Origin of the sequence: Acinetobacter sp. YH12117 (assembly GCF_013418865.1) — a bacterium.
GTDB lineage: Bacteria > Pseudomonadota > Gammaproteobacteria > Pseudomonadales > Moraxellaceae > Acinetobacter > Acinetobacter indicus.
Genome location: NZ_VPBF01000021.1, coordinates 1 through 42836 on the forward strand (window position 1 = coordinate 1; position 42836 = coordinate 42836).

Annotated in this window: 39 protein-coding genes and 4 pseudogenes; 18 read left to right on the forward strand and 25 right to left on the reverse strand. The window is 45.6% G+C overall.

Annotated features, from left to right (window positions below; all coding sequences use genetic code 11):
- Positions 1-565 (reverse strand): BapA prefix-like domain-containing protein (locus FTU55_RS08740; RefSeq protein WP_180046814.1); only part of this gene is annotated, 565 nt, incomplete at its 3' end.
- Between the two features lie 47 nt (positions 566-612).
- On the reverse strand, positions 613-1458 hold the full coding sequence (locus tag FTU55_RS08745) for an OmpA family protein (protein WP_127801857.1): 846 nt from the start codon (positions 1456-1458) through the stop codon (positions 613-615).
- Positions 1459-1745: 287 nt separating this feature from the next.
- Here FTU55_RS08745 and FTU55_RS08750 point away from each other — a divergent pair.
- A pseudogene (locus tag FTU55_RS08750) lies at positions 1746-1981 on the forward strand (IS4 family transposase); the annotation flags it as partial.
- An 89-nt stretch (positions 1982-2070) separates the two neighbouring features.
- Here the strand turns inward: FTU55_RS08750 and FTU55_RS08755 are convergent.
- Complete coding sequence (locus FTU55_RS08755; protein ID WP_104487626.1) at positions 2071-3165, reverse strand: acyl-CoA desaturase; 1095 nt, start codon at positions 3163-3165, stop codon at positions 2071-2073.
- Between the two features lie 15 nt (positions 3166-3180).
- Positions 3181-4251, reverse strand: a complete 1071-nt coding sequence (locus FTU55_RS08760) for a ferredoxin reductase (protein ID WP_075166921.1) — start codon at positions 4249-4251, stop codon at positions 3181-3183.
- 207 nt (positions 4252-4458) lie between these two features.
- On the opposite strand from FTU55_RS08760, the gene fabR reads away from it, so the two are divergent.
- A complete protein-coding gene (gene fabR / locus FTU55_RS08765) occupies positions 4459-5085 on the forward strand; it encodes an HTH-type transcriptional repressor FabR (RefSeq protein ID WP_228151050.1) in 627 nt (208 codons plus the stop codon).
- A 20-nt stretch (positions 5086-5105) separates the two neighbouring features.
- Here fabR and FTU55_RS08770 read toward each other — a convergent pair whose 3' ends face one another.
- The 5 genes from FTU55_RS08770 to FTU55_RS08790 all read right to left on the reverse strand — a co-directional run bounded on the left by FTU55_RS08770 (position 5106) and on the right by FTU55_RS08790 (position 10929).
- Positions 5106-5906: an alpha/beta fold hydrolase gene (locus FTU55_RS08770; RefSeq protein WP_180046816.1), complete on the reverse strand. Its 801-nt coding sequence runs from the start codon at positions 5904-5906 to the stop codon at positions 5106-5108.
- A 108-nt stretch (positions 5907-6014) separates the two neighbouring features.
- On the reverse strand, positions 6015-6281 hold the full coding sequence (locus tag FTU55_RS08775; protein ID WP_005178913.1) for a PAAR domain-containing protein: 267 nt from the start codon (positions 6279-6281) through the stop codon (positions 6015-6017).
- A 186-nt stretch (positions 6282-6467) separates the two neighbouring features.
- Entirely contained in the window at positions 6468-9305 is a 2838-nt protein-coding gene (gene rapA / locus FTU55_RS08780; RefSeq protein WP_075166923.1) for an RNA polymerase-associated protein RapA, read from the reverse strand.
- 139 nt (positions 9306-9444) lie between these two features.
- Positions 9445-10089 (reverse strand): RluA family pseudouridine synthase, encoded by a 645-nt coding sequence (locus FTU55_RS08785; protein ID WP_180046818.1) that lies wholly within the window; start codon positions 10087-10089, stop codon positions 9445-9447.
- A 141-nt stretch (positions 10090-10230) separates the two neighbouring features.
- Positions 10231-10929 carry a phosphopantetheine-binding protein gene (locus FTU55_RS08790; protein WP_180046838.1) on the reverse strand — a complete coding sequence of 233 codons (699 nt, stop codon included), beginning with the start codon at positions 10927-10929 and terminating at the stop codon, positions 10231-10233.
- Positions 10930-11138: 209 nt separating this feature from the next.
- On the opposite strand from FTU55_RS08790, the gene FTU55_RS08795 reads away from it, so the two are divergent.
- The 3 genes from FTU55_RS08795 to FTU55_RS08805 are packed head-to-tail and all read left to right on the forward strand — an operon-like array spanning position 11139 to position 12669.
- A complete protein-coding gene (locus tag FTU55_RS08795) occupies positions 11139-11750 on the forward strand; it encodes a PAAR domain-containing protein (protein WP_180046820.1) in 612 nt (203 codons plus the stop codon).
- A gap of 2 nt (positions 11751-11752) precedes the next feature.
- A complete protein-coding gene (locus FTU55_RS08800; RefSeq protein WP_180046822.1) occupies positions 11753-12295 on the forward strand; it encodes a type VI secretion system amidase effector protein Tae4 in 543 nt (180 codons plus the stop codon).
- Entirely contained in the window at positions 12295-12669 is a 375-nt protein-coding gene (locus tag FTU55_RS08805; protein ID WP_180046824.1) for a hypothetical protein, read from the forward strand. The genes FTU55_RS08800 and FTU55_RS08805 overlap by 1 nt, the downstream gene beginning before the upstream one ends.
- Before the next feature lie 180 nt (positions 12670-12849).
- Here FTU55_RS08805 and FTU55_RS08810 read toward each other — a convergent pair.
- From FTU55_RS08810 to FTU55_RS08835, 6 genes and pseudogenes are all read right to left on the reverse strand, one after another.
- A pseudogene (locus tag FTU55_RS08810) lies at positions 12850-13938 on the reverse strand (IS3 family transposase).
- 133 nt (positions 13939-14071) lie between these two features.
- Positions 14072-14823: pseudogene (locus FTU55_RS08815) on the reverse strand (IS5 family transposase).
- Positions 14824-14993: 170 nt separating this feature from the next.
- Positions 14994-15410 carry a heme-binding protein gene (locus tag FTU55_RS08820; protein WP_104495106.1) on the reverse strand — a complete coding sequence of 139 codons (417 nt, stop codon included), beginning with the start codon at positions 15408-15410 and terminating at the stop codon, positions 14994-14996.
- Positions 15411-15473: 63 nt separating this feature from the next.
- Positions 15474-16775: a glutamate-1-semialdehyde 2,1-aminomutase gene (gene hemL, locus FTU55_RS08825; protein WP_180046826.1), complete on the reverse strand. Its 1302-nt coding sequence runs from the start codon at positions 16773-16775 to the stop codon at positions 15474-15476.
- 42 nt (positions 16776-16817) lie between these two features.
- Positions 16818-17438, reverse strand: a complete 621-nt coding sequence (gene thiE / locus FTU55_RS08830; RefSeq protein ID WP_016659151.1) for a thiamine phosphate synthase — start codon at positions 17436-17438, stop codon at positions 16818-16820.
- Between the two features lie 536 nt (positions 17439-17974).
- Complete coding sequence (locus tag FTU55_RS08835; protein WP_016659152.1) at positions 17975-18358, reverse strand: DUF962 domain-containing protein; 384 nt, start codon at positions 18356-18358, stop codon at positions 17975-17977.
- A gap of 236 nt (positions 18359-18594) precedes the next feature.
- Between FTU55_RS08835 and FTU55_RS08840 the strand changes: the two genes are divergently transcribed.
- Positions 18595-20052, forward strand: coding sequence for an inorganic triphosphatase (locus FTU55_RS08840; protein WP_168406487.1), 1458 nt, complete (start codon positions 18595-18597; stop codon positions 20050-20052).
- A gap of 113 nt (positions 20053-20165) precedes the next feature.
- A complete protein-coding gene (locus FTU55_RS08845) occupies positions 20166-21641 on the forward strand; it encodes a CYTH and CHAD domain-containing protein (RefSeq protein ID WP_180046827.1) in 1476 nt (491 codons plus the stop codon).
- 22 nt (positions 21642-21663) lie between these two features.
- Here the strand turns inward: FTU55_RS08845 and FTU55_RS08850 are convergent, their stop codons facing one another.
- Positions 21664-22296 (reverse strand): hypothetical protein, encoded by a 633-nt coding sequence (locus FTU55_RS08850; RefSeq protein WP_180046829.1) that lies wholly within the window; start codon positions 22294-22296, stop codon positions 21664-21666.
- A gap of 108 nt (positions 22297-22404) precedes the next feature.
- Between FTU55_RS08850 and FTU55_RS08855 the strand changes: the two genes are divergently transcribed.
- Complete coding sequence (locus tag FTU55_RS08855) at positions 22405-22800, forward strand: DUF3144 domain-containing protein (protein ID WP_005178954.1); 396 nt, start codon at positions 22405-22407, stop codon at positions 22798-22800.
- Positions 22801-22924: 124 nt separating this feature from the next.
- Positions 22925-23992, forward strand: a complete 1068-nt coding sequence (locus FTU55_RS08860) for an amidohydrolase (RefSeq protein ID WP_163170252.1) — start codon at positions 22925-22927, stop codon at positions 23990-23992.
- 141 nt (positions 23993-24133) lie between these two features.
- Here FTU55_RS08860 and FTU55_RS08865 read toward each other — a convergent pair whose 3' ends face one another.
- A complete protein-coding gene (locus tag FTU55_RS08865; protein WP_180046830.1) occupies positions 24134-26896 on the reverse strand; it encodes a pitrilysin family protein in 2763 nt (920 codons plus the stop codon).
- A gap of 121 nt (positions 26897-27017) precedes the next feature.
- On the reverse strand, positions 27018-27845 hold the full coding sequence (locus FTU55_RS08870; protein ID WP_005178958.1) for a PhzF family phenazine biosynthesis protein: 828 nt from the start codon (positions 27843-27845) through the stop codon (positions 27018-27020).
- Positions 27846-27981: 136 nt separating this feature from the next.
- On the opposite strand from FTU55_RS08870, the gene FTU55_RS08875 reads away from it, so the two are divergent.
- Both FTU55_RS08875 and FTU55_RS08880 read left to right on the forward strand, forming a co-directional pair.
- Complete coding sequence (locus tag FTU55_RS08875; protein ID WP_005178960.1) at positions 27982-28560, forward strand: flavin reductase family protein; 579 nt, start codon at positions 27982-27984, stop codon at positions 28558-28560.
- Between the two features lie 107 nt (positions 28561-28667).
- On the forward strand, positions 28668-29846 hold the full coding sequence (locus tag FTU55_RS08880; RefSeq protein ID WP_180046832.1) for a YbfB/YjiJ family MFS transporter: 1179 nt from the start codon (positions 28668-28670) through the stop codon (positions 29844-29846).
- Positions 29847-29852: 6 nt separating this feature from the next.
- Here the strand turns inward: FTU55_RS08880 and FTU55_RS08885 are convergent, their stop codons facing one another.
- A complete protein-coding gene (locus FTU55_RS08885) occupies positions 29853-30014 on the reverse strand; it encodes a hypothetical protein (RefSeq protein ID WP_155757556.1) in 162 nt (53 codons plus the stop codon).
- A 499-nt stretch (positions 30015-30513) separates the two neighbouring features.
- Between FTU55_RS08885 and FTU55_RS08895 the strand changes: the two are divergent.
- Positions 30514-30810 (forward strand): annotated as a pseudogene (locus FTU55_RS08895) (MFS transporter); the annotation flags it as partial.
- A gap of 6 nt (positions 30811-30816) precedes the next feature.
- On the opposite strand, the gene FTU55_RS08900 reads toward FTU55_RS08895, so the two are convergent.
- The 3 genes from FTU55_RS08900 to icd all read right to left on the reverse strand — a co-directional run bounded on the left by FTU55_RS08900 (position 30817) and on the right by icd (position 33318).
- Entirely contained in the window at positions 30817-31386 is a 570-nt protein-coding gene (locus FTU55_RS08900; RefSeq protein WP_180046834.1) for a M23 family metallopeptidase, read from the reverse strand.
- Positions 31387-31633: 247 nt separating this feature from the next.
- Entirely contained in the window at positions 31634-31777 is a 144-nt protein-coding gene (locus tag FTU55_RS08905; RefSeq protein ID WP_005178964.1) for a hypothetical protein, read from the reverse strand.
- Between the two features lie 284 nt (positions 31778-32061).
- Complete coding sequence (gene icd, locus FTU55_RS08910) at positions 32062-33318, reverse strand: NADP-dependent isocitrate dehydrogenase (protein WP_016659160.1); 1257 nt, start codon at positions 33316-33318, stop codon at positions 32062-32064.
- 406 nt (positions 33319-33724) lie between these two features.
- On the opposite strand from icd, the gene FTU55_RS08915 reads away from it, so the two are divergent.
- Entirely contained in the window at positions 33725-34510 is a 786-nt protein-coding gene (locus FTU55_RS08915) for an rRNA large subunit pseudouridine synthase E (RefSeq protein WP_045794865.1), read from the forward strand.
- A gap of 177 nt (positions 34511-34687) precedes the next feature.
- On the forward strand, positions 34688-35080 hold the full coding sequence (gene paaI / locus FTU55_RS08920; RefSeq protein ID WP_005178971.1) for a hydroxyphenylacetyl-CoA thioesterase PaaI: 393 nt from the start codon (positions 34688-34690) through the stop codon (positions 35078-35080).
- 95 nt (positions 35081-35175) lie between these two features.
- Here the strand turns inward: paaI and FTU55_RS08925 are convergent, their stop codons facing one another.
- Positions 35176-36879, reverse strand: a complete 1704-nt coding sequence (locus tag FTU55_RS08925) for a M61 family metallopeptidase (protein ID WP_104490604.1) — start codon at positions 36877-36879, stop codon at positions 35176-35178.
- A gap of 179 nt (positions 36880-37058) precedes the next feature.
- Here FTU55_RS08925 and FTU55_RS08930 point away from each other — a divergent pair, with 179 nt between their 5' ends.
- The 3 genes from FTU55_RS08930 (at position 37059) to slyD (ending at position 40401) form a co-directional block, all read left to right on the forward strand.
- Positions 37059-38369, forward strand: coding sequence for a D-alanyl-D-alanine carboxypeptidase family protein (locus FTU55_RS08930; protein ID WP_257222770.1), 1311 nt, complete (start codon positions 37059-37061; stop codon positions 38367-38369).
- Positions 38370-38497: 128 nt separating this feature from the next.
- A complete protein-coding gene (locus tag FTU55_RS08935) occupies positions 38498-39784 on the forward strand; it encodes an NAD(P)/FAD-dependent oxidoreductase (RefSeq protein WP_180046836.1) in 1287 nt (428 codons plus the stop codon).
- Positions 39785-39918: 134 nt separating this feature from the next.
- Entirely contained in the window at positions 39919-40401 is a 483-nt protein-coding gene (gene slyD, locus FTU55_RS08940; RefSeq protein WP_163170257.1) for a peptidylprolyl isomerase, read from the forward strand.
- Positions 40402-40477: 76 nt separating this feature from the next.
- On the opposite strand, the gene FTU55_RS08945 is transcribed toward slyD, so the two are convergent.
- Positions 40478-41122 carry a metal-dependent hydrolase gene (locus FTU55_RS08945; RefSeq protein WP_171431739.1) on the reverse strand — a complete coding sequence of 215 codons (645 nt, stop codon included), beginning with the start codon at positions 41120-41122 and terminating at the stop codon, positions 40478-40480.
- A 17-nt stretch (positions 41123-41139) separates the two neighbouring features.
- Positions 41140-41919 (reverse strand): peroxide stress protein YaaA, encoded by a 780-nt coding sequence (yaaA, locus tag FTU55_RS08950; protein WP_168400283.1) that lies wholly within the window; start codon positions 41917-41919, stop codon positions 41140-41142.
- Positions 41920-42054: 135 nt separating this feature from the next.
- On the opposite strand from yaaA, the gene FTU55_RS08955 reads away from it, so the two are divergent.
- Complete coding sequence (locus FTU55_RS08955; RefSeq protein WP_005178998.1) at positions 42055-42687, forward strand: alpha/beta hydrolase; 633 nt, start codon at positions 42055-42057, stop codon at positions 42685-42687.
- Positions 42688-42836 lie beyond the last annotated feature (149 nt).

A 42836-nucleotide genomic window follows, 5' to 3' on the forward strand; every position in this document is an offset into this window, starting at 1 on the left:
TGCCTTCACCAATGATGTTACCGTCTTCGTCTTTAACGACAACGTTAGCACCTGGCTCGCCTTTACCTGTGATGGTTGAACCATCGTCAGAGAAATCAACATCTGTCGGTGCGGCTGGCGCAGTTGTGTCAGAGTCGCTCGTTTTTTTATCATCGTCATTATTATGATCAATAATCGCCGCTGCACCACCAACGACAGCTGCGCCCACCAACCAAGGTAACAACCCAACAAGTTTACTACCCTCAACTGCTGGCAATAATGCTTCTAATCCTGAAATTTCTTTAAAACCAGAAAGGCCATCAAACCAATAAAGAACACAACCATCTTCTTCAAAGACTAAATCTGATGTCACCCCTTCAGCATCTACAACAAAGAAGTTTTCAATAACAACAACTTCTCCATTTTTTAGCTTTAAGATTAAATTATTCCCATCACGAATGAATTCGGCGACATCATCGCGATTCATTTTTGTATGAACAATACTTGATTCAGACAAAACAATACGTTCAGCATTGACGCTGACTTTATTTAGAGAGTCTTTTTCAATAACTATAAAATTACTCATCACACACCCAATATATAAATCAAATAATTCTTAGATTTAAATGTTAATTACTTAGATAAGCCTGTAACTTCAACTGTTACTCGGCGATCTGGCTGCAAACATGCATGTAATGCTTCTCGCTGTTTTACATCAAAACAACCATTGGTCACTGGTTGACGTTTGCCTGCACTTGCTGTCGAAATCACATTCCCTGCAACACCATTTTGAATCAATAGGTTACGCACCGTATCTGCACGGTTTTGCCCCAATTGATTGTTATAACTATCACTTCCCAAACGATCTGTATGACCGACTAACTTAATCTGACTTACAGAAACAAAGTTATTGCGAATTTGCGATGCAACTTCAAGGACTTCTTGACGACCTTTTGGTAATAAATCATTTAAAGAAGAACCATCAAATTTAAATAAAGTATCTGCTGCTAAATCCACTCGTATTATCTGTTCCTGAGCAGCAACCTGATGCTTCACCTCACAACTTAAAGGCTGACCATTATTAGAAATAAAAGGTTTACCGTCTGTATTGACAGAGAGTACAAATTCATTGCTTGTTAGCTTTCCTACGCTTAAGTCAACATCACAACTTTGGCATGATTCTTCTGTACAATTTTTTACTTTGAAATTATATGTTTCTGGTTTCAATGCATATTGAGCCGAATTATTTATATAAAAATTTCCAGCTTTAATACTGTCGATATAAAATTCAATCGGGCAGTTTTGCTGTTCTGCTGTATCACCACCACACAGCTTCTCATCTCGCTTTAATACAATAGGTTGATTATTTTCTTGCGTTTTTTTCTGAAAACGTAAATCTGATGGCTTCGTATATGGGCTTGATGTGCAAGCCACCACCCCCAATGAAGCTACAACAGCTAAAAGTGACAATTTCAACATAACTACCCCTTGTGGACTTAAAACAATTTAAGGAACTATTTCAAGCACATTTTCCACACAAACGTCTTTCCATGAATCTACTGAAAGGATTATTATTGTGATACTGTGCGCATTTTATATCTTTATATCAAATTAAATGTGCATTTTAAATACTAGATCTCTTACGAAAGTAAAAAATTGTTTATACTAACCCCATGAAATGGCTTTGTTGCATAAACCTCTGCTAAAGGCTTATTCTGCAATATAATTCTTAAATGAATAAGCCTGTACCTAAAATCTATCGTAAAGCCTTTGATCGTTCACCTTCAGATATCCGTTTCAAGCCCGCCTGCCAACATATAGCCGTTCAGCTAATTGTGATGGCACCAATGCTTTATCAGGAACTGGCAGACGGCTATCTGAGCTAAGATCAGGAATAGACAGTCTGTTTTTAGAAAGACGTTCGAGGCCAACAACACCTCGAACAGTTAACATGTCAAAAACCCGTTATCCGGTAGATCGCAATGCTGCTCCTCTTAAGTGAACAGCATTGCACATATGTGTGAGACCTTTGTCAGCAATCTGAGGCAATTTCCTATAAAAATTGCCTTTTTGTCTTAACACATTTTATGCTTATTTTTTAAACGGAAACGCATACTTGGCAATCCGTTTCAATACACTGCCATATTGTTTAAACAGGCTGGCATTGTTGTAGTGCAAACCATATTTTTCACATACGGCCTGTACTTTTGGCGCCATCTGACGGTAACGGCGTGCCGGTACATCCGGATATAGATGGTGCTCAATCTGATGGCTTAAGTGGCCCGTTAGAATATGAAATGCTTCTGAACCGGTCAGGTTGGAAGAACCACGAATCTGGCGCATATACCAGTGTCCACGACTTTCATTTTTTAGTACCGATTTTGGGAATACCTCAACATCTTTGGTGAAGTGACCACAGAAAATAATACTGAAGGTCCAGATGTTACGGATCCCATTGGCCACCAGATTACCTGTAAATACCGGTATCGCAGCAGGACCAGCAATCAGCGGGAAGAACACATAGTCTTTAAACAGCTGTTTAGAGATTTTGCTCTGTAAAGGTTTCCACTCTTCTTTAAGCTCGGCCTTGGTTTTACGGCCCATCCACACTTTACCGAGTTCCAGGTTTTGAATCGCCACACCCCACTGGAACAGTAAACAGAATGGAATACTGTAAATCGGTTGCAGTAAGTGACCTGGTTTCCAGCGCTGTTCCGGGAATAAACGTACCAAGCCATAGCCAATATCATCATCCATACCTTTAATATTGGTATAAGTATGATGCTTGTAGTTGTGAGTTTGACGCCAGTTTTCAGAGGTACCAACAATATCCCATTCATAAGTCTGACCGTTGAATTTTGGATCATTCATCCAGTCATACTGACCGTGCATGACGTTATGGCCAAGCTCCATGTTTTCCATGATTTTGGCAAAACCAAGCAGACCGGTACCCAAAATCCAGGCTGGCGGGAACCAGCCGGCAAACAGGCAGGCACGACCGGCAATAGAAGCATAACGGATGGTGGAATATACACGGCGGATGTATTTGGCATCTTTTTCGCCTAAATCATCCAGCACTTCCTGCTTGATGGCGTCTAATTCACGCGCCAATTCATCCAGTTCTAATTGGGTTAATTCACGGTTTTTAGGATTTTTAAAATATTCAAATTTGACTGGCATATTCATAGTGAGTGTACCCGCTTATAAGTCAATAACTAAGTCTGTTTGTGCCGAATTCACGCAAAGCTTGAGCAAATTACCCGGTTCGGTGTTTTGCGCACCATTCACCAGATTTTTGGTCGAGCCTTCGACTTTGTTGCAGGCACATTTATTACAAATTCCCATACGGCAGCCATGCTTCGGTTGAATATTCTGCTGCTCCAGGCTGGTCAAAATAGATTGGCCTTTGGGAATGGTCACGGTTTTATTCGATTGGGTTAAGGTCACCTGCACAAAACCAGCTTCTTCATTGAGCATTGGGCTCATGCTAAAGGCTTCAGTTTTTAATTGCTGTGCATGCGCAAACAGTTCTTCTACCCGTGCAGCAAAACCCGATGGACCACAGGCATAGACTGCGCTCTGTTCAATCTGCTCAAAGGTTTGCAGATGGCTTTCATTCAGACGCTGTGCCGGTGTTTCCCCTGCCTGGGTATAAAACACGTCAAAGCTAAAGTGTGGATATTGTGTCGCCCATTGTTCAAACTGAGTTTTAAAAGCAACATCGGCAAAGGTTTTTACCCAGTACATCAGCTTGACCGGGGTCTGCTTTAATTGACCCGATTTGGCCAAAGCATCAACCAGGCTATACATTGGAGTAATACCACTACCGGCAGCCAGCAAAATGAGTGGCTGCGTCGCTTCAGGCAACAACATATCGCCATAAGGCTGGCCAAATTCCAGAATATCGCCCACATTGGCCTGATTGACCAACCAGCTACTGACTTTACCCTGATCGACTTTTTTAACGGTTAACAGCACATGCTGAGTATCCAGTTGTGTCAGGCTGTAGGTACGCTCATAGCGAATTCCTTCAATGGTGACAAAGACCGGGTGATGTTGGCCCGCCTGTCCAAGCTGGAATTTCTGATTGAACTGCACCATCAGGCTGACCATGTCCTGCGCGGTCTGCTGCTTTTGCACAATCTTGCCCAATGCCTGATTCACAGACCACAACGGATTGATTTTTTGTAACCAGAAATTTGCCGAGTACGGATCAACAATCGCACTCGCAAGAGATTTGAGGGGAGATTTCGACTTTTCGATAACGTGCATAGCCTACACCACGCGATGAATTCTCAATTATTATACACATGTATATATATTTGTATATACACTTGTATTGTTTCTATTCATTTCACAAGTTCACACACAACGGCTATACTACTGAAAAGCCTTTCAGCTCTGGACCCTATGACTCAGCCTGCCATGAAAATAAGTAATGATGTTCTTGCCCAAGATGTTCCCAACATCCATGAACCCATGACGGTGCGTACGGTCGGCAGGAAAGCGACCATTACCAAGGAAGAGCTGTTTCAGGCTGCGCTGAATCTGATCGGGCCTCAAAAAAGTATTGCCTCTTTAAGCCTGCGTGAAGTCGCGCGCGAAGCCGGCATTGCACCGAATAGTTTTTATCGTCACTTTAAAGATATTGATGAGCTGGCCATTGCCCTGATTGACCGGGCCGGCCACGTGCTGCGTCAGATTCTGAATCAGGCGCGTTTAAAAGCATCCAAACAGAACAGCATTATCCGCACCTCGGTTGAAGTCTTTATTGAACAGCTAGATGCTGATGAAGGTAACTTAAGTCTGCTGTTGCGTGAAGGTTATACCGGATCAACGTCTTATAAGCAGGCGGTAGAACGTCAGCTGAACTATTTCCAGCAGGAACTGAAAGATGACCTGATTCGTCTGGAGCGTTTGAATAACAGCAAACTGTCCCATCCGGAAATTGTTTCTTCAGCCATTACCCAGCTGGTGTTTAATATGGGTGCCAAAGTGATTGATATGCCCGCCAATGAACGTAAAATCATTGCCGAGCAAACCATGATCATGATCCGGATGCTGCTCGAAGGCGCGCGCCATTTAGATGAAGCACAAATCCGTTAACTGGATTTTAAACTACTAATTTAAAGTGCTGATCGAATCCGCTGCTGCACATCGCGTGCGCTCTGCTCAGGAGATTCCAGCGGGAACATATGCCCACCCGCTACAACACTAAACTCAATGCCATATATCTTTTTTAGTCCCTGCGGGAAACCTTGCTTATAAAAAGCACTCTGCTCTGCCGTGATTAAATGCACCGGTAAATTTGGGGCTTTACGCGGCCAACGCCACCACCAGCTTGGTACAGTTCTAAAAATATCTGCCTCGACCTGTTTTGGAATCTGTAAGCTGATGCCGGCCTCATCTTCTCTAAGACCATGCCGGATAAAATCCTGAAAACAGCGCTCATCAAACTGTTTAAACAAAGCATTGCCACGTAACTGCTGATAAGCCTGCTCACGGCTAGACCAGGCGTCTTTACGTTTCAGACTCAGCCCGGCCGGGGTTAAACGGTCAATCTGTTTTGAACCCAGCTTTTGCAATAACTCGAATATCGGCGCTGTTTTACCAATCACAAAAGGCGGGTCCATTAAAATCAGCTGGCTAAATAAATCTGGCCGTTGATAAGATGCCATCAGCAACACCAGCGCGCCAAAAGAATGCCCCAAACCGACCACCGCCTGTTTTGGTGTTTGTAACTCGATATCGGCAATGACCTGCGCCACCAGTTTTTCCCATTTTGGCTCAACCGGATAGTCCGGATCCAGGCCAATGACCGGAATATATTTCAGCTCAATATCGGCATCAAAATAATCAAAAAAGGTCTGATAGCAAGGACTGGCGATGCCATTGGCATGGGCAAAATAAACAACAGTTTTAGTCATAAAGGTATTTGAAGCAGATAATCCATTTTGCAGGAGGTAATTTTAATTTTTGCTGCGATTCTCAAGATTAGCTAGGCTGGTTCAACACTCTACGCCTGACCAATATATTTATTTGGCCGACACCACCAGATTCTGGCTAGGCAAGAAAGTTGCGCCGCAGGTGGTTTTATCACCAACAATCACCACACCACGCCCTTTGACCTGGGTGGTTGGATCAGCCGCAATGGCAGCTACAGTGGTTTTACATTTTGGACAATAATGCTTCATGCCATTTAAATGCACGGCAATGCCATTAATAACAAATGAACTTTCACATTCAGCAACCACACCGCCATGTGAAGTTTTAGAGCCTAAAGTGACTAATGCTTTACCCATCGTTGTTATATCTTTTAAAAATTTGGCTCATCTTAGCATGAACATTTTACCGGACTCTAGTGCACTGATCGCCGGGCTGTTTATGTCCGGCAAATCAGTATTAAAAAAGCACCCTTCAAATTAGACTAAAAGTGTCCAACTTTCGGGGTGCAGTTCACGAAGGTGCTTTTCTAAAAATTACGACTGTTATGGTTTAACCACCACCATCACCTGAATCGCTTCCGGGGTAACCGCAATACCGTCAAGCAGGCTTAAACCTTCTTTTTGCAATTTCTGCAAACGGCTGATTTCATCTTCACGGATGCTTGGGTTAAATTGCTTCAGATACGTTAGACGGTCAATTTCATATTGCCATTTCGCGCCATACATTTCTTTGGCCTGCTCTTTTAAGCCCGGCAAGGCAGTTTTGGCAATGTCCAATGCCTGTGCATAACGCTGCTCAATCACCTCGCGGCGTGCTTTTACCACCTGACGGCAGCTATTGCCATCTAAATGATGTAAATATGGTTTTAAGATTTCAGGGGCAATTTTTTGCGACAGATCCTGACCTTTTTCACTCAGCAATACACGAATCAATTGCTGCGGCAAGCTTGATGGCAAGTTCAGCGCTTTCGGTGCAATCACATCAACCTTGAACCACACTTCCAGCAGCACCGATCCTTGCGGTAATGCAGCTGACTTTAACACCGCCACATTGGTACTACCAAAGCTTTGGGTATTGATCATTTCCATCACGCTTTCGGTAAATGGATGTTCCAGAGTCAGATATTGTGCATCTTCACGGATTTGTGCCTGATCACGATAGAAGGTCGCAGTCATGCCCTCTTCATCTAAAGTCAGACCTTGCACCTGCATCTGGTCTGTTGGCTTGATGATGACTGTGCCATTGCTTTGTTCATCAAAGTCGATGTTGGTTGAAGCCATAAAGCGCTTCATGAACATTGGCAAGGTAGTGTTGTCATCATAATCTTCCAGCGCCTGGACAATTTCCTGTGCCACCACCGGACGGCAAGAGTTGTATTCCAGCAGGCGGTCACGGCCTTCCTGCAATTCAGCTTCCAAAGCTTCGCGCTGTACGCTAACCGCTTCCAGCAATTCTTCAAACTGCTGGCCTTGATCTGCCAGTAAGCAGTCTTTTAATTCAACAATGAAGTTTTCCTGCAAAGTCTGCGCCGTTGGGGAAATATTGCTGAAAATATTCAACGCTTCGTTATACCAGCGGAACATGCGTTCTTGCGCCGTACCGAGTAAATACGGCACATGAATTTGAATCCGATTTTCCTGACCAATCCGGTCTAGACGGCCAATTCGCTGTTCCAGTACGTCCGGGTTCGCCGGTAAATCAAATAAAATTAAATCCGATGCAAACTGGAAGTTACGCCCTTCTGAACCAATTTCCGAACAGAGCAGGATTTGCGCACCATAGGAATCTTCTGCGAAATACGCCGCCGCCTGGTCACGTTCCAGCAGGCTCATACCTTCATGGAACATCGCAGTACGAATACCGGCGTGTAAACGCAGTGCATTTTCTAGCGCTTCCACCACCGGACCACTACGTGCAATCAGTAGCACTTTTTTGTGTTTTAAATCGCTGCGCAGCTTTTCCATCAGCCACATTACACGCGGATCGGTTTCCATCCACGCACCATCAAGCTGGCCTTCTTCTGGCCACATCTGTTCACGCAACTTGCCCTCTTTGGCCCAGTGGTCTGGGGCTGGCAGTGGTGCTGGCTGACAGTCACGGCCCGGGAAGCCCTGAATCGCTTCACGGGTGTTACGGAATAAAATACGGCCGGTACCATGACGGTCTAACAGTTCATGAATGGCGCGAAAACGCTGTTCCGGATGGTCTTCAATACGATGACCGAGCAAGCCTTCCAAAGCAGCCAGATGACCTTCTTCCAGTGGCATGTCGGACATCAGTACTTCAGCAATTTTGGCTGTTTGCTGATACTGCGCTTCTTCATCCAGGAAACGGTCCAACGAACTAAAACGCTGCGGATCGAGCAGGCGTAAACGGGCAAAGTGACTTTCAACACCCAACTGTTCCGGGGTTGCAGTTAAGAGCAGCACACCCGCCGTTTGTTCAGCGAATTCTTCGACCAGATCATAACGGTCATTGCCGCCTTCTTCTTCTGACCACATCAGGTGATGCGCTTCATCGACCACGAGTAAGTCAAAACCAGCTTCAAGTGCCTGCTCACGCAGATCTTCGTGGTCAATCATCAGGTCAATGGAGGCAATAATGCATTGCTCGGTCAGAAACGGGTTTAAATCCGGGTCGTGTTCTTTAATTGACGCTGTACGGGTCAGATCAAATAAAGAGAACTGCAGGTTGAAACGGCGGCGCATTTCAATCATCCACTGATATTGCAGTGAATCTGGCACCAAAATTAAAATACGTTCAGAACGGCCGGTTTTGAGCTGCTGATGGATAATCAGACCGGCTTCAATGGTTTTACCCAAACCCACTTCATCGGCCAGTAATACACGCGGTGCAAAACGCTTACCGACTTCGTGGGCAATATAGAGTTGATGCGGAATCAGGCCAACGCGTGAACCAATCAGGCCACGCAGCGGACTGCTGTGCATATTGGCCTGCATCAACAGCGCTTCAATACGCAGGTCGTACCATTCTTTATAGTCAATCTGGCTGGCCAGTAAACGGTCTAAGGGTTTAGACAGCTGGATTTGCGCGCCAATTCGGGTTTCATTCAGCGATTTCTGTTCTTCTGAACCATCTTCCAGCTGACGTACCACGTTATAACGCACCACGCCACCGCGATCTTCCAGACTCTGAACCGTCCATTTCAGGCCTTCCTGGTCCTGTACTTCATCGCCCGCATTAAACACGATACGGGACAAAGGTGCATTGTTACGTGCATAGACACGGGTTTCGTCACTCTTGGGGAATAAAATGCTGATTGAACGTTCATCTACATCAATAAGAACGCCTAAGCCCAGTTCTGTTTCTGTATCTGACAACCAACGTTGACCAATAGCAAACTGCTGCAATTTTTCCACCTTTTTCTAGAAGTTAGGACTGTCGCGTTATCACTCAAGGACTGCTTGCCATTTGAGCAAAATTTGACATCGTAAAGCAATATATTTTGACATAAAGCCCACCAAAAAGTGAGCTTAAATTCATGAGGATATGTTTCCCTTAAAACGGCACCGGGCAATTAAACTCCAGTGTTTCTCCCGTTTGAGGATGTTGAAAACTTAAATACGCCGCATGCAAACACAGGCGTGGAGACAGCTGTTGCTGCTCTGGCGTGGCATATAAGGTATCGCCAATAATTGGATGACCCAGATATTGCATATGCACCCGCAGCTGATGCGAACGGCCGGTAATTGGAATAAGTTTGACCCGCGTAACCGCCTGTCCATTTATTTCAAACTGTTCCAGCGCCTGCCAGTGGGTAAGCGCCGGTTTAGTATGGGAAGGATCAGCTATATGCAATGGCGGACGGGTCGGATCATAGACCACCGGCACATCAATGGTGCCTTCGCCGTATAGATGCCCGGCCACCACAGCCTGATAATGCTTATCGGTCTGGCGTTCCTGAAACTGGCGTGAAATCTTGTTTTGCCCCAAGCGGCTAAGACCAAACACCAAAATACCTGAGGTGTCACGATCCAGACGATGAATTAACAGGGTTTTAGGCTCAATAGCCACTAAACGGTTGATCAGGCAGTCTTGTAAATCTGCTGTTTTTCCTGGTACTGTGAGTAAGCCGGCCGGTTTATGGATGAGCATAAAATCTTCATCTCGATAAATCAGGTGTTCGGTTAGAAAATTACTCAAAGTACACTTCCAGGCTGATCGCGAAAATAAGGCGGCAATGATAAAAACCTTGCACCACAATTACAATGCAATTTGCGCAAATTGCAGACGTTTTTTCCGATTTTGCTGAATAAAAATGTCAATTTTCTGAAAATGGCAAATTTAGTCCGTTAAAATCTGCAGCAATCCGTGAAGTGTGGGTTTGGACTGCAGATCTTCATAGCGAATATTGGCGCCATTGGCACGCCATAAACCGACCAGACTGACCATACTCACCGAATCCAGACCATAGTGACGCAGGTCTTCATACGGGTCGATGTCCAGCGCATCCATATCCAGCTGTTCGGCTATGGCCAGTAAAATGCCTTTGCGGGACAGGATATATGCCAAGGGCGCACTGAGAATCCAAAGCCGGTTCAGGCTATAGCTAGTCAGATGATGCAGCCCCTGCTGGGAGATATTTTCAATCCATTGGATATGCTGCTCCTGATTGGCCAGTAGAATCGCATCATCCACCACACAGAGCTGTTCGGTCACGCTATACAGATGCGGTAAAATCTGTTTTAGCATCGGAGTGATCTGCCCGGCAAAAATCAGTTGTGGATGGGTTGAAGCGTATTCACCCAACTGCTGCATGCCTTGCAGGACATCATCGCCATAGAGATCGACAATAGGAATATCGAGGGCTTTGGCTTTGTTGCTAATTTGAATCAGGTTTTGCATTAATGGGCTATCTTGAATGCCTTCGAGCATACGCAAGTTTTGTAAGCCAACAAGAACTAAAACCGATTCAGATGAAAAGAGTTGCCATTTGGCTTGGGAAGCTGTGAGCTGGATTTTTTTGGGGAGGGGATAGAACATGGGAGATGTGAGCATAGTGCAAGGTTTTAATATGCTAACTGAGAGCGTAGAGAGTGATAAGAGCTATTCTCTTCTCTCTCATTAACGAGGATTTTATCTCACGGTTATTGTGTTAAGTAAGCTCATGTTTATGATTTATTCCTCATATTTTGAGTTATTTAATTCTTATGTTTTAATAACAGTATTATTTATAAAAAAATAAACCATAAATGAAAGCATTAATTACTGTTGGTTGTAAAACAGATCATGGTGGAATCATTGTTCTAGGTGATGCTTCTTTTTTAGTCGAAGGGAGAGCTGTTCATTTAGATGGGATGACACATTATTGTCCTAAATGTAAAGTTCAATCGCGAGCCATTGCTTCAAACCAAGGTTTTATGACTGTTGGTGGCAAAAGTATTGTTGCTGTGAATGATACTTCAAGTTGTGGCTCAAAATACTTAAAAAATTCTGATCTAGCTGTGATGACTAAGGGAGTTGGCATTGCCAAATCAAAAACTTCAGAATTATTAGTAAATGATTTAATTGATAAAGATAAAGATAAAGATAAAGATAAAATAATTAATAAAATATATTGGAGCTATGGGAAAACCTTTACCCCTTTAGAAGAAAAATCAAGATTTTTTGATGATTTAAACGTACATATAGAAGCTATAGGTTACGAAGAGGGTGAAAATATTGATGTAGAGATAAACCCAGACTCTAGCAATTTTGATACATTTGAAAAGTTTACTGTTTCTATTACTATCAATAATGAAGGTAAAGGTTTATTTAAAAATGTCTTTCAAGGAAAAACTATAATTATTGATACGGAATATTAATCATGGCAGTTATAACAGCAACAGCTGGTGGACAATCATCAACAATACAAGCAAAAAGACCCCCGTTTTCAAATTTATGGTCACATTATCCTGTTAAAATGGCCGCAGGTGACGTTTATGCTTTAGTTGGCGGTCAAGCATTAGCCTTATATACAGAGAACCCTACAGGATATGCAAATGCCTGTGCTCTAAGATTAAGTAGATCTTTAAATTATGGTGGAATGCCTATTAAACAATCTACTAGAGGTTATAAAGTTAAAGGAAGTGATAATAAACCCTATCTATTGAGGGTTCGTGAAATGATTACTTTTGTAGAGCAAAACTTAGGTAAAGCAGATATAGCATTTAAGCCAAAAAACAATGAAGATGTATCCTCTCAATTAAGAGGAAAAACAGGAATTATTATTTTTAAGGTGTCAGGTTGGGGAGATGCATCAGGACACGTTACATTATGGAATGGAAGTGATTGTGGAGATAGCTGTTACTTTATACATAGCACCCCAAATGTCAGAACTACAGATATACTTTTTTGGAATTTAAGATAATGAAATTTCTTTTAATATTAGGTATTTGTTTTATTACATCCTCTTGTTATTCAAGAAACTTAGAAATAAGTGTATTAGAAAAAGAGGAGATTAATATTAAAAATTTTGGCTTCAGTTATTGCTTAACAAAAACTAAAGATAAACTATTACTTTCTGAGGCTTCTTTAGCAATGGGAGGCTACTTTCAAGAGGGGGCTTACGAAGAACCAGCCTATAAAAATATAAAAATATTTATAGATAAATATACGAGTAAAAATAATCATGTATATAAAAGTACAGGTAGTTCGACAATATTGATGAATTGCCTTAGCATGTATAACTCTCCCGAATATAATAAGCTCATAACAGAGCAAAATGATTACTGGATCAAGTAAAGAGAGCGTTCAAAATTCTGTGTCAGCCGAATTGGTTAGAGTTTGATTATATCATCGAGCCTACCTTCAAAGTAAATCGATAACTGTGTGATGGTTTGCCCCCAGTTTGTCACTGGCATCGTCCATTTTTCAGAAGCCTGTGGTAATCCTCCCATAAATAACCGAAGTTAAAAGTGGAGGTTAAGCAGCCATGAGAGGTGGCTTTCCTTTGTTGGCTTGATGTGGTCTTTCATAATTGTAATGCCTGAGTAGCACTGCTACGCAAGAATTTGTTGCATAATCTTGTACTTCATCTAAAGTATCAAATAAATGTTTGCTCAGCCAACTATAACGTATGGTTCGATTATAACGTTCAACATATGCATTCTGTTGTGGTTTGCCTGGTTGAATATATTCAATACGAATACCTTGTTCGGTTGCCCAACGTACAAATTCATGACTGATAAACTCTGGTCCATTGTCGCATCGGATCACTAAAGGCTTTTCCCGATATTCCAGTAACTGATTGAGTGTTCGAATCACTCGCATTGCTGGCAATGAGAACCCTACCTCAATCGCTAAACCTTCACGACGGTAATCATCAATCACATTCAATAATCGGAACTTACGACCATCAGCAAGCTGATCGTGCATGAAATCTAATGACCAAACCTGATTTGCACGGATTGGCTCTTCCAGTGGTTCAGGTGCATGCCTTTTCAACCTTCTTCTTGGTTTAAGCCAATTCACAGTAAATACGGTAAACACGCCTTGCGGAGCAATGCTCCTCATTCCAAGCGTAATTTTCAACATGGCGTAAATAAGAGAAACACAGACCAAAACCCCAATCGGTGTTTTCCTCAGTCAGCTCAATGAGCTGTTGCGCAATGAGTGCATTATCATCACTATGTTTAGACTGATAACGGTAGCAGGTTTCACTGATACTAAATGCACGGCAAGCTAAGCGAATGCTAATAGCATGCAGTGCTGCCTGTTGTGCCATCTGACGCCGGTGAGATGGCTTCACCACTTTTTTGACATCGCTTCCTGGATGATCTCTGCCTTTAATCGTTCCTCAGCATACATCTTTTTAAGTCTGGTATTTTCTGCTTCCAACTCTCTGAGTCGAGCTATTAATGATGTATCCATACCACCATATTTGGCACGCCATTTATAGAAAGTAGCATTACTCATACCGTGTTCACGACAAAGGGCAGCTACGGGTGTCCCAGATTCAGCCTGCTTCAAAATGGACATGATCTGGCTATCAGTAAATTTAGATGTTTTCATGCAGAATCTCCTGCTCGTATCTTAAGAGAAAACTCTACTTTTAGACCCTATTATTTTTAGGGGGGATTACCATTTAACTTATTATTTCTGAATCATTAACTTATCAAATAGAAAAAAAGCCTAGGGCGTGTCCTCATTTGGCTTTACACCAAATAAACATGCAAGCAATGTAAATCATAGACTGGTAATTTCGTGCAAGCTTATCAAATCGGGTTGCAATCGCTCGGAAATGCTTCAATCTCGCAAACACATTTTCAACTAAATGTCTTAATTTATATAGATATTTATCAAACTCCTTATTCGATCTTTTACTATTTGATCTCATTGGAATGATGGGAATCATATCCTTGTTCTGGGCATATATTCTAATGTGCTCAGCATCATACCCCTTATCAGCAATGAGATAAGTTGCCTCGCCTACAGTATCATTCAGTTGTTTTGCAACTTGACTGTCGTGGACGCCACCCCCAGTGATTTTAAAATCAATCGGTAATCCATTCGCGTCGGTTGCAAGATGTATTTTTGTTGTTCGTCCACCACGTGATTGTCCAATTGCTCTTTCGAAACCATTCCGAGCTCCACTTGCATGTTGATGCACGCGTATGTAGCTTCCGTCAATGAATACCCATTCTTGATCCAAGAAGCCTCGTAATCTAAAAAAAATTTATTCCACAATCCCTTGCTTGCCCAACGATTAAAACGATTTTAAGCAGTTTGCCAAGGACAAAATTCTTGAGGAATATCACGCCATGTGGCGCCTGTACGCAGTTTCCATAAGATCGCTTCCATGATATTTCTACTATTCTTTGAACGGTAGCAACCATGTAATCGCATAGTATCTTGAATTTGCTGCCAGATATCATCGCTAAGAAGAGTACGTGCCATTGAAAATATAGAAATAAAAATAACTCAAAGGAGGATTTTAAGTATTTAAAACCAATTCTTCAAATGAGGACACGCCCTAGATTAATCGTTCTAGGCTTTTAAATTTTGATTGATATATCATCAGTATTTTTTAAACAAAACTATTTTTACTGAGAGCAAAAAATCACACCTTATTTGACGTGCGCCAAAAACTTCCCAATCGCCACCTGTGCAATTTCTGCATCTTCAAAAGACTTCACGCCAGACACACCCATCGCACCGACCAGCTGCCCTTCATACATCAGTGGCTCACCACCTTCTAACATGCCTGAAAAACTCTGCATGGTTAAAAAGCCCATCTGGCCGCCTTTAATAATATCTTCAAACAGTTTAGACGGACGGCGACTGATGGCAGAACATTGTGCTTTTTCAACCGCCAGATTCGCAGTCATAGGCGCTGCCCCATCCATACGTTTCATGGCCAGTAAACTGCCCGTTTCATCCACCACGGCAATACTGACATTAAAGTTATGCTGTATCGCATATTGATGCGCTTCATTTAATAGAAATTCAGCATCACTTAAAGTCAAATAATGTTTGGTTTTCATTTTGATCTCGAATTAACTGAAGCTTCCCTCTCCTTTTAGGAGAGGGTTAGGGAGAGGTCAAATTTACGCTTTCATCTCAGCAAAAGTGGCTTTTGCCGCCTGAATGGTAAACTCGATATCTTCATCGCTGTGCGCGCTTGAAATAAAGCCAGCTTCAAATGCAGATGGCGCCAGGTTCACCCCACGCTCTAACATGCCGTGGAAGAATTTACGGAAAGCGTCGACATCGCATTTCAGCATCGAATCAAAGCTGGTGATATCTTCCTGATCGGTAAAGTACAGACCAAACATCGCGCCCACTTGCTGGGTCTTAAACGCGATACCGGCTTCATCTGCCGCTGCCTGTAAACCGGCCAGTAGTTTTTCCAGTTGTGCTCTTAATTTTTCATAGAAGCCTGGCTCACGCAGATGTTTAAACATCTCGATACCGGCACGCATCGCCAGCGGGTTCCCCGACAATGTTCCGGCCTGATACACCTTACCCAGTGGCGCAATACATTCCATCACTTCGCGTTTACCACCAAAGGCACCGACGGGTAAGCCGGCACCAATGATTTTACCCAAGGTAGTTAAATCTGGGGTAACGCCATAATGTGCTTGCGCACCGCCTAAGCCAACACGGAAGCCGGTCATCACTTCATCAATAATAAACACCGAGCCATATTCATCACAGACATCACGAATGGCTTGCAAGAAACCATCAACTGGCGCAACCAGGTTCATGTTACCGGCAACCGGTTCCACAATCACCCCGGCAATTTCTGAACCAAACTTGGCAAAGCATTCTTTTAAGGTGGCAATATCGTTATATGGCAGGGTTAAGGTGTGTTTGGCAAAATCCGCAGGAACACCGGCAGAGGTCGCTTCACCCTCACCTTTGGTTAACAGGCCAGAACCGGCTTTCACCAGTAATGAATCTGAGTGACCGTGGTAACAGCCCTCAAATTTCACGATCTTGTCACGGCCGGTATAACCACGTGCCAGACGAATCGCGGTCATGGTCGCTTCAGTACCGGAGTTGGTCATACGCACCAGTTCAATTGATGGCATGATGTCACAGATAATATCGGCCAGTGTGGTTTCATGAACGGTTGGCGCACCAAAACTTAAACCGTCTACTGCCGCATCCTGCACCGCTTTAATAATCGCTGGATGGGCATGACCCAAAATCATTGGCCCCCATGAACCGACATAATCGACATAGCGTTTGCCATCTACATCATATAAATATGCGCCTTGGGCTTTTTCAATAAAGACCGGCGTGCCGCCTACACCATTGAACGCACGCACCGGTGAGTTCACGCCACCTGGAATATGTTTGCTGGCTTGTTTAAATAATTGTTCTTGCTTTGGAGATAGGCTCATGAATCGACTCAACTCAAAATAAAATCAGACAAAAATTTCGGCTTAAACCGCCTTTTTAAATAGTTCAGACCAGTCATATACGCGTTGAGCAACGGTATGCATCGGACGACCTAATATATCACTAATCACCGCACAAAGGTCTGCACCGGCATCAATCACCTGCTGACCATTTTCAACGGTTAACCCCCCAATCGCGCAGATCGGTACATTCAGTTTTGCTTTGGCCTGCTTTAAGGTTTCCAGACCAATATTGCCGGCTTCCGGCTTGGTGTCGGTGGCGAAAATTGCCCCAAATGCCACATAGTTAGCGCCATCGGCAATGGCCTGCTCTGCCAGTTCAAGTGAATTGTTACAGCTGCGGCCAATCAGGACATTCTTCGGTAAACGTGCTGCGGCTTCGACAATTGAGCCATCATCCTGACCCAAATGCACGCCGACACCATATTTTACCGCAGCCTCCAAATCATCATTAATCACAAATGGCACTTTGTACTGTGCACACAATGATTTCATATATTCAATTTCATAGGCCTGATCTTCTTTTGCCACCTTTTTACGGCGATATTGCAAGACTGCAACTTCATAGGTCGCCATTGCACCTTCAAGTTTGGCTAAAAGCAGTTCAATCGGATCATCATTGGTAATTAAATATAAGCCACGCATTTTGCCTGCCTGAAACACCTCAAAAAATTGGCTCTCATTATTACATAGTTACAGCTCAAGAGCAGGCCTTGCCTGTATTTTCGCTGATGCTTTGTTTCAGTTCAGATTTTTATGCAAAATCCCTAGTATTGGGGATAGAGTCAGCGCCGGTTTCGGTATTTACTAGGACTCACAATAATAACGATATAAGTTGTTGTTTTTTATTTTTTTATATCAATAACAACCAACGTGCATTCATGGTCTCATGGACGTACTAGAATTTGATGCCAGGACGCATTTGGGGAAATGTGATCAAACGCTAGTACGTCCACACTCTTTTGACTCTCTTCATTCTTTTTATTTCAATGATTCCAGCTATAAAAAAGCCCGGAGAAAGGTCACTCCAGGCTTGGAAAGTTAAAAACTGATGTCATCAAAGTGTCATACACTCTGCATTGCTTCAATTAATAGAACATTCACTCTACAATTTCAATGAATTTTTTGACCATTCATCTTATTTTTGACCGAAAGTTTTAGTTTTGCTCGAAAAATGAAGATTAGCTGTCAATTTTATCCAGTGCGCGGTCTTTAAGACTCAGGTTGCCGCGCAGAATGTCGGCAAACATTCGCCAGTCAGAAATAAAGCTATACAGCGGCTGTTTAAAGCTGGCCGGCTTGTTTTTTTCAAAGAAAAAATGACCGACCCAGGCGCAGGCATAACCGGCCACCAGTCCATAGACAAAGTAACGTGGCTTACGCTGCCTGACCATTTGCGTCAGGCAAATCAGGCCGATACCACTGCCCAGCATATGCAGACGCCGGCTCATGATATTGCGGTGTTCGGTTAAATAAAAACGATAAAACTCGTGATAATTTTGAATTGGACCTTGAGGCGTGTCATCCGGTTTTTTCGCCCATTCGGTGTTGAGGGGTGCGTTCATATTCATCATCCTGATGCTCTGTTCTTGCTCAAATTACCGCATTTTCTGTACAAATAAAAGCCACTTTGTTCGCGCTATTTTTCTGGCTACTTTTTTCAGGACAGATTTTGGTTACAATCAGAAGCCTTAAACAATGAACGCCTTTTCTGGACGCTTGATAATAATTTGGTATAGCGGCGTCATCTACCAGAAAGCTACTTTTTTGCTGTATTGCTCAATTTTTTAGGACCAATTGAATGACCGAGATTGAATTAAAATTTCAAATTCCTGATGCGCGCCGTAATGCCTTACTTAAAGCGCTGGATCCTAAGAAATCTGAAACCATTTCGCTGCAAGCCCGATATTATGACACTGCCGACCGCCTACTGGCACAGCATGGTATTGCGCTCAGACAACGCTTGGAAGGCACGCGCTGGGTACAGACACTAAAAGCCGGTAAAACCCATATTGAACGTTTTGAACATAATCATGACCTGGGCGAACTGCACCAGCTACCTGCGCTTGATTTAAGCATTTACGATGCCGCTCCCGAAGCCAGACAGCTATTAGATGCAGTTCTCAGTCAGACTGAAAGCCCGCTGCAACTGCAATTTGAAACCGATATTACGCGTACTTTGCGTGTTATCCAGCTAGATGAAGTCGAGATTGAAGCCAGTTTAGATGTAGGCTGTATTCGCAGCGGCGAGCGTGAATATCCCGTCCATGAGGTTGAGTTTGAATTAAAATCTGGTTCGGTGCAGGCACTGCTGGCCTTCTGTTTTGAATGGGTCAAGAAATACCAGCTCTGGTTAGATGTACGCAGCAAGGCCGAAATGGGCAATTTGCTGGCTTTAGACTTACAAGTCAGCCCGCCGCGTCTGGCTGAAGAATTCCGTTTAAATAAAAAAGCCTCGGCCGATCAGAATTTAAGATTGTTAATTGCCCAGCAATTGCAGCATTTACTACCGAACATTGCGGCTATTTCAGCCGGTGTTAATGAAGCCGAGCATATTGTACAGGCGCAAAATGCACTGAATCAGCTGTATTTAACCGTGCATTTGCTCAAAGACTGGAGTGCGTCTATTTCAGAAAAATGGGCCAATCAGTTACTGGCGTTTAGACAGCAGTTTGACCAGCTGCAACATTTAGAGCACATGCAAAATACCCTCGGCACCTTTTTGCAGAATCCGAATACCGCCTCGAATCTGGCCAAAGATATTTTATATGCTAAAGAGAAACTGGCCAATCTGGTGAAATCGACCCAGAATGTACATCATTATCTGGAACTGTTGATGTTTAGCCTGGATGAAGATGCCTCCCACCCTGCGCAGGATTTAAAACAGGCCGCTCAGCAGACTTTGCAGCATCAATATAAATTACTGCAAGAACAGCTAAACCAGACCAGTCAGACCGATTTTGACAGTCTGGATCAGCTGGCGCAGAAAATTAATGCCCTGAAATTTATTTTCCCGGTACTCACCACGATCTATGATGTTAAAAACCTGCAAAAGTACAGCAAAGCCCTGAACGATGCCCAGCTGGCCGCGCAGGAATATCAGGTTCTTTCCTCAGCTGCGCTGTATATCCAGCAAACCGAGCTGGAAGCCAGCGACTGGTTTGTACTCGGCTGGCTGACCGCAAAACAGGAAGTCCATGCGCAAGCCTTGCTGGATGCCACCGAACAATTCCTGGTGAGTCGCAAGTTTATTAAGTAAGTTCAGCCACTCCCCGCTCCGGCCAGACAAAAGAATACGCTTTATGGCTACTTTTTATGCATGGCTTGGCCTATAGTAAGGTCAATCAAGAATAAAAATTGCAGGAGTTGGTTATGGCGGAAATCGAACTGAAATTTCAGGTGCCGGTGCATCAGCGCCGCGCCTTTGAAAAAGCCATTGCCAAGAAAAAAGCCGTGCCAATGCAGCTGTGGGCCAAATATTATGACAGTCCTGAGCAGCAGCTGGCACAGCATGCCATCGCCCTGCGTCAGCGTCTGGAAGGTCAACGCTGGTGTCAGACCTTAAAAGCACCGGGGCAGCATCATTTTGAGCGTTTTGAACTGGAACTGGCCCTCGGCCCGGATGAACCGGAGCAGCTGGATCTAAGCCTGTATCAGGAACATAAACAGGCGCAAACCTTGCTAAAACAGGCGCTGGAGCTGAAAAAGGCCGATTTAAAAAATACCGGTCTGGAGCTGCAATTTGAAACCGATGTGCAACGCCTGATTGTGCTTGAACAAGTCAAAGACAGTGCAATTGAACTGGCGTTTGATCAGGGCGAAGTCCGCACACCAACAGCACAAAGCGATATTTACGAAGTCGAGTTTGAACTGAAACATGGCGATGTTAGCGACCTGATTGATTTTGTGCAGCCATGGGTAAAACGCTATCAGCTCTGGCTTGATGTTCGCAGCAAATCACAGCGCGGTCAGATGCTCAAGAATCAGCAGGACATCTTGCCCGTTCAACATCAAACACCTTTTAGCCTCGATAAACATGATTCGAGTAGCCGCGCGCTGGCCAAAATTGTCAGCAACTGTCTGACTCATTTATTACCAAATGCCACGGCGATTGCCGACAATCATTATCAGAGTGGTCATGTACATCAGGCCCGTGTGGCCATTCGCCGTTTACGCAGCGCGCTGAAAATCTTTGGTCACTGGTCCGAACAGGTACAACCCGAATGGCAAGCGCAATTGGCAGAACTGTTCCGGCAACTTGGTTCCACCCGCGACCGCGATGCGCTGAGTGAAAGCCTGATGCCACGTCTGGCCAAGGCCGGCTCTCCCCTCGCGGAACTGCCAGCAAGTAGCGAAAGCAGCGATGAAATTGATGCACTATTTCGCGCGCCAGAAACAGTGCGCCTCTTGCTGGAGCTGCTACAGTTTAGCCAGTGCACAGCACATGAAAATGATCAATCGCTGAAAAAACAGGTACGGAAACAGCTTGCAAAAATGCACCGGCAAATTTGTCAGGATGCCGTGCAGTTTGAACATCTTGACAGTGAACAGAAGCACCGTACCCGTAAACGGGTCAAACGCCTGCGTTATTCGGTCGAGTTTATTGCCTCTTTATTTGAAGCCGATGCCGTCAAACAGTATCTGAAAGCATTGAAACCGGCACAGGAATCTTTGGGTCAGTTTAATGATCTGGTAGTGGCCGAAGCCCTGTTTCAACATGAGGTTCAGCAAAACCCACAGGCCTGGTTTGTTCTGGGCTGGATTGCTGCCGAGCAAGAGCATGTTCTGGCCGAAGCCGAGCAGCATTTGCTGGAATTTACCCGCAGCAAAACCTTCTGGTCGGACTAAAGCCCAGCACGGAGATAATCATTTAGCGGTACTTGCCAAATACCTTCCAGGTCCCGTTATCGGCCAGCGGATCATGATAGCTGTCGCTCCGCTGCTTGCGCGGTTTTTCCCGGGCATCCACCAGCTGAAAATGCGGTTCGACACTCAGCACAATACCGTTGACATAAAAACGGGTGCGAGTATATTCACTTTGCCCATGCTGAAACACATAGGTACGCAAATCAATAAACTCACGGTGCGCCACCAGCGCTGCGCTGTCGTCACTCTCCAGCCACTGTTTCATCGCCAGCATCTGCGCGGCATCAAACTGGCCACACTTTTCCATTAGGCTGGCCAGACCGCGAAAAGTTTTTGATTCTTTGGCCCGGGTTTTATTAATCCGGATTCGGTCAACATGAAAGAAAAATAAAGGCAGGTTTAAGTGACTTGGCAGATGAATGGCATCCAGCACTTCATCTTCCATAAAGGGCTGAAACAGCTCTTGTGCCCGCTCAATCAATCCGGACCATTGCTGAAAATAGGCTTCAACTTCAGCCGGATTGCCATAATAAATTGGCAGCCCTTCTACATTGGCCAGCTGTGCCGGCGGCCAGATGTTTTGTCGCAGCAGCGCAATATCACTTTTTAGACTTTGAACCGCAATTGCATCTTGCATCGTGATTCCTTTTTCTTGCTTAGGCTATTTTTAGAGTAAGACAAAGGTTTAGTTTCTGCAAGGCTTTGCCTATAATTATTGTTTATGATTTTAGCTTAGGAAAAATTCATGGTTCAAAAGATTGAAGCAACCGATGTTACCGAAGAAGAAGCGTTAAATGCTGCTTTCTTTGAACGTGCTGATGAATTTATCAAACAGGCCAACGAATTTTGTCGCGTCGAAAAAGGTTCACAGGAACAACCAGCGGAAAAACGCGGTCAGGTCAGCGCTGCCATGCTGTTCGGCACGGCACGTTTTAATACCTGGGTCGCAGCCAATAACTTCAAAGATGGTGAGGAAATGCGTGCTGCCAAAGATCAGGTCATGTCCTACATTTTGCAGCAGTTCCAGATGATGCTGGAAGACAATTATGATGAATACTGTGAACAGTTCGAGAACTATTTACGTTTCCGTCGTAATGAAGAATTTCACAGCAATAAACACAAACATGATCACGATCATTAAATTGCTAAAAAAAGTCCACCCTGTTGGGCTTTTTTAATGTCATCTTTTCGATAAATACCCTTTTCTTTTTTGCAGACTTGGCTTTGAATAAAATAGACATCTTCAAGGATCAAACCAACCTGCTATGCAAAATCTTGGATTTGCACTGATTGATGCGCATATTCATCAATGGGACCCGTATAACACACCACACAGCGCACGCTTGGCAGTCAAGCTGCTAGGGAAATATCCACGCTTACTGGATAAAACCATCCGTACGCTAAAATCCAAAGCACTGATTGACACTTTGGGACACACCCAGCATGTCACTGCCCCCTATTTGCCCGAACATTATTGCCGCGATGTCGGCTTTTATCCGGTTGAAAAAGTGGTGCATGTGGAGGCCAGCTGGCATGACCACAAAGGCAAAGGTGTGGTTGGAGAAACCCGTTTTATTGAGTCGCTGGATTTTGCCAAAAATGGTATCCAGCTGGGTGCAGTGGTGGCCACGGCCGACCCGCGTGACAGCCAGTTCAAGCAGATTCTGAAAATGCATCAGAAAGCGGCGCCGCAACATTTTCGCGGGATTCGTAAAATGGCTGCGGTTCATGAAGATAAAGACATTTATGCCTGGGCCGATGATCCGCATTTATACCGTGACAAAAAATTTCTGAAAGGCTTTGAACTACTGGCACAGCATAATTTAAGTTTTGATGCCTGGGTCTATTCCAGCCAGCTGGAAGATGTGATTGCCCTGGCAAAACAGTTTCCGGAAACCTCAATTGTGCTGGATCACCTCGGTACACCGGCCGGTCTGTTTGGTCCGGTCGGCTCGCATACCGGTATTACCCAAACTGCGCGCGACAATATCCTGTTTCGCTGGCAGGAAGACCTGGCAGAACTGGCGCGCTGCCCGAATGTCTATACCAAATTGTCCGGGCTGTTCATGCCGGTACTGGGTCATCAGTTTCATCAGCAGCAACGGCTGGCCTCAAAACAGGAAATCATTGATTTAACTGCCCCGCTGATTCAGCATGCGCTAAAAAGTTTTGGTATGTATCGGGTGATGTTTGGTTCCAATTTCCCGATGGATCGGGTCAGTAGCGACTTAGTCACGATTATTGATGCCTTTAGCGATGTGGTGGCGACGTATCATCCGCAGGCATTAGCGCAGGTGTTCCATGATAATGCCAAACAATTCTATCGGCTCTAATTCTCTATGATAAATTCACCTCATACTTACTCATAGCACCTATAAGGATTGCTGGCAGATGGGATCAGTGCCAACATAACCGGCTTCATAAAAATCTCCCGTTTAGGGAGATTTTTTATATGAATGATCTGTAATCAGCACTTATTTTACCGGCTGACCATATTGATCAGCCATGACTTCGACCCAATGTTGCGGCAGCAGATATTTCTGGATCACCGCATCAATATCGGCTTTGCTGAGTCGGGCAATGGCCTGATCACGTTTTTCCCGATACGGTAAATCACGGTCAAGTTCCAGCTGTGCCACCAGCATCCGGTGAATACGGCGCTCATCTTCCAGCGCTGTGACACGCTGTTTCAGAATGTCAGCCTTGGCCGCCGCTACTTCCTGTGCAGTCACGCCATTTTTGCGCAACTCCTGAAAGACTTTATGTACCGCCTGCGACAACTGCGCCGCTTTACCGGCAGTATAGTTGGCACTCACACTGAGGGCACCGGAATTTTCAAAGCTGCTTAAATTGAGCGAACTGCCAAAACTGTAGACCAGCGCATTTTTTTCACGCAGCTCTTGCGCCAGACGTGAGGTCAGTTGTGAGTCCCCTAAAATATGACTCATGACCATTAATGCGGCTGCATCGGGATGATCATTTCCCACTGGCAGGGTCATCACGCCCTGATAACTGCCAAACTCACGCTGTTCGGACAGTACATGCTGTTTTTGCGCCGCATAGCTGTTATACGGCACGCTTAAACGCTGATACGGCTGTGCTCCGTTCCAAGTGGCAAACTGCTGTTGCAACAGCTTGAGAACCGGCTTGGCCTCATAATCACCGGTGATGGCAATCCGGGCATGATCCATGGCAAAAAACTGCCGATACAGCTGTTTGACTTTCTCATTGCTGGCCTGGGTCAACTGCTGCTTGGCAAATTCCGGCTCGAAGTGATAACGCAAATCTCCCGGCTGATAACGCTCGATCAAACGTGCCATATTTAAGGCAGCCACGGTTTCCGGCTCGGTATACGGCCGGTCCAGACTGGCCAGACTTTGTGCCTTGATCAGATCAAACTGAGCCTGTTCAAACAGCGGCTTTTTCATGATTTCCAAGACAAATCTGAAAAACTCATCAAATTTATCTTTTTTGGCCACAATCGAAATGGCCACGCCATTGCTATTGGCCTGTGCCGAAGCTGAACCACCGGCGTCAATGGATTTGTCGGCAATATCCTGCAGGCTGTACTGATCTGAGGCACGCAGCATTAAATAGGCCATCAGGTCAATAATCTCGCCCTGATTAAACAGCGATTTTTCATTGCCAAAATCGACTATAATGGTGGCGTAGGTTTTATCGTCCCGGGTCGAGGTGGGAAACAGTGCATATTTCATGCCATTGGCCAGTGTGCCACGCTGGATTTTGGCTTCAGTCTGGCTTAAGGCCTGTTTGGATGTGTGCAGATACTGCTGAATTTCCTGCTCATAGCTGCTGATGTCTTTGAGTGGCTCGGCCTGTACATCCATTTGATCGAGGGTTTTCAGCGGTTCAGCAGCCTGCTGTTGCTGGGCCTTTTTCTGCTCTTCTGGTGTCGGCTGAATATGCCCGCGCATACGATGTTCAGGAATCAGGAATTGCTGTAAACGTGTATTGACCTGATCCACCGTTAAGGCCTGTAATTCCTGTTGATGGACAAAATACTGTGCCCAGTTGCCCTGCTCCGATACCACATAATCACTTAGCATACCGGCAAGAGCACTGGCATTGCTAAACAGACTGTCCTGGCTATTACGAATCAGGGTTTTGACCCGGTTCAGCTCGGTCTGATTAAAATTTTTGCCCTGCTCGACACCCTGCTGCAAGGCAGTTTCAACCTGCTTGGCATTATGAGTCGGTGCATACAAGGCACCCATAAAGACCAGATTAAAATCCTGATCCAGCCAGGTGGTCGATTGCACCATGGTGCTGATACCGGTTTCAACCATGCCCTGATACAAATGCCCGCTCGGCTGCATGGTGTATAAATACGGCGCCAACGCCAGAGCGGTTTTATGCTGGCCGTTCTGACCATTTAAATAGATATTGAACTTGGCCAGCTGGCTGCCTTTTTGCACTAAAAAATCCCGGTTTTTGATGGTACGGGCATCCAGCACTGGCACCTTGACCTGTGCCGGAATCTGGCGTTTGGCCAGCGGACTAAAATGCTGATCAATCTGCTTGAGTACGTGCGCTTTATCAAACTTGCCGGTCAGCACCATCACGGCATTATTCGGTGCATACCAGTTACGATAAAAACGCTGCAATTCCGGCATCTGAATCGACTGCAACTCATTCAGATCACCAATCGGTAAACGGCCCAGATACTGGTTGCCATAGGCCGCTTTCCAGACCTGATCCATTAACACCGCATAGGGCTGATCCATACGCACTTCGCGTTCACGCTTCACAATCGCAATTTCTGCCGGCACAAATTTTTCTTGCAGCACCAGCTTGTCCATACGCTCGGCTTCAAGATAAATCATCTCATTAATGGCTGTCTGATCTGGGCGGATGGTGTTCAGATATTTGGTCGAGTAGTAATCGGTGCTGGCATTATTGCTTAAGGTGTACTGGTTTAAACGGCGCTGGAATTCATCTCCCGGGACATTCTGGGTGCCTTTAAACGCCAGATGTTCCAGTAAATGCGCCATACCGCCTTTGCCTTGGGGATCATTCAGGGAACCGGTAAAGTAGATGGTACTCATCACCACTTTATTTTCTTTGGCATTCGGCGCCAGAATCACCCGAAAACCATTATCCAGCCGGTATTCTTCAATCTGCTGTTCAGATTTTACCAACACCGGCTGGGCAAATGTCGTAGCCCCCACACCCATGATCAGCAAAGACAGGCTGAGCTGTTTAAACCGCATTAACATAATTTTTTCAATACCTTTTACCTGCTGCAGCCGCTTGCATGACTGCAGCATTAAATTGTTTGTTGTTGTGACTTATGTTTGAAAATCACCGGCATACCCAGCGTGATTTCCCTGTTCTGTTTTAATCTAAAAATAACTCGGCCACCAGATATAATTTGGCATAACCGGAAATTTCAATACGCTGCTCTGCTTGTAAGGCACAGTACAGCATTCCACCTCGCGCCGAAGCCTGATAAGCCACCAGTTCAGTTTTGCCGGTTTTTTCTGCCCATAACGGCGCCAGACCGGTATGCATGGAACCAGTCACCGGATCTTCATCAATCCCTTTATGCGGGGCAAAGTAGCGAGCAATATAGTCATAGTCCTGAGAGGGCGCGGTCAAGGCCACATCTAGGTCTGTCGCGGTAATTGCGGTGCTGACCTGATGCAGCTCTGCAATCTGCCGGATTTTGGCCAGATCGGGCTGGGCGGCTAACACTGCCTGCTCAGATTCCAGTACCAGAATATAGGCCTGTGCATTTAAATAGACTTCCTTGACCGGCTGATCAATCACATCCAGCAATTGCGCCGGAAATTCATCTTGCAGTACCGGCACACGGGTTGGAAAATTCATGCGGATTTTGCCATCATCATCTTGCGTGACAATAAAAAGACCTAAATTTTTGACATGAAAATGAATGGTTTTGGCGCGGGTATAATCCTTAAACAGTACAAAGCTGCTGGCCAAAGTGGCATGGCCGCAAAAATCGACTTCAACTGTGGGGCTAAACCAGCGAATCTCGAAATTTTCAGCATCCATCGGCTTGACAAAGGCAGTTTCGGAAAGGTTATTTTCCAGTGCAATATTCTGCATTAAAGCGTCATCAAGCCAGTCTTCGACCACTATTACTGCGGCCGGATTTCCCTTAAATAATGCTGTTGTGAATGCATCAACCTGATACATTTTCATGAATCTGTCTCCCGCTGTATTTTGTGCTTTTTCCCAAGCATGCATCAATGATATAAGTTTTAACACCCGGTACAATGCAGAATTGTTGTTTTCCTGCATATCTCTGGAATGATCTCTGATTGAGGAATAAAAAAATATGACGCTCCCTGCTGATCTGCAAGCCGTGCCTTTGGAAAAGGCCTATCGTTTGATTAATCATGGTCCGACCGTGCTGGTGTCTGCACAAGATCAGCAAGAAACCGATGTCATGGCTGCAGCCTGGGCCTGTGCGCTTGAGTTTAATCCCGCCAAAGTTACAGTGGTGCTGGATAAAAGCACCAAAACCCGTGCCATCATTGAACAGTCAGGTTATTTTGCCTTGCAGGTGCCGACCTTAAAACAGCTCAGGATGGTGCATCAACTGGGAAGCATCAGCCTGTTTCAGGAGCCGAACAAGCTGGACCGCTGTGGGGTCGAGCTGTTCCAGTTTGAGCATTCTCCTGTGCCGACAGTGGCCGGATGCGCCGCCTGGCTGATCTGTGAACTTATTCCGGAGCCGCACAACCAGCAAACCCATGACCTGTTTATAGGCAAAGTCATTACAGCCTATGCCGATCAGCGGGTATTTCGTGACGGGCACTGGTATTATCATGAAGTGGCCGATGAATGGAAAAGTATCCACCATATTGCCGGCGGGCATTTTTATAGCATTGGTCAGCCGGTTTCAGTGGAATAAACAGTTGTTAGATTAGCAAACAAATTGGCCAGATCAGCGCGCAACTGTAATAGCCCGCGCGCCATACAACAATATTTTAAGCATAATAAAAAGCGCAAGGAATCTGCATGGATGCACAGCAACGCCGCCTCAGCCTGTTTTTACTGCTGGCCACCTGTTTAGGTATCGGTATTTTTCGTTTTTCTTATACCGCCTTATTACCCAGTACCCGTCTGGCTTTTGAATGGAGTAGCGAGTTTGCCAGCCTGCTCGGCAGCGCCAATTTACTCGGTTATTTAATTGGTGCGGTCTGGGCCATGCGCTTAAACCGGCAGCTATTAAGCTGGATTCAGGCCGCGGCCTTTCTCGGCAGTTTAAGTTTATTCTGCTGTGCGTTCGCCGGTTTTGAGGGCAGCTGGTATCTGTTCTGGCGAATATTGTCCGGCATCTGCGGTGGCTGGCTGATGATTCTGGCGCCGAGCGTGGTTGCGCAGCACTGTGAATTGCAGCATCGGTTTAAAATTAATGTGATTGGTTTTAGTGGCATCGGACTTGGTGTGCTGCTCGCCACATTATTTTTGCCCTATTTAGATCATATCTCCACCTCAAGTGCCTGGCTGATTTTATGTGCCTTTGCCGTGCTGTGCAGTCTGGGTTTAATCCTGCTCAAACCCAAAGCCCTACCGGTTAACATCCAAAGCCAGCCTCAAAGCGCTGCTGCTGTACCCATCAATAAAAAGGTCTTTGCCAGCCTGCTCTTGGTGTATAGCTGTAGCGCGTTTTCCTATGTACCACACTCACTCTTCTGGATTGACTATTTAAGTCAGGTGCAACAACTCAGCCTGTTCTGGATCAATAGCCACTGGATTTTATATGGCCTGGGCAGTGCCTGCGGAGCGGCCTGTGCCTATTTTCTGGCAAAACAGCTCGGCAATTTCAAAGCCCTGAAAATCCTGTATTGCCTGTATGTGGCGGCCATTTTAGCGGCAATCGCCCCTTGGTCAGTGATGACTTTTCTGTCTTCCTTTTTTACAGGCCTGCTGAATCCGGCGGTGGTTTTTCTAACTTCTTATACCCTGCTCCAGCTGTATGGACTGGCCTATAAAAAGTTATGGGGCATGGCCACTTTATGCTTCGCCAGCGTGCAGCTGATAGGAGGCTTAAGCTTTAGCGGCTTACAAGTCGCCGGCTGGTCCTATCCGCAGCAGTTTTTACTGGCCGGTGCGGTTCTGGCACTGGGAAATCTGTATTTTATTTGCAGACTGCCGGCCACCAAAACCCCGGTTTCCACGGCGGATGTAAGCTGATCCCGTTTATTCATCAAATAGCTTTCTTAGTCCAAGCAACATAGCGGCAAGCCATTTAGAAATCAAGATGCTCATTGCACCTGCATCATCAAGTATGGCTTGATCATTCTCGTTCAATTGATTAATATTTAAACTGTGATGCAGCACGTAGGGTTGGCTACTAGCCACTGAGTTAACTTCTGCATGGGTGCTTGGTTTGTAAGTAGTAGCATTAGGCGATAACTATAAGTTATCGCCTATTTTTTCACACTGTCTAAAATAGCATCAAAACTTGCTTTGACTTGTATGTCACAATGAACAGCCTCGTTTGAATCCTCTCAAATCACCCATTACGCACCGTCTTCCTCGCCGCCTACAAAAAACCTTAGTTTTTAGATAGTGGTAGGTCATCCCTTTTTCTTTAGAGGAATAACTTGATTCACTAAGTTTAAAAACCTGCCCCTTAGCAATAATTTGTTCAATCTTACTGGCAAGTTTTACCTTAATTGGATTTCTACCAAGGCTGCTGAATTTTCTATCCCTCTTTTTACTAAAACGAATATCAGTATTTAAAACAGGTCAAAAACGATCAAACCGCTCTCAGCCAATCCTTATAAAAAATTAATTGCCTTTCTCCCGCAACTCGGTAAGGCCAGCCTCAGAATATGTGGCTGCCTGGCAGGTGATGACTTTTCTGTCTTCCTTTTTTACCGGCCTGCTGAATCCGGCGGTGGTGTTTCTGACCTCTTATACCCTGCTCCAGCTCTATGGTCTGGCCTATAAAAAATTATGGGGCATGGCTACTTTATGCTTTGCCAGCGTGCAGCTGATAGGAGGCTTAAGCTTTAGCGGCTTACAAGTCGCCGGCTGGTCCTATCCGCAGCAGTTTTTACTGGCCGGTGCGGTTCTGGCACTGGGAAATCTGTATTTTATTTGCAGACTGCCGGCCACCAAAACCCCGGTTTCTACAATCGAGGTAAACTGATCCCATTTATTCATCGGTCAGTTCTTGTACCAAATAGGGATAAGGATTCAAGGCGCCTTGTCCGCCTAAATAAATCCCATAATGCAAATGTGGCGGTGTATTTTGAGCATTGCCGCTATTACCGACATAACCAATGATTTCACCGGCTTCAATCCAGTCACCTTCCTGAATCTCCGCTGCATAATCCTCTAAATGCGCATAATAATGATGGCTTAAGCCCGGACCAATCACCCAGACCACTTTACCCCCAAGGTTGTTGGTGCCCACCCGCGATACAATTCCAGCCGTGGTTGAGCGTACCGGCGTGCCGCGTTTGGCAAAAATATCAGTGCCTTCATGCCGACGCCCTTCACTGCGCGCCGCACCCCAGGTATCACTGATCTGCCTGGCCTGCACACCTTCTACCGGGACCGGTAAAGGCCCCATGAATTCCTGCTGTTGCAATTTCAGATACAGCATCGGATAGCGCATACCGGCGGCATCACCCGAAGGCGGTGGCTGACAGCCGACCAGCAGCACACTCAAACTTAAGCCAAGCGCCAGACCGGCGAGCCGTTTAGAAATCAAGATATTCATGGCACCTGCATCATCAAGGGATGACTTGATCTTAAGGTCTGCTCAGGGGTAGATAAAACACGGTTTTTGTACAGGTTTTGCTGATCTGGGTTTGGAGATGATTCCTCGCTGCTTTCCGATCTAGATCGTCATGGGCTATATAGATATGACAAAGGCTCTCATCATGAGAGCCTTTGTCAGTAAATCAATTTAAAAACCTATCTGCGCCTTTAGGCGATGAAAAAGTTTTTAAATTGGGGGTGCGACATCATTGCTGACGTTGGTTTTTCTGTTTTTGATTTTGTTGCTGAGGCTGTTGCTGCTGTTGACGTTGATTGTCATTCTGCTGCTGATTTTGTTGACGTTGGTTTTGCTGATTCTGTTGATTCTGCTGGTTTTGTTGATTAGCCATTTCATATCACTCCTGTATCAGTTCGATATGTCGCACAATATGTACAGGTATTACTCTACCGGGTTTTGTTTTTTGCCCAAGTCATAAGCTGTATCAAATTGCCTCAATGTAATTGGGCACAGGATTATCCATTACAAATCAAGTGAAAATAGTTTTACTATTTTACCTTAGTCACCCAAAGCATCACTGTGGTTACTTGTCATTACATTGACACAAATGGATGAGAAGATAAGGCATAAAAAACCCGCGTTAAACGCGGGCGGTTGCATCAAATAGATAGCGTTTTATTGGTCCATCTTGTCAATAATCGCCTGACCAAACTCAGAGCAGCGCAGCAAGGTGGCATCTGGCATCAGGCGTTCAAAATCATATGTCACCGTTTTGGCTGCAATCGCACCGGATACACCCCGAATAATCAGATCAGCCGCTTCAGTCCAGCCCATATCGCGCAGCATCATTTCCGCAGACAGAATAATCGACCCCGGATTGACCTTGTCCTGCCCAGCATACTTTGGCGCAGTGCCATGGGTGGCTTCATACATATGAATTGCCCCGCCAATATTGGCTCCCGGTGCAATGCCAATCCCGCCGACTTCTGCCGCCAGTGCATCGGAAATATAATCCCCGTTCAGGTTTAAGGTGGCAATGACCGAATAATCTGCCGGGCGCATTAAAATCTGCTGTAAAAAGGCATCGGCAATTACATCTTTAATCATAATCTCTTTGCCGGTTTTCGGATTTTTCAGCTTCACCCACGGCCCGCCATCGAGCAATTCGCCGCCAAAACGCTCCAGCGCCACTTCATACCCCCATTCCTTAAAGGCGCCTTCGGTATATTTCATGATGTTGCCTTTATGTACCAAGGTCACACTCGGCTTGTCATTATCAATCGCGAACTGGATGGCTTTACGTACCAGACGCTGAGTGCCTTCTTTGGAGACCGGTTTAATCCCAATACCACAGTTTTCTTCAAAGCGGATTTTGGTGACACCCATTTCCTCTTTCAGGAATTTAATAACTTTTTTCGCTTCCGGTGAATCGGCTTTCCATTCAATCCCGGCATAAATATCTTCCGAGTTTTCCCGGAAAATCACCATATCGGTCAGTTCCGGATGTTGCACCGGTGAAGGCACGCCTTCAAACCAGCGTACCGGACGCACACAGACATACAGGTCCAGTTCCTGACGCAAGGCCACATTCAATGAGCGGATCCCACCACCAACTGGTGTGGTTAGCGGCCCTTTAATCGACACCACAAATTCACGCAAGACCTCAAAGGTTTCTTCCGGCATATAGGTGCCATAAATCTTGTTGGCCTTTTCGCCGCAATACACTTCCATCCATTCAATCGCACGTTTGCCACCATAGGCTTTTTGTACTGCCGCATCCACCACGGCTTTCATAGTCGGGGTAATATCCACCCCAATCCCGTCACCTTCAATAAAAGGGATAATCGGATTGTTCGGCACATTCAGGGATAAATCTGCATTTACCGTAATTTTGCTGCCATCTGCAGGCACGACGATTTTCTGATAACCCATAATCCTTGCTACTCCCTGTGATTGGTGGGCGGGCAAATCCATACTATTCTTGCCCGGCACCGGTCTTTTTTGGCTGTCTGCTTAATTGTATTTTTAACTCGATGATCTTTTCAGTTTAATCAAAATTTAACCAGCCCGGGATTTATAAGGGAAATGGCCTTATTTCTGTGCTTAATAAATCGGCATATATCCTGTGGCATCTCTCAGCAAGTTTTACATTTCCAATCAAAATCATCTGCTCAGCTTTGCCATAAAGTTCAGGCAGATCAGACAGAATCTGCTATAGTAGCCCGATATTGTGGACCTTCTTTTTGCTCATTGTCACCCTTTCTCTCCCATGCCGGGTTTTATTACAGTTAGCATAAGAATCACACCCAGATTTTTTTATATTTTTTAGCAGGTTACAGTGAAAATAGTTATTCTTAACAAGCCTTATGATGTGCTGTCGCAGTTTCGTCCCGATGAAAAGCACCCAACCATGGCCGACTTCATTGATGATCCGGATTTACGGATTGCCGGTCGTCTGGACATGGATTCAGAAGGTTTAATGTTCCTGACCGATCATGGCGGTTTAAACCAGTTTATTACCAACCCGGCCAATAAAAAGTTTAAAACCTATCTGGTCCAGGTCGATGGTGACATTACCGAAGAAGCGCTAGAACAGCTGCGTAAAGGTGTAGAACTGAATGATGGCATGACCTTGCCGGCCAAAGCGATTAAAGTGGCTGAACCGGAGTGGTTATGGGAACGTCATCCGCCGGTACGTTACCGCGCTTCGGTGCCGACCTCCTGGGCTGAAATTTCAATTTGTGAAGGCCGTAACCGTCAGGTGCGCCGCATGACCGCTGCGGTCGGCTTCCCAACTTTGCGTTTAATTCGCACCAAAATCGGTTCGATTGATCTGGTTCAGCTGGGCCTGCAACCGGGTGAAACCCGTGAAATTGAACCACTGCTCTATAGCGACTTTAAAGATGTACCAGCCGAACAGCCGTATCGCTCACGTTCTTATGTGAAGAAACCGGGCGGCACTGGTGGCAAACCGATGCAGAAAAAAGTCAACAAAGATGGTACCGCCAAGAAAAAATCCGGCACACCACGCATCTGGCAAATGGAAGAAGGTGAAAAGCCACGTCGCAAGACCAATGGCACCACCCGTCCCAATACCAAATCACGTGGTCGTCGTGCCCGTTAATGAGACTTGCATCTGCTCAGCTAAAAAAGCTGTTGCAAAGATGCGTTGAATAGACGATGAAAATAAGGCTCCAACGGGGCCTTATTTTTTTGCTTGTATTTTCAGCATCACAATGCTATTTATGATTCACATAATTTTAAATTTAAAATAAAACGTATCTTAAAAAAGGAGGCTGCTATGGATCAGCAAGTTAATCCCATGTTTCATCAGGACCGATTAATGCAGCATCTGGGCGCCCATCTGGTGTCGTTTGGTGAACACAGCGCACAGATTGAATTAAAAATTACCGAGCAGCATTTACAAGGCCATCAAACCTGTAACGGTGCGGTGATTTTTGCGCTGGCGGATGCGGCTTTTGCCATTGCCTGCAACACCGGCGAACATCCGGCGGTGGGTCAGCACTGCGGCATTCATTATTTAAAACCGGGCCTGCTCGGCGATACCCTGACTGCGGTGGCAGAACATAAAGCCAGCAGTGGCCGCAGCGGCATTTATGATATTCGGGTCACGAACCAGAAGCAGCAGATTGTGGCGGAGTTTCGCGGTACTTCCCGCCTGATCATCAAATAAGGTGTGATTACGATAGGGTTTATGACGATAGATCTGCATAAAAAAACCGATGCTTGAGCATCGGTTTTTTATAGTATAGATTTCAGACTGTGATTTTACACTTTTAACCAGCGATCCAGTTTGGCCTGATCTTCAACTTTTAATTCAACTTCAGTCAGTTCAGAACCTGCTGCATTCACTTCAAACTGCATCAGTTCATCACGGCGGAAAGCATGTACTGTAAAGCTGCCGCTCTGTTTGGCATACTGTTCGATCAGTTTGCTGCTGGCTTTGAGGCCATCAATGGCAATGATTACATCATGCGCCGACAGACCGGCTTGCGCTGCCTGACCATCACGGCGTGCGGCCTGTACCAGTACGCCTTCCGGTTTATCGGCCAGTTTTAGCCCCAATGGCAAACGCTTGTCATTTTTTAAGCTGTAGCTCAGACCAAATTCCGGGAACAGCTGATCCAGCGGTAATTCTTCGGTGGTGTTAATCAGATGGTTAATCTGCTCAGCCCAGCTATCGCCGGTTAATTCCTGACACAATTCATAAATCGTGCGCTCATGCACCTGAATGCCCTGCTGCGCATTGTCATACAGCTTGCGCATTAACGCATCCAGACTGGAACCACGCAGACGTAAACCGAGGTCCAGACACAAGGCCACCAGACAGCCCTTGTTGTAATAGCTGGTGCCGGCATGGTTGGAGTTTTCATCCTGGCGGTAGAATTTCACCCAGGCATCAAAACTCGATTCAGCCACGGTTTGAATTGCCCGACCCGGATTTTGCAAATAACGGTCAATCTGCGCTTTTAATAAAGCAATATAAGATTCCTGATTAACCACGCCGCTGCGTAATAAAATCAGATCATCATAATACGAGGTAAAACCTTCAAAAATCCATAACAAGGAGGTGTAACCTTCCCGGTTCAGATCATAATTGACAAAGCTGTCCGGACGGATAAATTTCACCAGCCAGGAGTGGAAATATTCGTGGCTGCACAGCCCCAGAAAACGCTGATATTCTTTCGATGGCTCTTCCGGCTCATTGGCTTTTGGCAAGTCATCACGCGGGGTAATCAGGCTGGTACTGTTCGGATGCTCCAGACCACCATAGCTGTTCCCGGTCGCCATGGTCATAAAGGTATAATCCTGAAACGGTGCAGAACCGAACATGGCAATTTCAGTGGCACAGATTTTTTCCAGGTCCTGCTGCATTCTCGCAGCATTCATGGCATGTTTGCCCGACACCACAAATTCATGTGGAATGCCTGCTGCATCAAAACTAAAACGGGTCTGCTCGGCCAGTTCAAACGGCGCATCAATCAGTTCGGCATAGTTTTTGGCTTTTAAGGTATAACGCCCTTTCACCAGACTTTTGGCCACCAGTCCGGTCGCCAGCTGGAAATGTTTCAGTTCGTTTGGCAGGAACACTTCGACTTCAATCGCTTTATCTTCCTGACCTTCCAGTCCTAAACAGGCACAGGCCGGATTGACATATAACCGGGTCTGATCAACATAGGCACCACGCACCGACAGGTCGTAGGCATAAACATCATATTCCACCGTAATCAGTTCATGATCGGTATTAAACAAACGCCATTTGTTCTTTTCAAATTTCTGGATTTTTAAAATACGCCCGGCTTCATCATAAGCCTTGACCGCTTCAATATGTTTGGAAAATTCACGAATCAGATAGCTGCCCGGAATCCAGGTCGGTAAAGCTAGAACCTGTGTCGGATTGGCCAGAAAGCGCAAAGTGACATGAATAAGATGCTGACGATAATCGTCAAATTCGATTTGATAATGCAACATAATGGGCGATATAAAAGATCAAAGAGATAACTTATCAATTAGCTTAACATTTTTTTGTCATGCAATGCGCAGTCGTCTTCATTGTCGAAAATTATCGCTAGTCAGGCGGCAAAAAAAAGCATAGCATGCCTAAAATTTTTATGTTTATGACCAACGGACTGGTTAAAAAAGGAATCCCCTTGAAACGTGTCATCTACCTGATTGCGCTGCTGTGCTGGCTATGCAGCTCGCTTGCGCATGCCACCTTATTATCTTTTAATCCTGAAACGGTTGAAGCAGAAGCCTGGACCGTGCTTGATCCACAATCGGGTCAGGTCATTGCAGAACACAATAGCCAGATTCAGCGCGCCCCGGCCTCGCTGACCAAGATGATGGTGGCCTATATTGTGCTCAAGGACATTCAGGCCGGCAAGCTGAACGTGGCAGATGTGCTGACCGCAACGTCGGTGGTGAAACAGGTGATGTGGGATGAATCCCAGATGTACCTGAAAGAAGGTGAGCAGATTTCTGTCGATCAGCTACTAGCCGGTTTAATTGTGATGTCTGCCAATGATGCCGCCCTAACTCTGGCCGAACGGATTTCTGGCAGCGTACCGCAGTTCGTGGCACGTATGAATCAGGAAGCACAGGCCTTGGGAATGCAAAATACCCATTTCCAGAATCCGGCCGGGATTACCATGCCGGAACATTATTCTACCGCGGCCGATCTGGCCCGTTTGGCACAGGCGGTCGTCAATGACACTCCGGATTATCTCGCTTATTCCAAACAGACCAGTTTTACCTATAACCAGCGTTATCACCGCGCCACTAACATTCTGCTCAAACAGGACCCGACGGTGGATGGCTTGAAAACCGGCTATACCCGAGCCGCCGGTTATAATCTGGCACTGACGGCCAACCGTCTCACCCAGAATTTTGATGATCCGAACCGGCGTTTAATTGTGGTGGTTTTGGGTGCCAAAAGTGCATTTAAACGCGCTGAAATTGCCCAGCAACTGATGAACATCAGTTATGCCTACACCCGCAACGAAGTGGCTTTAAAAAACAAGCAGCTGATTGCTGAGTTGCCAGTGGTAAAGTCGACCCTGAAAATGTTCAAGGTTGAAGTGCAGCAACCGAAAATTGTCACCACGTCTTTATATGGCGAAAATAGCGCGATTGATTTAAAACAGTTTGATGTGACCCAGCAGCGCCTGTTTGTTAACGATACCTTCGGTCAGACCCGACTGATTGAACCCTTAACCCAGACCGAAACCCATTTGAATGTCGAGCTGAAAGAAAAGTTACTGACGGCCCCGCTGGCACAGGTGATGCAGCTGGCCACCGTGCATGTTTATCAGAATAACCGCCTGATCAATACCATTCATCTGGAAGAAGAAGTACATATTGCCGAAGCCAGCCTGTTTGAAAAACTGCTGATCTGGCTAAAAAGCCTGTTTAGCTTTTCCTCCAAGGATGAAACCGCAGCCAAAACTTATCCGCTGGTTTAATCCTGTGAACAAGCACAGTGGAAATGCTACATGATGTAAGTTGTCGAACAATCTGAGCCATTTTCCTGACCGGGAGATGGCATAAATTGAGCCTGTTCTTGCATTAAAAATAACAATATAGGTTCATCATGTCAGCATTACATCGTATTGTGATTGTCGGTGGCGGCGCCGGCGGTCTGGAGCTTGCTACCCAACTCGGTCATCGTTTGGGTGAATCGGGCAAAGCGCAGATTATTCTGGTCGATCAGAAACTGACCCACATCTGGAAACCGCTGCTACATGAAATTGCAGCCGGCACGCTCAATCCGCATCAGGAAGAAACCAACTATTTTGTCCATGCTGCCCAGCATCATTATCAGTTTATATTAGGCACACTGGTTGTCATTGACCGGGCCCAGAAAAAGATTCAGCTGCAGGCACCACAATTTTCCAAAAAAGAGCAGCTACCGAAGCAGATCGACGTGGACTATGACACACTGGTGCTGGCGCTGGGCTCCACTTCCAATGACTTTCATACCGAAGGGGTGAAACAGCACTGTCATTTTCTGGACAGTCTGCCCCAAGCCACGGTGTTTCATCAGGACTTGCTGCACCTGTATTTAGAAGCCCAAAATCAGCCGCAAAGCCGTGCCCTGAATATTGCCATTATCGGCGCCGGTGCCACCGGTGTTGAACTGGCGGCAGAGCTGTATCAGGCCAAACAGACCTTTGCCCAATATGGTTTAAACCGGATTGACCCGCAGCAGGTTCGGATTACGCTCATTGAAGCTGCCGACCGGATTTTACCAGCGCTGTCGCAGCAAATTTCCCGGCATACCCAAGTCCAGCTGGAGCGCTTTGGTATTGAAGTGCTGACCCAGCATCGGGTGGCCAAAGTCGATGAAGAACAGGTTTATTTTGCTGCAGGTAATCCGCTAGAAGCAGAAATTAAAGTCTGGGCTGCCGGAATTCAGGCCCCGGAAATTTTTAAACAGTGGGATGATTTTGAAAAAGATCATCTGCACCGTTTAAAAGTCTATGCCACCTTACAGACTTATACCGACCCCAACATTTTTGCCTTTGGCGATTGTGCCCATTGCCAGCCCAAAGCCGATGAACCGGTGCTGGGTCCGCGTGCGCAGGTGGCCAGTCAGCAGGCCAGCTTTCTGGTTCGTGCCCTGAGCCAGCACGTGAATGGGAAACCACTGCCGATGTTTAAATTCTCCGACAAAGGCTCGCTGATTTCTTTAAGCCAGCATACGGCCGTGGGTGAATTACTCGGTCGGGTCAATGTACAGGGCATAGTCGCCAAGTCGATGTATGTGTCTTTATACCGGCTGCATCAGGCCACCATTCATGGCTATACCCATGCCGGGGTGCTGACCGCCAAAGATATGCTCGGCAGAAAAATTGGCCCTAAAATAAAATTGCATTGAAATTTTATCGACTGCCCCAATATCTGGGAAAATGTCATAAAAAAGCCAAATGTGAGTTTTTTGAGTAAAAGTATTCAACAAATTTGCCTTTTCACTTTATGATGTACCCTTAGAAAACTAAATGGATCTATAACATGACTGCTATTGCAAATGACCTCGTGGTTACTTTCCACTACACATTGACTAACGCAGAGGGTGAAACTCTCGACCAATCTCAAGGTGAACCACTTGCCTATTTGCATGGTGCGGGTAACATCATCCCTGGTCTTGAAAAAGCCCTAGAAGGTAAAACTGTGGGTGAAAAATTCACTGTAAACGTACCTGCTGCTGAAGGTTATGGCGAATACAACCCTGACCTGGTTCAAGAAGTTCCAGCGCAAATGTTCCAAGGCGTAGACAGCATTCAGCCTGGCATGCAGTTCCAAGCACAAACTGATGACGGCGTACAGATCGTAACGGTTAAAGCAGTTGAAGGCGAAAACGTAATCGTTGATGCAAACTTCCCGCTTGCTGGTCAAGACCTGACTTTTGAAGTTGAAATCGTAGAAATCCGTGAAGCGACTCAAGAAGAGTTAGACCACGGTCACGTACACGGTGTTGGCGGTCATCACCACTAATCTTGTGACAAGATGGAAAAGGCAAAGTCTGACTTTGCCTTTTTTTATGCCTGAATTTTAGTGGGTGAATAAACCATCACGATGCTGATTCGCCCGCTGCAGACAAGGCTTGGGCCAGATTGTGTTTGGCCTGTGCTTCATAATGCTGCTGGAAATACCGGGTCTGATATAGCGGTTGCATCTGATAAAACTGCATCAATACCGCACGGCGCTTGGGCTGATAAAGCTGCTGCTCAACCAAGGCATATTCCTGACGAATCTGTTGCTGATATTCAGCAAAACGTACTGGCGGCGCAGCCAGAATTGCCAGATCAATATCCAGCAAGGCATTTAAATCTGGCTCATCACTAGGCTGATGCTGCCGGGTCGCGAGAATCCAGCGGCTCACGGTTTCCAGTTGTGCTGCCGTTAAAAAATCTGCACATAACTGCTGGCACAATGTCGCACTTTGTGCTTCATTGTCCTGCGCTTTAGGATGATAGACCGCATCATGAAACCATAACGCCAGCTCGACCAGCGATGGTTGCTGCAACTGTGTGCGAATCTGATCGAAATGCTGCAGACATTCCAGAATATGCTGCACGCCATGATAGTGCCGCTGCGGCTCACTATAGGCCGCCAGCAGCCGCGCATACAGCTGCTGCGTCTGGCAGCGATTCAGCGAAAACTGCTGAGCGCAGCGTTGCCAATACAACTGAAAATCAGCAAGTTCTGATTGCATGGCACGCACTCCCCTGTTTATGCGGCTTGCTCATCTCGCTTAAACACCAGCTCACCTTTTAGGGAGCTGTCAGCATCGAAATAATAGCCATCGCTATTAAAGCCTTTTAAATCTTCAGCACGTTCAATTTTATTTTCGATGATATAGCGCGCCATCAAACCACGGGCTTTTTTGGCATAGAAGCTGATGACTTTATATTTGCCATTTTTCTGGTCTAAAAATACCGGCTTGATGATTTCTGCCTGAATCTTGCTTTCTTTCACCGATTTATAATATTCATCCGAAGCGATATTCACCAGCAATTCAGACTTGGCCGCAGCCAGATCTTCATTGATCAGATCAGTAATGATGGTGCCCCAGAATTCATACAAATTGCTGCCACGGGGATTTTTCAGCTTGGTGCCCATTTCCAGACGATACGGCATCATTAAATCCAGCGGGCGCAATAAGCCATACAGACCTGATAACATGCGCAAATGCTGCTGTGCATAATCAATGTCCTGATCCTTCAGGCTATAGGCATTCAGACCGGTATAGACATCGCCTTTAAAGGCAAACAGCGCCTGACGCGCATTAGAAAAATCAAAATCGGCCTGCCAGTCGCGGAAGCGTTCTACGTTTAAATTGGCAATTTTTTCGCTCACACTCATTAAATTGGCGATTTCTGAAGCAGATAGCGTACGACTAACGTCGATAAGTTCTTGTGAATGCGCTAATAGTCTTGGTAAGGTGTGGCTGTCGGTGGGTAATGCAGATTCATAATCTAAAGTCTTAGCAGGAGAAATTAAGGCGAGCATACACATCCTGATCAAAAAGTGGTTAAAAAATAATTAATCAAACTATAACAGTCAGCTTATTTTAATGCCAATCTGTGTTTTTCCTAAACATAATCGGTAAAATAATCGATTCTCCTGCCATTATTCGATTATCTTATGTCCGAGCAAATTTTCATTCCAGGTCCTGTGGGTCGAATTGAAGTTTTCGTAGATTATCCACAGGGTGAAGTGAAAGGATTCGCGGTTGTCAGCCACCCCCATCCATTGCAAGGCGGCACCCCGCAACACAAAGTTCCTGCATTATTAGCACAAATGTACCTAGAGCGCGGCTGCGTGGTATATCGCCCAAGCTTCCGCGGTTCAGGCCAGAGTGAAGGTGTGCATGATGAAGGCTTTGGCGAAACGGACGATATTCTAGAAGTCATCAAATATGCGCGCAGCCAGCACATTGGCCTGCCGTTCTATGCCGGCGGTTTCAGCTTTGGTGCGCATGTGATGGCAAAGAGTTATGCAGCGCTACCGGTTGAATTACAGCCGAAACAGACTATTTTATGTGGCCTCCCAACTGCGACGGTGGCCGGCGTACGTCACTATGTAACCCCAGAAATTAAAGGCGACATCCTGTTTATTCATGGCGAAGCCGATGATGTGACCCTGCTCTCGGACATGATTACTTGGGCCAAACCACAGCGTCATCTGGTTACCATTTTACCGGGCGCTAACCATTTCTTTACCGGCTATTTAAAACAGCTGCGGATTGCAATTACCCGCTTCCTGGCCTTAGGCTAAAGACAAAAACCTATCTGCTGATGTAATGCCAGTCAGTTAAGAGATTGACTGGCTTTTTCTTGGGTATTTTTGAGGTTTTCCTTTTACAACCCTTGGATAACTCCTCACTCTTCTCTCAGGTATAACATACCGATTAGATTTCTCCATTA

Excerpts from the sequence above, each read along its gene's own strand:
- FTU55_RS08870 (WP_005178958.1), bottom strand. The coding sequence starts at position 27,845 with ATGAAAATGTATCAGGTTGATGCATTCACAACAGCATTATTTAAGGGA.
- paaI (WP_005178971.1), top strand. The coding sequence starts at position 34,688 with ATGGATCAGCAAGTTAATCCCATGTTTCATCAGGACCGATTAATGCAG.
- FTU55_RS08770 (WP_180046816.1), bottom strand. The coding sequence starts at position 5,906 with ATGACTAAAACTGTTGTTTATTTTGCCCATGCCAATGGCATCGCCAGT.
- yaaA (WP_168400283.1), bottom strand. The coding sequence starts at position 41,919 with ATGCTCGCCTTAATTTCTCCTGCTAAGACTTTAGATTATGAATCTGCA.
- fabR (WP_228151050.1), top strand. The coding sequence starts at position 4,459 with ATGACGGTGCGTACGGTCGGCAGGAAAGCGACCATTACCAAGGAAGAG.
- FTU55_RS08845 (WP_180046827.1), top strand. The coding sequence starts at position 20,166 with ATGGCGGAAATCGAACTGAAATTTCAGGTGCCGGTGCATCAGCGCCGC.
- thiE (WP_016659151.1), bottom strand. The coding sequence starts at position 17,438 with ATGCGTGGCTTATATTTAATTACCAATGATGATCCGATTGAACTGCTT.
- slyD (WP_163170257.1), top strand. The coding sequence starts at position 39,919 with ATGACTGCTATTGCAAATGACCTCGTGGTTACTTTCCACTACACATTG.
- FTU55_RS08840 (WP_168406487.1), top strand. The coding sequence starts at position 18,595 with ATGACCGAGATTGAATTAAAATTTCAAATTCCTGATGCGCGCCGTAAT.
- FTU55_RS08790 (WP_180046838.1), bottom strand. The coding sequence starts at position 10,929 with ATGTTCTATCCCCTCCCCAAAAAAATCCAGCTCACAGCTTCCCAAGCC.
- FTU55_RS08855 (WP_005178954.1), top strand. The coding sequence starts at position 22,405 with ATGGTTCAAAAGATTGAAGCAACCGATGTTACCGAAGAAGAAGCGTTA.
- FTU55_RS08745 (WP_127801857.1), bottom strand. The coding sequence starts at position 1,458 with ATGTTGAAATTGTCACTTTTAGCTGTTGTAGCTTCATTGGGGGTGGTG.
- FTU55_RS08935 (WP_180046836.1), top strand. The coding sequence starts at position 38,498 with ATGTCAGCATTACATCGTATTGTGATTGTCGGTGGCGGCGCCGGCGGT.
- icd (WP_016659160.1), bottom strand. The coding sequence starts at position 33,318 with ATGGGTTATCAGAAAATCGTCGTGCCTGCAGATGGCAGCAAAATTACG.
- FTU55_RS08800 (WP_180046822.1), top strand. The coding sequence starts at position 11,753 with ATGGCAGTTATAACAGCAACAGCTGGTGGACAATCATCAACAATACAA.
- FTU55_RS08760 (WP_075166921.1), bottom strand. The coding sequence starts at position 4,251 with ATGCACGTTATCGAAAAGTCGAAATCTCCCCTCAAATCTCTTGCGAGT.
- FTU55_RS08850 (WP_180046829.1), bottom strand. The coding sequence starts at position 22,296 with ATGCAAGATGCAATTGCGGTTCAAAGTCTAAAAAGTGATATTGCGCTG.
- FTU55_RS08820 (WP_104495106.1), bottom strand. The coding sequence starts at position 15,410 with ATGAAAACCAAACATTATTTGACTTTAAGTGATGCTGAATTTCTATTA.
- FTU55_RS08805 (WP_180046824.1), top strand. The coding sequence starts at position 12,295 with ATGAAATTTCTTTTAATATTAGGTATTTGTTTTATTACATCCTCTTGT.
- FTU55_RS08775 (WP_005178913.1), bottom strand. The coding sequence starts at position 6,281 with ATGGGTAAAGCATTAGTCACTTTAGGCTCTAAAACTTCACATGGCGGT.
- FTU55_RS08880 (WP_180046832.1), top strand. The coding sequence starts at position 28,668 with ATGGATGCACAGCAACGCCGCCTCAGCCTGTTTTTACTGCTGGCCACC.
- FTU55_RS08925 (WP_104490604.1), bottom strand. The coding sequence starts at position 36,879 with ATGTTGCATTATCAAATCGAATTTGACGATTATCGTCAGCATCTTATT.
- FTU55_RS08905 (WP_005178964.1), bottom strand. The coding sequence starts at position 31,777 with ATGGCTAATCAACAAAACCAGCAGAATCAACAGAATCAGCAAAACCAA.
- FTU55_RS08755 (WP_104487626.1), bottom strand. The coding sequence starts at position 3,165 with ATGAATATGCCAGTCAAATTTGAATATTTTAAAAATCCTAAAAACCGT.
- FTU55_RS08955 (WP_005178998.1), top strand. The coding sequence starts at position 42,055 with ATGTCCGAGCAAATTTTCATTCCAGGTCCTGTGGGTCGAATTGAAGTT.
- FTU55_RS08835 (WP_016659152.1), bottom strand. The coding sequence starts at position 18,358 with ATGAACGCACCCCTCAACACCGAATGGGCGAAAAAACCGGATGACACG.
- FTU55_RS08900 (WP_180046834.1), bottom strand. The coding sequence starts at position 31,386 with ATGAATATCTTGATTTCTAAACGGCTCGCCGGTCTGGCGCTTGGCTTA.
- FTU55_RS08865 (WP_180046830.1), bottom strand. The coding sequence starts at position 26,896 with ATGTTAATGCGGTTTAAACAGCTCAGCCTGTCTTTGCTGATCATGGGT.
- FTU55_RS08945 (WP_171431739.1), bottom strand. The coding sequence starts at position 41,122 with ATGCAATCAGAACTTGCTGATTTTCAGTTGTATTGGCAACGCTGCGCT.
- FTU55_RS08795 (WP_180046820.1), top strand. The coding sequence starts at position 11,139 with ATGAAAGCATTAATTACTGTTGGTTGTAAAACAGATCATGGTGGAATC.
- FTU55_RS08875 (WP_005178960.1), top strand. The coding sequence starts at position 27,982 with ATGACGCTCCCTGCTGATCTGCAAGCCGTGCCTTTGGAAAAGGCCTAT.
- hemL (WP_180046826.1), bottom strand. The coding sequence starts at position 16,775 with ATGAGCCTATCTCCAAAGCAAGAACAATTATTTAAACAAGCCAGCAAA.
- FTU55_RS08860 (WP_163170252.1), top strand. The coding sequence starts at position 22,925 with ATGCAAAATCTTGGATTTGCACTGATTGATGCGCATATTCATCAATGG.